The following is a 57,671-nucleotide window of genomic DNA, read 5'->3' on the forward strand; positions in this document are numbered from 1 at the left end:
TAGACGAATCTGTTTACAAGCTCAATCGTCGTTACTTTGCAGAGCATTTATTTGACAGATTGGTTTTAGCCAATATTACAGCTTATGAGTGATTACGGATATACAATAAATTTATTTATTTTTTTAAAAAAATTCCTCATTTTTGCACTCTAAAAAATATATAATCATTTTAAATCAAATTTCAATGAAAAAATTAGTAGAATTTTTGGCAGGAAGCCAATCATGTTTTGTGAATTATATTCGTATTGCTATTTTTATAGTAATGGCTTGGATTGGAGGTCTTAAAGTTTTTCAATACGAAGCCGACGGAATAGTTCCTTTTGTAACAAACAGTCCTTTTATGAGCTTTTTCTATAACAATAGAGAAATGGTTGATAACGGAAAAGGGAAAGTAGTAGCCCAATACACACTTCACAAAAATCCAGAAGGCTTGGTAGTTCCTAAAAACATTGAGTGGCACAAATCGAATGGAACATATCCTTTTTCTTATGGATTAGGTGCGGTTATTTGTTTTATTGGAACTTTGGTGCTACTCGGAATCTGGTTTCCTAAAATAGGTATTATTGGTGGGTTGCTTACTTTCGGAATGTCTATTGTAACGCTTTCGTTCTTAATCACTACTCCTGAAACTTGGGTTCCTAATTTGGGAAATCCAGAAATTCCTGGCTCACAAAGTCCTAATTACGGATTTCCTTATCTGTCAGGGGCAGGTCGCTTGGTTATCAAAGACATTATAATGTCGGCAGGTGGACTTGTAGTGGCTTCTGATGCAGCTCAGCGTATTTTAAAATCATGTAAATCATGTAAAAATTAAACCTAAAAATCCACACACATATAAAAAAGAAGCTAAGAACAATTTCCTAGCTTCTTTTGTTATTATGGAAAAAATTAAAATTATTCCCAAGAAATATTGTCAATTACAACTTGCGCTGCTGTAGAAGCCGCAGTTCCCAATTTTATAGTAATTGTTTTCATTCCTGTAACATTTACCTCTATATTATGTATTATTGCAGGATTTTCAGCATCTCCTCCGTATTCAAATGTTTTTCTGTGCACTTCGGTAGTACTATTTTCATCTCCATTCAACACAACTAAAATACGCTGTTTAGCAGAAAAAGCTCCTCTTGCTTGGAAAGTTATTTTGGTTACATTGGAAGCAAAACTTAATTTAATATATCCATTATCATTGGATCTTCTTAGCATAAGACCTTTACCTTCTATTTCACTTCCTGTTACATCAGTACGAGCTTTATATTCTAATTTTGTTCCATCAGAAGCTGTCAATTCTCCTTGATTTGTATATCCTTGTGAAGAAGATGTTAAATTTTCAAAATCAAACTTATTTCCCGTAGGGGTTGGTGTATTGCCACCACCTGGATTAGGATTATTTGGTGTTGTACCAAATATAAGATCAGATTCTTGAGAATAAACAATTTCTTTTATAACCTCGCCTGATGTTAATTTATAATCAGTAAATTTACCTGTTACTGTAAGCTCTTGTCCTTCTGTTGCCAATTTATTTTTTGCTTCTTGGGATAATGCATCAGTTACAGCCTTTGGTGCATAAATCTGAATAAGAGTATTGTCTTTAAGTTTGAAATAAGAACGATTATTTTGTATGGTAATATTTCCGTGTATTTTTACCATTTTGCCTACTTCATATACACTTACATCACTAGTAGCTGCTTCAATAGTGGTAAGAGTAGGAGGAGTTGGTTTTTCGTTACCTGTTACTGGCGGAATACCTGTTTGATCATCTTTCTCACATGAGGCAAAAATCAGTAGTGCTAAAACACTTGTAATAAATATTTTTTTCATTGTTATTATATTAATTTGTTTTCTGAATATCATCTAAAGTATTGATATAAAACTGATACGTACTATTGTACTTGGTCAAAATTCCTGTGATAATTAGCTTACCTGAAGGAACTAATTCTTGAGCGTATGTAGCATAGCTACTTGTCAAGAAGATTACACTTCCTCCCAAATTGTCTTCCAATTTGTACGAGGTATTGTATTGGTCTGTTATTTTGTAGAAGGTTTGTCCTACAGCATTATTTTCAAATTGAACGTTTTTGAGTGTAATCAATCGATTTGTGTTTTCATTTTTATTCAAATTTTTAATATCATCAAATAAAATAGTTAGCTCTGAAACGGCTTTTTTTTCTCCCATATTTATAACTACTTCATCAATCATAGAAGGAGGTAAATTTGATATTTTGGTATTTCCTCCTGCGGTTACTCCTGAACCATATCCTATTTCAATGAGAGCATATCGGGTATTATACCAAAAAGTCGTTCCTTTGAGTCGTATTTGCACTTTGGTTCCGAGCGGAAAATCACCATATAGTCCCTTTTTTTCAATGGCAACAGCTATTGTTCCTAACTTGTCGGGAGCTTGTACATATATTTTTTTATAAAAATTTCCATCTTCATCACTCGAAATTACATAACCTTCAAAAGCATCATTCTCTGTGTATTCGGTAATAAGCGTTGTGGCTTTGTCTCGAAGTTTCGTATAACTTATACGATTTCCGTCAAATGATTCAGCTTTATTTTTATCAGATTGTTGTAATTCAGCATAATTCGGGTCATCATAATTACTATCTTTTACACACGAACTAATAACAAATAAAGCAATCGTAATAATAGGAATAATATATATCTTCATCTTGTAATTTATTAAATTATTTTTAGAAACTTACAGCCATATTTACATAATAAGTTGTTCCATAACCTACAAAATATTTATTTCCAAAAGTAGGATATCCATTGGCTCTTTCATATACCATTGCTTGATAATTTCCTCTTCGGGCTTGTTCAAATCCACCTGTTTTGAATTGTTTGTTAAGCAAATTATTCACACTTGCAAAAACACTTACATATTTACCTTTTATCCGCCATGACTTGCCTGCGGTCAAATTTACTAAAAATAATGAACCTAAATTCTCTTGCGTCAAAAATTCTTTTACTTTTTCTTGATCAATATTAGAGAATTGGCTTCCAGTAGTTGGGTCAAGGTAAATATTAGTTGTTCGAAGAAAAGGAGCTATATCTATATAATTATCATTGAACCAGTTAGCTGTAGCTCCCACCCACCAATAACGTGGATTTCGGTACTCCAATCCTACAGAATATGCTTGCTGTGGAGTTCCTGCTACTCTATAATTCTTCATATAAGAGATATATGGTTTTCCTATTAGCCTTTCATCAGAAGAATGAATTACAGTAGGATTATTTGTATAATAATATTTATTCCAAGTAGCCACAGCAGTAGCTTTTAGAGTCGGCAATATTTGAAACTCTGTCCCCCATTCAACTCCATAATGCAATTTATCTATATCCGTTACTGTTTCTGAAAGAAATCCACCAGACTCCTCTCCTACTCTCGCTTGTACAAAAAAGAAATTTTTATCAGTAACATCTTGATATTTAGTTACATATCCTGTAATTCTCGACTTAAAATATGGCATTCGGATAATATAACTTGCATCAGCAGTAGTTTGTGTTTCAGCTTTGATATCAAAAGGAATTACAGAGTTAGAGTTACGAATATTCATAAAAATAGCATTCAACGCTTGTGGTACTTCAAAGTATCCTGCATTGAATTGCAATATGTGCCGCCCAGTGATACTATACGTAAGCCCTGCTTTGGTGCTTACCGAATTGAAATATTTCACACCACTTTTTCCTTTAGAATCAGTGTAAGTTTTATTATTTTCAAATTGTCCATCACGTTCATAACCTGTATAATCATATCGACCAGCTATGTAAAAATCGGCACGTCCGTATTTAAAGCGAAGTTGTCCAAAAGCGTTTGCTTTCTGAATCTGAGCTTTATAATGATATTGATATTTATCTCCTTCAACCAATTGTTCATCGGTTGTATTATACCATTGTCCCGTATAATAGCTTTTGTTTAGAAAATATTTACCTCCGAGCAAATCATTGATTTGTTGATAGTTATCTGTTTGTATATTTTGATAGGTAGCTCCTGCATTCAACCAAATATTAGAATTTATCTTGGTAGATGATAATATATTACCTGTCAAGGTTTTAGTATCAATAACATCTTCACCGAGAACATAAATACTTTCTCCATTGATATTATGATTTGCCTTATAAAGTTTATCCCAATTAAGCTGACTATTGTTGCGGAAATATTGTATTTGTTGATATGTTTTGTCTAGCGCATAAGGGTCGTGGCGTGATGGGTCATTCGGATTATTCATATTATAATAATGAGAAGGCATATTGGTATAATAGGTTGGGTCGGGATTTTGAGCCTTAGCATACTGAATACGTGTATCTCCTATTTGACCAAATTGATATCCTATATTTGTATTGATTTTAGTATCATTTTTTTTATAATTATGAGAAAGAATGAATATAGGTTCGGCTATTCGTTTCATTTTTGAATTTCGTACATCACCATGTTGAGTACCCCAATTTGGATTATAATATCTACCTCCCAAAGCGATAACTTCTTGTGTTAACGGTGCTGATTTTCCTCTATTATTATAGGAATAAATTCCTGCGAAATTGAATGCTGAGTGTGAATTCACTCGATATTCTATAGCTGCTGCAAAAGCATAAGCATTGTATAACATTCCGTCAATATAGCCTCCGTTATTAGCCCAACGTCTTGAACCCGAAAGTGAATAAGCCCATTTGTTATTTCTCAACCCCGAGTTATAGGTCGCCATTACACGTCCTGTATAAGTTCGATTAGATGCCGTTGCTGAAAATCGTAATCCTTCTCTATTCTCTGACGGACGTATAGAAATGTAATTACTTCCAAATATACCTCCGAAATCATATTCTGATGCCTGTACACCTATCGTATTGATTTGATTACGTGTCATATCATTCAATCCTCCCCAATTACTCCAATTGGCTCTTCCTGTCTCTATTTTAGCCATCGGAACCCCATTGATAAGTACATTTGCTTCCCGAGAATCATAGCCTCTTGGACGAAAAAATACCTGTCCGAAATCGAACGATGCACGTTGAAAATACACATCGCGAGATGATTGTAATAACCCCGAAACCATATCTGCACTTCCTTCATCATCTTCCAATTCGCTTTCCGAAAGAGATATAACATTGGTGTTTAGTTCCTGAATGGAATCCAATTGTAATACAATAGTAGGTAATGTAAGATTTTCTGTTACTTTCAATATCATTCGTTGCGAAATATATCCACTAAGAGATATATTCAAAATATGAGTCCCCTGAGGAAGCTCCATCGAAAAGTTCCCTGAGGCATCAGTCAATATTTCTTGAAAAGAATTTTCCATTTGCAAAGAAACATTGGGAAGTGGTTTTATACCATCAGTAACGCTACCTTGAACAAAAAATTGTTGAGCAGAACTTATCCATCCTGACAAAACCACAAAAAATGTTAAAAATATTTTTTTCATATCAAAATTAAATTGATTTTATTTTTATATTTTTTTGAAAATTATTTCTCTTTTATAATATAAACATAAACCGGAAAATGGTCAGAATACCCACCTGTATATTGTCCATTACTATAACTTCTGAAAGGATATCCTGCATATTGTCCTGAGGAATTAACAACCATTGGGTCGTTAAAAACACCTGCTTTCCAATACTGATAACCTTGCACGGGTTTTAACAATCCGTAAGTAAAATATATTTGGTCAAACAAATTCCAACTATCACGATATGCCAAAGAACCTATTCCTTTTTTGAGCATATTTTCCATCGGATTGTAAAGCTCTCCTTCTTTTACTTTGGTTTTATCTGCCTTGGTTTTCAACACTTTTTTAAAACTGGAATTGCTTGCATCATCATTGAAATCACCCATACTGACAATTTTTGCTTGTGGATTGATTTTCAGTAATGAATCTATAATTTGCTTGTTTAAAGCAGCAGCAGCTTCTCGAAACGGGCGACTTACAGCCTCTCCGCCAGAACGAGAAGGCCAGTGATTGACAATAAAATGAAATTGTTCACCATCTAACTTGCCCGTAACCAGTAATTGGTCTCGTGTATAACGTCGCTTTCCGTCAGAATCAAATATTTTCAAAGGATGTTTAGAAGTACTTGTAGGGGCAAAAACATCTTTTTTATAAAGAAGCCCAACATCAATACCACGAGCATCGGGTGAATCGAAATGCACAATTCCATAATTATAACTTCGTAAATGTGAAGTTTTGACCAAATCAAGCATCACATCTTGATTTTCTACTTCACAAACTCCCACTATATCAGGAGCTTGTCTTGTTACGTCTTTTCCTATTTTGGCGATAACACTACTTATTTTATCTATATGGTCATAATAAATTTCAGATGTCCATCTATCTTTGCCTGTTGGAGTGCGGTCATCGTCAAATTTTTTAGGATCATTGATAGTATCAAACAAATTTTCTACATTATAAAAAGCAATAGTACGAACATGATACGATTTTTTCTGCGAAAAAACAGAAATACTTAATAATAAAATCCCACCTATCAAAATGTTATGCAAAATTTTCATAAGATTTAAAATTTTCTACAAATGTACAAACAAATTATTGAAAAAACAAGATTCAATATTTTATTTTTTTAATTTCAAAGATAAAAAAAGTCGCCTATAATGACAGACGACTTTTTGTTTTTCATACAAAAATTAAATTGCACTAATAACTGCTACAAAATCATCAGCTTTTAGTGAAGCTCCACCAATAAGTCCGCCATCAACATCTTTTTGTGCAAAAATATCTTTGGCATTCTTAGGATTGGCACTTCCTCCGTAAAGAATTGATACATTTTGTGCAACTTCATTTCCGTATTTGTCAGCAATAATTTTACGAATAAAAGCATGCATTTCTTGTGCTTGCTCGGGTGTAGCCGTTTCTCCTGTCCCGATAGCCCATACAGGTTCGTATGCCAAAATCACACTTTGCCACGCCTGAGCCGAAAGGTGAAACAATGCTTTTTCAATCTGTTCTTTTACCACATCAAAATGCTTGTTAGCTTTGCGTTCTGCAAGTTTTTCGCCTATACAAAAAACTACTCGCATCTTGTGTTTAAGAGCTGTATCAACTTTTTTGGTTAAGGCTTCATCAGTTTCGTTAAAATATTCTCTACGTTCCGAATGCCCTAGAATCGTAGTTTTTACACCGATTGAGGCAAGCATTTGCGCCGAAATTTCGCCTGTATAAGCTCCATTTTCCGCAAAATGCATATTCTGAGCAATAACCTCTACTTTACTTGCTTTTGTCTTTTGAACAGCAGTCGCCAAATTAACAAAAGTTGGAGCAATCATTACCTCGGCAGTTGTTTGAGGCAATTTTGTAAGTAATTCGGCAATAAGTGCTTCACTTTGTACCAAATCATTGTTCATTTTCCAGTTTCCTGCTACAATTTTTTTTCTCATAAAACGTAAATATCTGTTATTTAATCAATTAAAATATTTTTATTATATTCAAAAATCGGATATAAAAGTACAACTTATTTTTATATTAAGTTACTTTTTTTTGAAAAATTTAGTTTTGAAGTTCGTAATTGATAATCATTCCTGTTACATAATTATAACTTTGTATACCTTTTTTTTGATTGTTTGCTTTAAGAAAAACATCATAACTCGCTTTAAAATAGGGTTCTAACGGATTTTGATATTGCTTCCAGAAATCAGAACTTTCTTTATAATTTTTCAAAATTCCTTTTCTGATTTTTGATAAAAATTCATCATATTTTTCCTGATTTACTTTCTGAACTTCGCCAAGACAATATCGCAAAGCAAAAAGTGCCGCACTATATTTAAAATATTTGTTCTGATGATGAGTTGATACCAAATACGCTATAAAATTCGCTTCATTTTCAGCAGAATACCCCAACTGATGTGCTACTTCATGAGTTGCTGTAATAGGCACATGATACCCAACAGGAAGTCTATTGACTTGTGCCTCTCCCGTAAAAGGATTCAAATAGCCACTATATCCCATATAAGTTAATACTCGGCTATAAAGAGATGATTTTAAACTATTTACACAAAGTTTAAACTGAGGAAATTTATATGATATATTTTCATAACCTTGTGAGGTAAGTTTATATATTTCTTGATTTGTCAAAGGAATATCAACTGAAAGGGTATCGATGGACATAAGTTGGGTATGAAGTTCGTTTGCTCGTTGAACAAAAATCTCGGTTGCATTATAGAGTTCTGATTCTGTATAAATTGTATTCAATTTGAGTGTTTTTTCTAATGGTTTTCGATAATAATTAAATCCCCAAAACAAATGAAATATAAAAAATATTCCCCCTACAAATAGTACTATTTTACCAAAAAAATAAACCGGATTTTGCCAAATACTTTTAAATTTTTTAATAAAAAAAAGAAATATAATCCCTCCTATTATCGTATAAAAAATATCGCCAATCGAAAAAGGAATCCAACCGAAAATGAATCGCAAAACCATACTAATATAAGGATAAATTCCTGTACTATATAATTTTTCAGTAAGGTCAGGACTTTGTCTAAAAATAAGTACAAACAAATATGTTAGTAAAAAAAGTCCTATACCGATATAATACTTTGTAAAACGATTCTTTTTTGTGTTGGATAAATTCATTTTTTATTATACTTTTGTAATATCTTTTCTTCCTCCAAAGGAAAGTATTTTTTGTCTAATATACAATAAAAAAAGTATTTTTATTTCTTTTGAAATCAAATTCTTTAAAAATCAATGAATTATCAAAAAATTATTTCGCAAATTTATAACAAAATTTTGCTTGAAGAGAATAAAGGTACTATACCGACTTACATACCTGAATTGGCGCGTATCAGTCCTGAAAAGTTTGGTGTTTATTTCTTAAACTTAAATCAAACACAAATTGGAAAAGGTGATTTTCAAGAAAAATTTTCTATCCAAAGTATTACCAAAGTTTTGTCTATGACCATGGCGTACAGAGAATTAGGCAACGACTTGTGGAAGCGTGTAGGGATAGAATCTTCGGGAACATCATTCAATTCATTAGTACAATTGGAAGCCGATAATGGTATTCCTCGCAATCCACTTATCAATGCTGGTGCTATCGTTGTTTGCGATATTCTGCTGTCTGTTTTAAAAAATCCGCAAGAAGATTTTTTAAAATTTGTACAAGATGTAACTAATAATTCATCTATAAATTATTCGTTACGTGTGGCTAATTCTGAAAAATCAGTCGGTTATCGAAATTTTGCACTTTGTTATTACATCAAATCGCTGGGAAATATTAAAAATAACCCTATTGATGTATTAGATTTTTATTTCAAACTCTGTTCTATCGAAATGAATTGTCAAGAATTAGCTCATACTTTTTCTTTTTTGGCTAATGATGGTGTAAAACCTCACGATGGGCAACGTATTTTGACAGAAATACAAACCAAACGTGTTAATGCCATTATGCAAACGTGTGGTTTTTATGACGAATCGGGAGAATTTGCATTCAGAGTTGGACTTCCTGGAAAAAGCGGCGTTGGTGGTGGTATTGTTTCGGTTATGCCCAATCAGTATAGCATTGCGGTATGGAGTCCCCTCCTTAATGAAAAAGGAAATTCGTATCGCGGAATGAAATTTTTAGAAAAATTTACCACACAAACCCGAATTTCAGTTTTTTAATTTAATTTAAAAAATGTAAAGATGTAATGTTTAAAAAAAATGTAGAGACGCAAAGCATTGCGTCTCTATTCAATTAACATATAATAGTTTTTTTTATAGAAAATTACCCACCCAAATGTTTGACGTTCTCCAATCGTTGGAATAGCCCCTGCATCAATGTTTGACATTTTCCAATGATTGGAATAACTCCTGCATCAATGTTTGACATTTTCCAATCCTTTAAAAAATCTCTCAAATATTAAATTAGCTTTGGATATTTTATGGGATTTACTTCATTCATCATCATATATATTTTCTCAAAAACATCTTCTACATTTGGTTTTGAAAAATAATCGCCATCAGAAGAAAATGCAGGTCGATGTGCCTTGGCTGTAAGTGTTTCAGGTTTGCTATCCAGATAACGATATGCGTCTTGTTTTTCCAGTATTTCTTGTAGCAAATACGCTGATGCTCCGCCAGGAACATCTTCATCAATAATTAACAAACGATTTGTTTTTTGAATACTTTTCACTACATCTTTATTTATATCAAAAGGAAGTAATGATTGTACATCAATAATTTCAATACTAATATCAAATTTTTCTAATTCGCTAACTGCTTGTTCTACAATACGTAATGTAGAACCATACGAAACTACGGTAATATCTTTCCCCTGGCGGATTGTCTCAACTACTCCTATGGGAGTTTTAAACTTGCCCAAGTTTGTTGGCAATTTTTCTTTCAAACGATAGCCATTGAGACATTCTACAATCAAAGCAGGTTGGTCTCCTTGCAAAAGAGTATTGTAGAAACCTGCCGCCTTTGTCATATTGCGCGGTACTAATATATAAACCCCTCTAAGCAGATGTAACAACCCGCCCATAGGAGAGCCTGCGTGCCAAATTCCTTCCAAACGATGCCCTCGTGTACGAACAATTAGTGGTGCTTTTTGACGCCCATAAGAGCGATAATGAAGCGTTGCCAAATCATCACTCATGGTTTGCAATCCGTACAAGATATAATCCAAGTACTGAATTTCAGCTATTGGGCGTAATCCTCTCATAGCCAAACCGATTCCTTGCCCAATAATCGTTGCTTCACGAATTCCCGTGTCTGAAATCCGATATTCTCCATATTTTTCTTGCAATCCCTCCAAGCCTTGATTTACATCGCCTATGAAACCTACATCTTCTCCAAAAATAACAACTTCGGGCTTAGTTTCAAATATTTTATCAAAATTATCTCTTATAACAATACGACCATCTACCATAGGGGCATCTTCTTCATATTGAGGAGCTACTTCTTCTACAAAAATAGGATTTAATGGTGTTTCGCTATACAAATAGGAATTATATTTCTCTTCAAAGATTTCGTTGTACCTTTGTACCCAATCTCGAAGTTGTGTTACAGCATCATTTTCTTCATACGTTACATAACGTAATGCTTTGCGAGCTACGCTCATAACATCTTTATAATATGGGTCATCTATTTCAGCCAAAGTATCTTTCAGATGAGAAATTTCCATACTATTCAAAGATATTTTTTCAACTTCATACAACAAGTTGATAAGTTCTCTTTTAGCATTTTTGATTGGTGCTTGATAGGCTTCCCAAGCTTTATTTTTTCCTTGTTTTACTAAGTTTTTAGCTTGTGTATCTATTTGATTTATTTCTTCTTCAGTAGCTATATTAACATTCAAAATCCATTGACGCATTTGTGCGATACAGTCATATTCTTTCTCCCATTTCAATCGTTCGGGCGATTTATAACGTTCGTGCGACCCTGAAGTAGAATGCCCTACAGGTTGTGTAAGTTCTGTAACATGAATAAGTACGGGTACATGTTGTCCACGAGCTATTTGTGATGCTTTCTCAAAAACTTCTAAAAGTGCTGGATAATCCCAACCTTTTACTGAGAAAATTTCAAAACCTTCTCCTTTATCATCTCGTTGTAACCCTTTAAGTATTTCAGAAATATTTTCTTTGGTTGTTTGATACTTAGACGGAACCGAAATACCATAACCATCGTCCCAAATACACATAATTACAGGAACTTGCAATACACCAATAGCATTAAGGGCTTCAAAAAAATGCCCTTCACTAGTACTTGCATTTCCTATGGTTCCCCAAGCTACTTCATTGCCCGAATTAGAAAAATTCTCGCTTCCTTCTATCGGAATATTTCGATAAATTTTAGAGGCTTGTGCAAGCCCCACAAGGCGTGGCATTTGTCCAGCTGTGGGAGAAATATCGCTACTTGTATTCTTTTGATTTACAAGATTTTTCCAATTTCCATTTTCGTCTAAACTATGACTTGTAAAGTGTCCTCCCATTTGGCGTCCTGCACTAGTGGGTTCCGCTTTAATATCGGTATGCGCATAAATTCCTGCAAAGAAATTTTCAATAGAAAACTCACCAATTGCCATCATCAAAGTTTGGTCTCGATAATATCCACTTCTGAAATCCCCATCTTTAAAAGCTCTTGCCATTGCCAATTGTGGCACTTCTTTACCATCACCAAAAATACCAAATTTGCCTTTACCAGTAAGTACTTCTCTTCTGCCAAGCAAGCTACATTCTCTACTAATTACAGCTATTTTATAATCTTCAAGAACTTGATTTTTAAAATCTTCAAATGATAAGTTTTCTAAACTTGAAATATTTATATCCATAACAAACTAAGGTATTAAATAAATTATCAAAGGTGCATTTTTTCCTTTGAAAAACAATTTATATTTTATTTTAACAAATAATTATTTTTGATTCAATTATACTTCTTTTATATCTTTAAAAAAAATCCATTTCATTAGTACGACCTCTCTTCCTTGCTTTTCAAAAGCCCCAAAACGAGGCGCTAAAAAAATAGTAGTAAATCCTGATATGGTTACTGCTATCCAATAATTAAGTTCTGGAAGTAAAAAATTTACAATAAAACGTAATGTAATGAAAATCAATCCAAAAGATAAAAAATTATATAAAAAAGCTCGTGATTTTGCTGACATTTTCTGCAAATTTATTTTTTCGGTTCAAAGATACAACTTTATTTGTAAAAAACATTATAATAGACTAATAAAAAATCCGTAAAAGATAAATATCTTAAACGGATTTTTTCGATTTATACAAATTAGTTCTTTTATTGAATTTTGCTTTTTTCGTCTGCTTCTATAAGCGAAAGGTCATATCCTTGAAAACTCTTCATATAGTTACAAATAGTTGTTCCATTGGCGTCTGCAAAAGAATTTCCTCCGTTTGTAGCAAAATATTTTTTAACATTTTTGGCTCCTGCCAAATGTGCTGCTGCCAAAATTCCCGATTCGGTAATAAGCACTCCTCCGATACGTTTTCCTACATATTTTTCTATTTCATCACGAAGTTGCCATTTGTTGTACGAAATACTAATTTTGAACAATTTTTCTTGCAATTCGGGCGTAGTTAAAAACTCTTGACTATCTTCTACTCCGTAAAAATCCAACGCTGTTTTACCAAACTGATACTTGCCCATATAGCCATAATTATTGACTATAAAATAATTTCCACGAGATTCTCTATACCCCATTTTTTCTTTAAATCCTATATATGATTTTTCATTTTTTCCCAAAAAAGAAAACGAATGAATCATACCATCTTCAGGAAGAATAAATGCTGGTTGAGGAAATTCCACTCGCAAGTCTTTGTGAAGTTCATCACGAGTTAGTTTATCTGCATTAAGCACCATAAAACTTGACAAGGCCAACGATATTACGCCACCTCCCATAAAAGCATACCTTTTTTTAAATTTAACCATTCATCTTAATTTCTTTGAGACTTATATAATTGATTATCAAATAAATACACATTATAGCTCAAAATTTCAAGGGGCAAAGGTACGTCTTTTTTTTAAATAAAAAATTTATATGTTAAAAATATGTTATACTATATTTTAACTTAAATAATTATACTATCAGTTTAAAAATCATTTATGAAAAGATTTTTTTCACTAAAAAAAATTATCATTTAAGTTATATATTTAACACTTTGCGAATAGTTTTTAACACTCCAGAATGAACGTTATCTTCTTCAGTAACAAAATTGGCTACTTGTTTGACTTCTGGTTGTGCATTCTTCATAGCGTAACTAAAATAAGCTGTTTGCATCAGTTCCAAATCATTCAAATAATCGCCAAAAACCATTGTTTCTTGGGGAGAAATTCCTAATTTCTGTTGTATTTGCTTCAATGCAACCCCCTTATTAACTGATAGATTTGTAATATCAAGCCATTTGTCTCCCGAAACAACGATTTTGAACTGATTTTCATACAATTTCAAACGTTGATATGAGTTATTGCGAGGATTATTTTTGTCAAAAATTGCAATCTTGAAAATAGCATCATCAACTTGATACAAATCTGTAACTTGGTGTAATACAGGATAATACTTTCCAATATTATAATACGTTTCTGAATCAGAAGCATTTAAATAAGCACCTTTTTTCCCACAAAGAGCCACACCTATATTGGGGATTGTTTGACAGATATCTAACAACAGTGTAACATTTTGATTATCAATTGTATCCTCATATATTTCTTGTTCTTTGAGTAATACATATCCTCCATTTTCGGCAATAAATCCCATCTGATGATGTACAGATTTGAAAAATTGTAACAAACTCGGATACTGGCGCCCACTTGCTACACAAAATAATATTTCCCGTTTATAAAGTTCTTGAAAAACCTCTTGAAAATCAGATGGAAAATGATGATTTTCTCCCAAAAGAGTTCCGTCCATATCGGTTACAATAAGTTTTATCATTGCTTTTGATTTTAATTGTTTAACAAAACTAAACTCCATACAAAATCCTCAATTTCTCCACAAAAAACCTTGTATTTTTCTTGGCATTGGGGGTGTGTTATTCGGGCTGAAAATTCATTGGCTTGTATCGAATTTTTATCTAAAATAAGATGCTCTTTGAAATCAACTGATGGTACGTCGGCAGCTTTGTAAAGCGCTTCTTTGGCAGCCCAAATTTTGGTCAAAATAGAAATTTTTTCGGATTGTAGGTTATTTTTTCCAGATTTCCATTGGGTAAAACGATATGCCAAACGCTCTATGCGTGTTTGTTTTTTTTCAATATCAATTCCTATTTTCTGATAACTCAACCCAATTATTGCAAACTGATGGGAATGACTAATTGAAATATATTGCCCATTTGATAAAAAAGGTTTTCCATTTTCATTATAATAAAGTGCTTTCTGAGGAATTTCAGCAAGTTGTATCAAATGGCGAACTGCAAGCAAACTCTTGCGATGTCTTTCAGATTTCATCTTAGTAAGTCGCTCATTATCAATATTTGACAAGCTAATTCCTGAAAATAATTCAGTTTCAGTTTCTGTTATTTTCCAAATAAAAATAGAAGCATCTGTAAGATTTATTTTTTCAAAAAAAGGCATTTTACTAATGTTGATTTATCAATGACAAAATATAGTAATAATCTTCTTTATTTTCTACAAAATCTAAATTAGAAATGTCAATAAATAAAATATTCATCGTCAGATTATTTCTTAAAAAAGTGAGATAACTATGTTGAATATCATCTAAATATGTTTTCGGAATTCGTTTTTCGTATCCACGCCCACGTTTTTCTATATTTTGTAAAAGTCGATCAGAGTTTTGTAACAAATAAACATATAAATCAGGACGTTTTATCTCTTTGTACAAAATATAAAATATTTTTCGATATAGAGCAAATTCATCTTCGGTTAACGTAACCCCAGCAAAAATCAATGATTTGAAAATATCATAATCTGAAATTACAAAGTTTTTAAACAAATCTAATTGTGATAATTGTTCCGAAACTTGAGTATATCTATCTGTTAAAAATGACATTTCGAGAGCAAAACCATATCGTTGATTATCTGCATAAAATTTTGCCAAAAAAGGATTATCTTCATAACGCTCCAAAAGTAATTTTCCCAAAAAATCTTCTGAAATTTTTGTTGCCAATGAAGTTTTTCCTGCACCTATATTTCCTTCAATTGCTATGTAACTATATCGATTGGCAAAATTTATTTCAGTAGGAAGAAATAATTCTTCTTGTATAATTTTTGCTTCTACAACCTCCTGATTATCAATATATAATTGTTGTATTGTTTTTCCTAAAACAGGATGTACATAATCTGATGCTATATCTAACAAAGGTTGCAAGACAAACTTGCGAAAAGGTATCTGCGGGTGTGGAATGGTTAGTGTTTGAGTTTTTAAAATAAGATTATCATAAAAAAGAATATCCAAATCAATAGTTCGTGGCTGATATTCTTGGGTTTTCAGATTTCTTTCTCGACCTAAAAAAGTTTCTATGTTTAACAATTCTTGCAAACATTGCTCAGCCGAAAAAAAAGTTTCCACCTCAATACAAGCATTGTAAAACAGTTCTGATTCAAACCCCCAAGCTGGAGTTTCATAAATATGGGAAACTGACTTAATTTTACCCAAATGTCTTGAAATAGCTACAACGGCACGTTGCAAATATTCCTTACGATTTCCAATATTACTTCCCAATGCTATGTATACCTGATGTGTCGATTTCATAATGGCAAAGATACTATTTATTTGGGTAAAAATCTCTTATATTTTCCTCTTCTTTTTATTATTTTTTACAAAAAACTAATTTTTATAAAAAAAGGAATTTTGAGTCAAAATATATTTTTGTCAAAATTCCTCAATATAAATATTTTCTATCAAAAATCAACATTGTTTTTTTAGAAAATGATATAGCAAACGGATACCTACGCCTGTTCCTCCTACTTTGAAATACTTATAAGGTTTATTCAAAAAAGCTGTTCCTGCAATATCTAGGTGTAACCACGGATAATTTGTAAATCGTTGTAAAAATTTACCTGCAGTAGAAGCACCTCCTTCTGCACCTCCTAAGTTTTTAATATCAGCAATCGGCGATTTTATATCTTCATCGAATTCGTCCCAGAATGGAAATTCTATCAAACGTTCATAAGTTGCTTCTCCCGATTTTTTTAATTCATTTTTTACGCCTTCTGTAGCTGTTCCCATTACAGCACTTCCGTAGTGAGATGTTACGCGTGCAGCTGCTCCTGTAAGGGTCGCCAAATCAATTACCAACTCTGGATTATAGCGTTCTGCATATACCAAAGCATCTGCAAGGATAAGACGCCCTTCAGCGTCAGTATTTTTAATTTCAACCGTAAGTCCATTCATCATCGTAAGAATATCGTCTGAAACAAGCGCATTGCTACTTATTCGATTATCAGTAGAAGGAATAAGTCCCACAACATACAACGGCAGTTTATTCTGTGCTATCGCACATAGAGTACCTACAACTGCTGCACCTCCCGCCATATCCGATTTCATTTCATCCATATAAGCCCCTGTTTTGATATTATATCCGCCCGTATCATACACAACTCCCTTACCTACAAACACATAGGGTTTTTCATTAACAGCATTGTCAGGCTTCCAAGTAAGAATATTAAACGTAGGAGGTTGCTCACTCCCTTGATTTACACCTAATAAACCACCCATTTTCAAATCTTCTATTTGTTTTTTATTAAAAACTTGAACTGAAAAACCAAATTTTTCGCTCAAATTTATTATTTCTTGTGAAAATTTAACAGAATTCAAATAAGAAACAGGCTCATTAACAAGCGTTCGAGCAATACTTACTGAAGAAATTACATTTTGCAATTCTGTAATATTCTCTTCCGAAATGGCATTTATTGAAATTGTAAGTTCCTTATTTTCAGAATTTTGTTTTGTTTTATATTTATCAAAAGTGTATTCACTCAAAAGCATTCCTTCTAAAAATACAAGAATATCATCTTCGGGAAAAGTCGTTTGTAAAATAGCTTCCGTAATATCTTCTTTTTGTAATAACTGTAAAACCTCATGCCCTAATACCCGTAATTTTTCAGCTATTTTTGCTTGATTATCAGCTATTTCCAAAGCTAAAACAACAATAGAAATTGATTTTTCTGTCGGAAGATAGACTACCTTGTTTTCTTTTGTAGTAAAATATTTTTGACACAAAGGTCGTATTTCCTCGGGTAATTCAGTTATTTGTGAAGTTAAAAAAAGTGTTGTATTAAAATTATTTTTATTTGTTAATATTTTCATTGATACAAGAAGTTTAAACTATCATAAAATAAGTTTCTAAGTAGAGGCAATATTGTTTAGAACTATTATTTCTCTTGTTGTTTATTATTTTCTTCACTTGAAGATTCTTCTTCCAATAATCCTTTGTCAATCAATATATTATACCATTGAATTATTTTGCGAATATCATTGGCAAAAACTCTATCTTCGTCATAATTAGGTAATACAGAAAAGAAATATTCTTCCAATTCGTGTTTTTCAGCTTTGTGTGAAATAGTTGTTTTGTTTCCGTTTTCCTTCTCTTTGATGGCTTTGAAAATTTCGTGAAGTGGTTTTTCCTCTTCCAAAGTATAAATTGCTATTTCGGAAAGCAAACTCACATTGTTTCTAAGTCCTACATTGATTCGTTTTCCATCCAAAAGCGAAATAGCTAAAAATCCTGTTCGTGTTTGTGATTGCAATTGATATAATCCGGGTTTTCCCGAAATGGCTAAAATTTTGTCCAATTTCATTTGTATTTTAAATTAATTAATTATCTCTTTTTCTGGTCAGGAAAGTGCATACGATAACGCACACTGACTTTCCCTTTACTGATATTTGTCAATTTACCTTTTAATAATTGTTTTTTGAAAGAAGAAAGCTTATCTGTGAATAAAATTCCCTCAATATGGTCATATTCGTGCTGAATAACTCGCGCTGCCAAGCCTGAAAAAGTCTGCTGATGTAGATTGAATTGCTCATCTTGGTATTCAACAACAATAGTTCCTTTGCGTTTTACATCTTCATTTACACCAGGAATACTTAAACAACCTTCGTTAAAAGTCCATTCATCTCCTTTTTCTTCAATAATTCGAGCATTGATGAAGACTTTTTTGAAGTTGCTTAAAAATTCTTTTTCTGTTTCTAACAAATCTTCATCTTGGGAAAAAGGTTCTGTATCTATGACAAACAAACGTATCGGCTTGCCTATTTGAGGTGCGGCAAGACCTACACCACTACTTGAATACATCGTATCAAACATATTAGCAATTAACTCTTTAAGTTTCGGATAGTCTTTTTGTATAGGCTCACATACTTTTCGCAAGACAGGGTCTCCATACGCAACAATTGGTAATACCATAACTTTTCTTTTTAGGTCTGCAAAGATAGATAAATTTTGGAAAGTAAAAAGACTATAGTTAATTTTTTTAAAGATATATTTGAAAAAAATCTGTCAAAACCCCTATCTTTGCAAAAAAATATAATGAAAGATTTATTTGGAAAAGCAATATATGACTATTTTTCAGGAAATTATACTGAAAATTTAAAGACTGAAACCGATATTTCTGAACAAGACGAGTTACCTCTCTCTTATCTTTTCAGAACTTACCAGCAGATGCCTTTTTTAGAAAAAAAAGCACTTGATATGGCTTCTGGCAAAATACTTGATGTAGGTTGTGGAGCAGGTTCGCATTCGGTATATTTGCAAGAAAAAAACATGGATGTTATAGCCATTGATATTTCACCCAAAGCTATTGAAGTATGCAAATTACGAGGTATAAAAAATGCTATAAATCAAGATATTATGCAAGTAAAAGGTAAATTTGACACCATTCTTCTGCTAATGAATGGCGCTGGTATCTGTGGAAGACTTCGTTATCTTGATATTTTTTTACAAAAATTAAAATCCCTTTTGAACGAAAATGGACAGATACTTACCGATTCGTCGGATATTATCTATATGTTTGACCAAAATGAAGATGGAAGTTATGATATTCCGTTGCTTCACGATTATCGCGGAGAGGTCAATTATATTATTCGTTACAAAAATCAAGAAGAAGCTGCCTTTCCGTGGATGTATATTGATTTTAATACTTTACAAAATGCCACAATAGCTAATGGTATGACTTGTGAGTTAATTTTCGAAGGCGAACATTTTGATTATTTAGCAAGAATTACAAAATAATTAGATTACGGTATATTCATATATTTGTGCATTTGCAAAGAAACTTTCCACCTCGGATTTTCCATTACATACGCAACAATTTCGGGTATCATTTTGTCTTTTCTACTCCATTCGGGTTGTAAATATAAAATACAATTTTCTCTTACCTTTTGTGCCATTTCTTCTGCAAAAATCAAATCGTGCCGATTGTAAATAATCATCTTAAGTTCATCGGCTTTACTGCAAACTTGTTCTGTGGGAAGTTTCGTTTTTTTGGGAGAAAGACATATCCAATCCCAAACACCTGTAAGAGTGTATGCCCCAGAGGTTTCTATATGCGTTTTCATACCTTTTTGTTTGAGCAAATTAGTCAAAGGAAACATATCCCACATAAGTGGCTCTCCCCCAGTAACTACAATTGTTTTAGAATACTTAATAGATTCATTTACAATATTTTCTATATGAGTAGGCGGATGTAGATTTGCGTTCCAACTCTCTTTAACATCACACCAATGGCATCCTACATCACAACCTCCTAAACGAACAAAATATGCAGCTGTTCCTTTATAGAATCCTTCGCCTTGTATCGTATAAAATGCTTCCATCAACGGAAGCATTTCACCTTTTTCTACTAATAATTGTATCTCTTTATTCAACATACTTTATCAGAAATCAAAAAATTAAAATTTTTCTTTTTATTCTTTAATTTTTTACTTCCATAATCCAAGCTTCTTTCAAGTCCTTGAATAATTGTTCATCTGTAGCTTTGAGCATACGAATATCCGCTCGTTTCCTTTCAGCTTCCTGATAAGTTACACTATATGATTCGTAAATATAATATATTTTTTTTACTTCATTAAAAAAGTATGAGGCTTTTATTCCTCTATCTTGAAGGCTCTGTACAAATCCTTGTGCATTTGATTCGGAAGAATAGGCTCCCAAAATGGTATAATACCCCGCACGGATATTGGTAAGTGCCACTGTATAAACAGGTTGTGAAGATTTTTCTTTTTCAACTTTGCCGTCTGTTACTACTTTTTTTGAAAGATTTTTTGTTGAAATATCGCTTTTTGATAGATTTTCTTCTTGGTTTGTAATTATTTTCACAATATTTTTTGTTTCTTGCAAAATAGAATTTGATGGTTCTGCATTTGTAGTTGAAATCGTTGGAACAGCCAATGTACTCATATACAGATACGAAGGTGTTCCTTGTGAAGAAAATTTCATTGTCAATTCTGAGATTTCATTTGATAGTATTTCATTTTCGTCAGTAATATCAAGTGTAACAATGTCAAAACCTAAGGTATTAAGACTATATGGCTTACGATTATACACATATTCATTATTTTCAGTAATAGAGCTATTGAGAAAATTTCCCACACTTCGCGTACTGGTTCGTAGTAATACTTCTCCTTTTGAAGAAGCCAACGAAAAAATACTTCCTTCTTTTGCTAAATCTGCTCCCAGAGCTCCCATAAGTAACTTCATTGGAGTTTGGTTACTTTCGGGTATTTTAAATCCTTTAAATACAATTGATTTTGATTTTTTCTCTATGGGAATAAATCCATCATACGAAATAAATTTTTGTAAAGGACTACCTTCTTTTTCATAGATAAAAACAATAGACCAACCAGCCGAAACACCACCTTTTACCTCACCTATCGCCGAACGAATATTTGCCACAAAATATTCACCTTGCCAATTGGACAATTTTTCAACATGTGAAGTTATATCTGCATATGCAACATATGGAGCATTTTCTTGGTTTTTCACACCTTTTCCATCATAAATAATTTCTCCTACAATTGTCTGATATTCAGTCATATTAGGAAACTTAACTTTTACTACATCAAAGGGTTTGCGAGCTGAACTAACTGGCGTGTATTTCTTTCCAGATAATTTTCCTTCTTCATAAGGATAAGTAGCCGTCCAATACAACCCTACATAACGTATTGTCATTCTATCAGCAGTATTAAGGGTTAGGTATGCGCTACTTGATGAAAAATTGTGCGTAAAATCATCTATATTCACATAGGCCATTGTGAAATTATCATTTGTTTTAGCATTATCTTCAATCGAATTATAAGCCTTGTCTGTATTGGCAAAAATCGCTTTTCTATTGACAATTGAGTTACCAATTACAGTCATATCTCCTTGTAATTCAGACTGATAACGTATTTTAAAATCTTTACTTTGCCCAAGAATAACTTCTGAAAATAATAAGCAAAATACTATATTGAAATATTTGTAAATCATCTGAAAAAAATTTAATCACAAACAGAGATAAAACAAATTTTTCCTTATTCTATCTCAATTTGTGAGCATAACTATTGGTATTTCATACCAAATTTATAGTTAAATTTTGTGCAAAAATTATTTTGCTTCTTCTATTTTTTGAATTTTTCGTGTGTATTCCAACGAAACAGCTGAGCGGTCAAACATTAACTTCCCCGCCATTGTTTCAATAATAATTGACGTATCAGTAAGTTCTGCTATTCTGCCGTGAAGCCCGCTTTTCATAACTACTCTATCACCTTTTTTGAGTGATTCGGCAAATTTTCGTTCTTGTTTTTGACGACTAATATTTTGCCAAAAAATAAAAGTCATCAATCCTAACATTAGTATAAGGAACATAAAATTAGCTCCTCCTGCTGCTTGTAATATTACCATAATTATATATATTTAGTATTTTTGTTAATTTTTTTAGATTATATATCCTTTTTCGTTCAAGAAATCTGATACATTATTATAAATACGCTCTTGTATATTAGAAATATCAGCTTTTACAAAGGGTTCTCCCAAGATATTTTCGTACAATTCGATGTATCTATCCGAGATAGATTGTATATAGTCATCTGACATTTGAGGAATTTGCTGTCCATCTTTGCCTTGAAATCCTTGAGAAATAAGCCATTGACGTACAAATTCTTTAGATAATTGTCTTTGAGCTTCTCCGCTATCTTGACGTTCTTTATATCCTTCCTTATAGAAATATCGAGACGAATCGGGTGTATGTATCTCATCAATAAGGACAATTTTTCCGTCTTTGGTTTTTCCAAATTCGTACTTGGTATCAACTAATATAAGCCCTTGTTTATCAGCTATTTGCAAACCTCGTTCATACAATGCATAAGTATATTTTTCCAATATTTCATAATCTGCCTCGCTGACAATGCCTTGTTTGAGTATTTCTTCTTTAGAAATATCCATATCGTGCTGTCCGTTATCAGCTTTGGTTGTTGGTGTTATTATTGGATTGAAAAAAATATCATTTTCTTTCATCCCTTCGGGGAGAGGTACTCCACATAATTTTCGTTTTCCTTGCTTGTATTCACGAAAAGCATATCCTGACAAATAGCCTCGAATTACCATTTCTACTTTAAACGGCTCACACCAATGTCCTATCGCTACATTAGGGTCTGGACTTGCCAATAGCCAATTAGGAACAATATCCTTTGTTAGTTCCATAAAACGAGTTGCTATCTGATTAAGTATCTGCCCTTTATAAGGAATTCCCTTAGGTAATACAACATCAAACGCCGAAAGCCTATCTGTGGCAATCATCACAAGCAACTCATTATCAATAAAATATACATCACGTACTTTTCCTTTATAAACTGATTTTTGTTTTGGAAAAGAAAAATTGGTATGTACAATGGTCTGTTTCATAGAATAATTAAAGTTTTATCTGGGTTTGCAAATGTACAAAATTTTATTATTTTAACGATTAAAAATTTCGTTTTCTTTATTATTCTGACATATAATTATTCTTTAATACCTATTTTTCATAAACTTTTATTGTTCAGAAAAGTATTTTTTTCTTAAAAATCTGCTTTTTATTATTGTTATGATTATTTAAATTTCTTGTTCAATATTTTTGTATGCACTGATAATAGCCTTAACTAACGGATGACGGATAACATCTTTGTCACCTAAATGCAACACCCCAATGCCCTTCGTATTTTTCAAAATAAGTAATGCTTCTTTAAGTCCGCTGATTACACGTTTAGGCAAATCAACTTGACCAGGATCCCCAGTTATCATAAACTTAGCATTTTTCCCCATTCGAGTTAAAAACATTTTCATCTGTGCATGTGTAGTATTTTGAGCCTCATCCAAGATGACAAAAGCATTGTCAAGTGTTCTTCCCCTCATAAATGCAAGAGGCGCTATTTGTATAGTACCATTCTCTAAAAAATGGCGCAATTTTTCCCCTGGAATCATATCATACAACGCATCGTAAAGAGGTTGCATGTATGGGTCTAGTTTTTCTTTCAAATCTCCTGGTAAAAAACCTAAATTCTCACCCGCTTCTACGGCAGGTCGTGTCAAAATAATTCGTTTTACTTGTCTCTCTTTCAATGCTTTAACTGCCAAAGCCACTCCAGTATAAGTTTTGCCTGTTCCTGCGGGACCTATGGCAAAAACCATATCATTTTTTTGCATTAACTCTACCAATTTTCGTTGATTGGGTGTTTGCGGACGAATAATTTTCCCTCCCACCCCATGTATTATAATATCACTTATTTTCGATTGACCAGGCTCGTTTATTTCGAAATTATCAGTAGTTAAAATTCGTTCTAAAGAATTGGTATCCAATTGATTATATTTACTAAAATGAACAATAAGCAACTCTATTCGATGTTCAAATTCATCTAGTAATTCTTTATCACCAAAAGCCATTATCTGATTACCTCGTGCTACAATTTTCAATTTTGGAAAATAATTTTTCAATAAATCAATATTATTATTATTTTCTCCAAAAAACACTTGCGGACTGACTTGTGTTAATTCTATAATTCTCTGATTCAATGTTTTTAATTATTTATAAATTATCAAAGCCCAAAGGTAATCATTTTGTTGAAAAAAACTTTCAAAAAAAGATAAAAAATTGCTATGGGTTTTGTAGGTTTGCAAAAAATTTATCAACTATACTTTGTTAATAAATCTGTGAATAACGTTTTCAGGACAATGCATATTATTACTTTGACAACTGATTTTGGTGAGCGAGATTACTCCGTAGGTGCTCTCAAAGGTAAGCTATACAGCCTTATTTCCAATGCTCGAATTGTAGATATTTCACATCAAATAGAACTTTTCAACATAATGCAAGCCGCTTACGTACTGCGCAATGCGTACAAATATTTCCCTACCGAAACAATACATATTATCGGGATTGATGACGAATTGCATTCTGAGAAAAGTCTGCTAATAGCTTATTATCAAAATCAGTATTTTATCTGTGCTGATAACGGATTTTTTTCCCTCCTTTTTGAAGAAAATATCCCTTGCGATGTATATAAAATTCCTTTTTCAGGGCAAAATTCTACCTTTCCTACACTTGATTTCGCAACATATGTGGCTGAAAAAATCACATTGAAAATTCCTCTTGAACAAATAGGAGAACGTACTGAAAATCATATTTTTACTAACGATTATACTCCTTTTGCAAACAAAAAACGTATTGATGGAAAAGTAATTTATATAGATCATTACGGCAATGTGATTTCTAATATTTCGAAAAAACTCATTGAAAAACATGCACAAGGAAGGCGTTTTGATGTATTCTTTAAAGGGGTTGATTTCAAAAATATTTCTATACAAGAAATATATACACAATACAACGATATTGAATTCAAGTCAAATAAAAAAATATTAGCTAATGAAATACTTATTTTCAATCAGTTACAACATTTAGAACTGGCTATCTATCGCGGAAATCCACTAACGATCGGGGCAGCTTCCACTTTATTTGGTATCGAATACCGAAGTCCTGTAAGTATCCAATTTATTGATAATCAATAAAATAAATCATAAATCGACATTATAACTTATCTTAACAGGGCGATATGTCGCAATCGAATAAAAACTCTGTTCTACTCGAAGTATGTATTTTTTTATATTTGAAGGAGAAATACTTTGCGGAAATTTGACCAAAATATGCTTAATATATTCATTTCTAATACGTGAAATAGACGGAAATTCAGGACCTAATAGTTCCACAAGCGAATTATTAAATCCGTTTCGTAACGATTGAGCAAACCACTCCGACGCTTGATTTATACGCAACTCTTCTCTATGTTTGAATGTGATACGAATAAGTCGATACAGCGGAGGATAATGAAAATCTTTTCGTTCGTGAAGTTGTTCTTTTACCATTGTATCATACTGAAAATTAGCCACTTGCTGCAATACTGACTGATACGGATTGTACGTCTGTATCAAGACTTTGCCCTGATGGTGATGTCTTCCTGCACGCCCTGCTATTTGCGTAAGTAGCTGAAAACTACGCTCTACGGCTCTAAAATCAGGTTGATGTATCAGCAAATCAGCATTCAAGATTCCAACTAAGCTAACATTCTCAAAATCAAGACCTTTGCTTACCATTTGCGTACCTACCAAGATATCCGTTTCATAATTTTCAAATTTGGATATTATTTTCTCATATCCATATTTTCCTTTGGTGGTATCTTGATCCATTCTGTCAATACGAGCTTGTGGGAAAATTCGATTTAATTCTTCTTCAATTTGCTCAGTACCAACACCTTTCATACTTATATGGGAACTTCCGCACGCCATGCAAGTTTGAGGTACAGCCTGCGAATATCCGCAATAATGGCAACGAAGATGCTTCTGCAACTGATGATAAGTAAGGCTCACATCGCAATTAGGACACTGAGGAATATACCCACACGTATCACATAACAAAAATGGAGCATAACCTCTTCTGTTTTGAAATAAAATAACTTGTTTTTTAGCTTGTAAAGTTTCAGTAATTGCCTCAACAAGCGTATCTGAAAAATGCCCATTCATTTGTTTTTTTTTGACTTTATCTTTCATGTCAATAAGCTGAATTTCAGGCTGTAATATATTTACATAACGCTCTCGAAGTACTACACATCCATATTTCTCTATTTGTGTATTATAATATGATTCTAACGAAGGAGTTGCCGAACCTAGCAATACTTGAGCTTTGTGTTGCATTGCCAAAACCAATGCAGTATCGCGGGCTTGTAAACGAGGCGGATTTTCCATTTGTTTATAAGAAACATCATGTTCTTCATCAACAATAATTAGTCCTAAATTAGTAAATGGTAGAAAAACAGCCGATTGCACACCTATTATCAGTTGTGTTTTAGGAGAATTGGCAAGTAAATTATTCCAAACCTCTACTCGCTCGTTAATTGTATATTTGGTATGATACACACTCATTTTTTCTCCAAAAAATCGCTCTAATCGATGTATAAGTTGCACCGAAACAGCTATTTCAGGAAGCAAATACAATACTTGTTTGCCTTGTGAGAGTATTTTTTCTATTTGTTTTATATAAATTTCTGTTTTTCCTGATGAGGCTACTCCGTGAAGTAATACAACTGATTTTTCTTGAAAATATCGATTAATTTCATCTAAGACAAAAGACTGATTTTCCGTAAGTTTAAATATTTTTTCTTCACTTTGTTGAAACGATACTCTATCGGTTTGAAGGTAATATTCTTCAAAAATATTTTTTTTCACTAAAGAAGCTAAAACAGACGATGAGGTCTGTGCTTTTTCAAGTAAATCAGAGGCTTTTATTTGAGCTATTTTATGAGATTGCATTGAAAAGAAAGCGAGTATTAATTTTCGTTGTTCTATGGCTCGAACAGAGAGAGATTCTATCATTCTTTTCAATGCATCATCTGACTGATATTCAGCATTTAACCGAATATATTTTACTAATTTAGGTTGATATTTTTCATGTATTTTCTCTGTTAATCGAATAGCCTTTTTTTCAACTAATGATTTTATTACAGAAATCGGATTTTTTTTATGAATAATCTTACCTATTTCTTGTGTTGAAAGCGAACTTGCTCTTCCTAATGCTTCATATACAAGGAATTCATTATCAGTAAGTTGCTTTGTATCTATTTCTTGTGAGGCTCTTTCGACCATCGTTTCACTCTCTAACAGAAAAGCACTTGGCAATGCCATTTTTAACACTTCGCCTTGGCAAGCCATATAATAATTACTAACCCACTGATATAAAGATAATTGAAAAGAAGTTATAATTGGTTTTTCATCTAAAATATATTCAATTTCTTTGGTCTGATAAACAGGTTTTTGATTATGTATTTTTTGTACAACTGCTGTATATATTTTTGATTTACCAAACGACACAGCTACTCGCATACCCTCTTTTAAGAAAAGAGCTTCGTCTTGATTAATTTGGTACGTATATAACTGACGAAGCGGTAAAGGCAATATGACATCAACAAAAAACATCAGTTCGATTTTTTCAGACGCAACAAAGATGCATTGAGTTCAAAACCAAGCAAAACAATCGTAGAATTGAGCCAAATGTAAAGCAAAAAAATAAGCAAAGCCCCTATAGAACCATATAATTGATTATATCGTGCAAAACTTTCTATATAAATACCAAACAAATATGTTGTTAAAATAATCAGAATAGTTGTCAAAAAAGAACCTGCTGAGAAAAATCGAAGTCCTTTCTCGGGAGTTCCAAAAAGAAATAAGACAGAAATTATGAGTAAAACTACGAAAACAAAATACAATTTTTTACCCAAAGCAATAATTTTTGCATTTTCGTACAGAACACCCATATTTTCAAGATTTTCAACAATATATACTTCAAACCATAATAATAAAATAACTGATAGAAGTAATAAAAATATCAAAATAAGAGCCACTAAAACAGAGATAAAATACTGACGAATCGCATTGCGAGTTGTTTGAATATGATACGAATATTCAAATCCTCCAAAAATAGCATTTATTCCATTAGCCGTCAGAAAAAGCGAAAGGACAAAAACTCCTGATAGTAAGCCTGCCCGTTTTTTACCTGCAATATCGAAAAAAATTTCTTTGAAAAAATCGTGTGTTCCCGCAGGAAGAAGATTGTCTATAAAAAACCAAAAATCTTGCTGGAAATCCTGAATTGGGACATACGGAATTAAGTTCAAAACAACTAATAAAAATGGAAAAATAGCTACAAAAAAGCTATATGCAATAGCACTTGCTCGATAAGTTAAAGCTCCTTTAACTATTCCTACAATATATAATTCAAGTAAATCGTACAACGAAAAAGCCTTTTTGTTAAGAGGAATACTTTTGAGTAATTGTACTCCTTGTCTCAAAATAGGTATTTTGGCTAATTGTTGTTCAATTTCTACTGACATAACATATTGATTTACAAATAAAAAGCTCTAATAAAAACAACATATTTGCTCCTATCACCTCTTTTAGCTATCGAAATTATGCTTGATTTTGAACTCTTTTTGCCTGACGTTTCTCTCTGATTCGTTCGAAAAACGCTCCTGTCAACCAATAAGGAATAACATACGTAAGCAAAAAAATCATCAGCCAAAAACCAATACCTGCAATGGCTAAAAAGGCTAAGAAGCCTAAATACTCTTGAAAAGAAAAATCTACTTGCATAAAAATCCTATTTTAAAAGGCAAAGATACTAATTTTTTTAAAAAAAATAAAATTTTAACATTTTTATTTTTATCCTTACTAATTTAGAATCATTATAAATTTTTACAAGTGCTTTTTACACAAAATATATCTAAAATGATTATCAATAATAAAATTTACATTTTCAAATGTTAATACAAAAGAAAACTTCATTATATCAATTGGAAACACAAATATTGGTAAAATTTTAATCTTTTTTTTTTTAAAATTACCCATAGCGTAATTCTTTACATAATAAATATTTTTCATTGTTTTTGAATACTCTTCTGATGAAAATTTAAATAACTTTAATGATGGTGTATTACATCTTTTTGCTTACTTTTGCATTTTAAATAGAAACTTGTGAAACCTATTCCTATTGAAATACAAATACAAACACTACCTGATACACCTGGAATTTATCAATTTTTTGATGAAAATGATAAAATATTATACGTAGGAAAGGCCAAAAATTTGAAAAAAAGAGTTTCTTCATATTTCAGCAAATTACACGAATCAAGCAAAACACGTGTACTTGTCAAAAAAATAGTAACCATTCGGCATATTATCGTTGAGACCGAAAACGACGCTCTTTTGTTAGAAAATAATCTAATCAAAAAACTCCAACCACGTTATAATATCCTACTCAAAGATGATAAAAGTTATCCGTGGATTTGTATAAAAAATGAACGTTTCCCACGTGTTTTCTTTACAAGACGTATTATAAAAGATGGTTCACTATATTTTGGCCCTTATACTAACTTGAAAGTAGTTCGTACATTGCTTGATTTGATTAAAGAACTTTATCCACTTCGTACATGTTCTCACGAACTTTCTGTTCAAAATATTAAAAATAAAAAATTCAAAGTTTGTTTAGAATATCATATCAAAAATTGCAAAGGTCCTTGTGAGGACTTACAATCCGAAGAAGAGTATAACGAATATATTCGACAAATCAAAGAAATTTTAAAAGGTAACTTACGCGATGTTATTTCTCACTTCAAAGAAGAAATGAACGCACACGCACAGACTTTTCGCTTTGAAGAAGCTCAGGATATTAAAGAAAAAATGCAAAGTTTGGAAAATTATCAAGCTAAATCAACTATTGTTAGCTCCAAAATTCACAATATTGATGTCTTTTCTATTGTTTCTGATGAAGAATACGGATATGTTAATTTTCTGCAAGTAGCATATGGGGCTATTATTCGCGCTCATACCATCGAAATGAAGAAAAAATTAGATGAAACCGACCGCGAAATGCTCGAATGGGCAATTATGGATATTAGAGAACGCTTTTCTTCAACTTCCAAAGAAATTATTGTACCTTTTCCACTGACAATTGCTGAAAATTTGCAATTGACTATCCCGAAACAAGGTGAAAAATTTCAACTCTTACAACTCTCACAGCGCAATGCTCAAATGTATCGACAAGAGCGCTTCAAACAGGTAAAAATCATTGACCCTGAGCGACATACCAATCGAATTCTAACACGTATGCAAGCAGATTTGCATCTATCAGTCCCTCCACGACATATTGAATGTTTTGACAACTCTAATATTCAGGGAACAAACCCTGTGGCAGCCTGCGTTGTTTTCAAAGACACCAAACCAAGTAAAAAAGATTATCGCCATTTCAATATAAAATCTGTAGAAGGTCCTAATGATTTTGCTTCAATGGAAGAAGTCGTTTATCGGCGTTACAAACGACTTTTAGAAGAAAATGCCCCCCTACCCCAACTCATTGTTATTGACGGAGGCAAAGGACAGCTTTCCTCGGCAGTTAAGTCGTTAGAAACTTTAGGATTACGTGGTAAAATAGCTATTATCGGAATTGCAAAACGATTAGAAGAAATCTTTTATCCCGAAGATAGTATTCCGTTGTATTTGGACAAAAAATCAGAAACGCTAAAAATTATTCAACAGCTACGCAATGAAGCCCATCGGTTTGGAATTACTTTTCACAGACAAAAACGAAGTAATACTGCAATTATATCCGAACTCGACCAAATAAAAGGTATTGGCGAACAAACTAAAACTGCTTTACTTTCTCATTTCAAATCGGTCAAACGAATAAAAGAAGCCTCGCTTGAAGATATTATCCAAATTGTAGGGAGGTCTCGAGCACAAAAAGTATTTGATGGATTGGCTAAACTATAAATATATTTATAAAAAAATCCTCAACTAAGTTGAGGATTTTTTGTGGGCCCTACTGGATTCGAACCAGTGACCCCCTGCTTGTAAGGCAGGTGCTCTGAACCAGCTGAGCTAAGAGCCCTAATAACATTTTTTCAACACTTGTTTAACCAAAGTGGGTCCTACTGGATTCGAACCAGTGACCCCCTGCTTGTAAGGCAGGTGCTCTGAACCAGCTGAGCTAAGAACCCTTTGTGCTTATTTGCGAGTGCAAAGATAATATATTTTTTTTATCTGACAATATTTTTTTGTGTTTTTTATTATTTTTTTTTAAAATACTTAATAATGAAGTATTTACGATTTAATTTTCAAACAATTTCAGCTACAACAAAAGTGCTTCCTCCTACAAAAATCACATCTTCACTACTAGATTGCCGTTTAGCCGCTTCCAAAGCATTATGTACTGATGAATAAAAATTTCCTTCTAAACCTATTTGGTTTGCTTTTTGAGCCAAAACAAATTCATCTAATCCACGAGGAATATTAGGACGACAAAAATAATACGTTGCATGTAGCGGAAACATAGGCAATATTTCATCTATATTTTTTTCCTTAACAAAACCTAAAACAATATGTAAATGCTGGTATTTTTCTTGTAAAAGTTGTTCCAAAACAAGTGTCAAGCCATGTTTATTATGCCCTGTATCACAAATAATTTTAGGATTTTGAGAAAGCACTTGCCAACGACCTTTTAAACCTGTATTTTTAACAATATTTGCAAGTCCTTTCTCTATAGTTTCTTCGGTAATTTTCCAGCCTTTTTGTTGCAAAACATTTATTACTCCTACAATTCCTTTTATATTTTTTTGCTGATATTTACCTTTCAAATCCATAGAATAAGAAACAGATAAATCATTAACAAATTGAATATTAGCTTGTTTTAACATTGCTTCTTTCTGAAAAACAGCAGCTGTAATCGGGTTATACTCACTAATAATTATAGGTGTATTTTCCTTAATAATACCTGCTTTTTCGTAAGCTATTTTTTCAAGAGTTTCACCCAATATATCTGTATGGTCTTTATCTATATTAGTAATGAGCGAAACTTCAGGTTTTATAATATTAGTTGAATCGAAACGACCTCCAAGTCCAACTTCAATTACGGCAATATCTACTCTTTGCTCAGAAAAATATGAAAAAGCCATAGCAACAGTCATTTCAAAAAAAGATAATTGATTATCTTCCAAAAAAGAACGATTTTGTTCAATAAATTGTACGACAAATTCTTGCGAAACTTCTTTCCCATTTATTTTAATTCGTTCTCTGAAATCTTTCAAATGCGGTGAAGTATAAAGTCCGACATTATATCCTGCCTCTTGCAAAATAGAAGCAATTGCATGGCTCGATGAGCCTTTTCCATTTGTCCCTCCAATATGAATCGAAGGAAAATTCTGCTGAGGATTTTTCAAAACTTGACAAAATAATTGAATATTATCTAATTTATGTTTCAATGCCGAAATTCCTTTGGATTGAAACATCGGAAGTTGATTAAACATCCAAGTTATGGTTTGCTGATATGTTGTCATCTTATGAAAAAAAATATTTTTTATAAACTAAAAATACCTCCTAAACATAATAGTTTAGGAGGTTTTAATTCTTAAATTTTGCATTCTATGATTTGTTTGTTAATTTATTGGTTATTTTATTACATGCATTATCAATTGCGCTAAACACGATCCGAAATTGGGTTTTATCTCCATAATAAGGGTCTGGAAGTTCTTCTTGATTAGTTGATTCAAGGGCATCTAAAAGCAATGATACTTTGTTTTTTTGTTCTTGTGTTTTAGCCAATCGAATAACGTTTTGATAATTACTTTTGTCCATTACAAAAATGTAATCAAAATAATCAAAATCTGCTGATGTAAATTGTCTTCCTTTTAGTGAAGAAATATCTATTCCATTTTTTCTAGCTACTTCTATCGAACGAGGATCTGGAGTTAATCCCACATGATAATCAGAAGTCCCCGCCGAATCAACTTCAAATTTTTCCGGGTCAAGTTTAGAACGCATCACACCTTCTGCCAAAGGCGAGCGACAAATATTTCCTAAACAAACCATTAGTATTTTTGTCTTGTGTTTCATTTATTGTCTTATTCGCTTGGTTAAATCGGCAAAATATTTTTTGAATTGTTTATCAGTTTCATTTAAGTTATCAACCGTTTTACAGGCATGAAGTACTGTTGCATGGTCACGCTTACCTATTTGATCTCCGATATTTGCCAATGAAGATTTGGTATATTTTTTAGCAAAAAACATAGCTAATTGACGCGCTTGCACTACGTGGCGTTTACGTGTTTTTGATTGTAATTCTTCCAACGAAATCTGAAAATATTCTGAAACCATCTCTTGTATATAATCAATGGTTATTTCTTTTTTGATATTTTTTACTATTTTATCTACTGATTTTTTAGCTAATTCTAATGTAATTTCTTTTTTGTTGAAAAGAGCCTCTGCCATAAGTGAAGTATTAACTCCTTCAAGTTCTCGTACATTGGTTTTCACATTCTGCGCAATATATTCAATGATTTCATCTTTCATTTGAATACCATCACGATATAGAATATTAGTCAAAATCTGCTTACGCATTTCAAAATCAGGTGATTGCAATTCAGCTGAAAGTCCCCATTTGAATCGTGAAAGTAATCGATTTTCAATCTCTTGCATATCCACAGGAGCTTTGTCCGAAGTCAAAATAACTTGTTTTCCATTTTGATGTAAATGATTAAAAATATGGAAGAAAACATCTTGTGTTCCTTGTTTTGATGCAAAAAATTGTACGTTATCAATAATAAGTACGTCTATTTGTTGATAAAAATGAATAAAATCAGGGCGATTATTTCGTTTTGCCGCATCAGCATATTGCTTGGTAAAATCCTCTGCCTCAACATAAAGTACTTTTTTCTTTGGAAATTTTTCTTGTATCTCATTTCCAATAGCATGAACCAAATGCGTTTTGCCTAATCCTACTCCACCAAAAATAAATAGTGGATTGAATGAAGTTCCTCCTGGTTTTTGTGCAATAGCCATACCCGCCGAGCGTGCTAACCGATTTGACTCACCTTCTACAAAAGAATCGAAATTTTTGTTAGGATTCAATTGTGAATCAACTTGTACTTCTATCAGTCCAGGTACTACATATGGATTGAAAATTTCAACAGAAGATTGAGGTACTGCAATTTTATCTTTGTTATTTTTCTTATTTGAACTTGGAAGTTGCTCAGTAGCCTGCTCATCTTTACTAGGATTGTTTTCCATTTTAACACTATACACGAGTTTAGGCTTAGGATTTGTTCCAAGTTCTTTAGTAAGCGCACTCCACATAAGTCCTAAATAATGCTCATCAAGCCATTCTGCAAAAAACATACTTGGCACCATAATTACCAAGGTGTTATCATCGGTAAGTTTGACAGGTTCAATAGGTCTAAACCACACCTCAAAGGCATCATCCGATATGTTATCCTTGATAAAAGATAAACAATTTGTCCATACATTTTGCACACTATTATTCATAAATTTACAATTTTTTTATTATCTTTGAACGCTCAAAAACAATCAACAAAAAAACATCTTTTTTTCAAAAAGCAAAGTTGCATATTATTTTTTAAATAAAAAAATTTTATTGAAAAAAAATTTGATTTATTTTAATTTCAATTAGTTAATTTATTCTTAACAAAAAGAAATATAATTTATAAAAGCATTTTTATATGGAAAAACATTTTACTCACCTAATCAGAACACGCTATGCAGAAACCGATCAAATGGGGGTTATTTATTACGGAAACTACCCTCAATATTTAGAAATTGCTCGTGTAGAATGGCTTCGTCATATCGGTATTTCGTACAAACAAATGGAAGAAAACGGAATTATGCTTCCTGTGGTTTCTCTTCAAATAAATTATAAAAAACCAGCTCTATATGACGAGTTACTTTCGGTTAAAATTACTTTAAAAAGTACGCCTACAAGCAAAATAGAATTTGATTACGAAATTTATAACGAGCAAAAACAACTTCTTGCTATAGCCAATACAATATTAGTTTTTGTTGATAAAAAAACGTTTCGACCTATAAAATGCCCTAATTTTATTCTTGAAAAACTCTCATAAAACACCATTTTAAAGGGTTAAATATTAAATTTTTGCTGATTATTTATATTTTTATCTATATGAAAAGATTTTTACTGGTCAAAATTCATTTCTTATAAATCAAAATCTATTTCTTATCAGTAATAATTCATTTCCTATCGGTAAATACTGATTTCTTATGGGGCAGAACTTATATAATACAGGTCAAACCTTGCTTCCTTACCTTTAAAATGCTTTTCTGTATGGGAATTATCAAAATCTTATGGGTAAATACTCATCACTTACAGGGAATTCTTATGATATACGCAGCAATATCCGTGCCGTAAGTGGTAAAATTTCAGTAGATTAGTATTAAAATGCTGTTAAAAGAAAAGACGCCTTGAGGGCGTCTGTGGGGGTGGAGTTGTATTGGGTATTCTTTAAGAAAATAAAATTTTATAATTAATTCATCTGTAATAGCTTAGAAACATCTTCGGCGTGGATTCGACAATAGTACATCACATAAGCGATATAAGGAACAAAAAGCAAAATACTCCATAGCAATCCTTTGGCAAACGCCTGATAATTTGCGTTTTTCACAAAAAGATAAATCACCCATACAATATTCAAAGTCATCACGATATGCGACATTTGAGCAAAAATATTGGCTCCGCTCCAACCAAAAGTAAACATTCCCATCGTTCCGAAATAATACATCGGCAAGAGGACAAGAGGCAACAAAACTGCTTTTTTCTTCCATATAAACAGCAGAAAACAAAGCAAATAGACCAAACTTGAAGGCGAACAAGCGTTGAACATTACCCATTGTAACAGACTTACTTTCAGTTCCGTAAAGAAATACCACGAGCCACTGAGTGTCAGCAATAACAGCAAAAAAGCCAACACCATTCCGATTGTTTTTTCTTTTTTTGTAAGTGTCATAGCTAATTATTTTATAGGTAAATAAATTTCTGTTTTAAGTTTTTCAGGCGGTGTTTTTCGGGCATCATTCAAATATTTTTCAAAAGGAACAATACTGCGAAGTTCGTAACCGCTTTCGGGCAACCATTTTCCGAAAATTGTGTCGTACACTTTCCCTAAATTGTCGTATGCACCCTGATAGTGAAAAACGGCGTATTTGCCTCCCTCAATTTCTTTCACCCCAACCTCGCCCTGAGGCTTGGCAGGTTTGTGAATCGCCAAACAGATGTCTGACCGCTGTTTGTCTCCCTCCGTAATTTTAGGGTCATCGTGCGAGATGCAAATATGTTCAATACCTGCCGTAAAGAGCTTATTTTCCTTAACGAAAGCCCAAAGTTTGGCGTAAGTATCGCCGTAATTGAGTGTTCCATAAGTTCCTGTAAGGGCAATATAAACAACTTTTTTCGGCTCTAAATCAATGATTTTTGGAGCTTTTAGTTTGATTTCAGTGATAAATTCTTCTTTTCTCATAATATATAATGTTTTATTATTTCTGTATTCGGTAGGACTTACATCATAAAACTTTTTAAAGGATTTGGACAAGGACGAAACCATCTCATAACCAACTCTTTCCGAAATCTGCTCAACCGACAGATTAGAATATCGGAGCAAAATCGCCGAAGCCTCTACCCGCAGACGCGTAATGTAAGCACCAACAGATTCATTTACAAAGGCTTTGAAAATGCGATGGAAATGAAACTCCGAAAAATTGGCAATTTCGGCAAGGGTTTTCAGTTCTATTTTTTCATCTAAATGATTGCCGATATATTCGAGTACTTTGTTTATGCGTTCGCGGTAGTCTGCTTGTGTGGATTTTGTATTCATCAGTATTGTATCTTTTAAATTTCTGAAACAAAGGTAATAAGGTTTAAAAGAATTTTGTTTTTCCTATCTTGCTAAATTGTTTTTTGAAAAGATTTTTTTATCTCTGTTACAAAAGAAATTTTGCAAAGTTTATAAATGTATCAGGAAATTATAAAAAAATAAGGACGAAAATACTTCGCCCTTACTATTTTCTATTTGCTAATATGTATTTTATCTTTTTTAAGTGCTATTTCTATTTTAATTCCAAAAATCTAATAAATTTTTAATCGCTTCTTGAAAAAGTCTAGGAGCCTTTATTCCCAAAATAAGTTGTCCCTTCTCATTAAGTAAAAATCCAATCTCAATCTCTATAATTCGGGTTTCTTTGCTTCCGTACAAAACTACGGTTCTAATAATTTTACTTTTAGGGTAATATTTTTTAATATAATGTTTCTCAATATAATCATAATTAGCCAATTCGGAAATTCCATTATGTCTAAACTGATATTTTTTTCCTTCAATATTAATTACCTCATTGCGATCAAAATCAAAAAGAATAAGGTCAGGAATGTGTATTATTTCATCTTTATTTCCTGCCTTGTATTTTTCCCGATCTTTATATTTTGCCAATGGAATAGGATCTCCTTGTTTTGGTATGAAGTAACCTTTTTCACTACCTGCGTGATTTTCAAAAATAGAATATCCTTGCGTAAAATTTTCAACCACCAAATGTATAAATATTGTTCCTAATTTTTCGCCATCTTTATCATATTTCCAATAACTTTTATTCATTTCTACTTTTGGAATAGTTAATTTATCTAATTCTATTCCTATTTTATTAGCAATTTGAATAAATTTATTGGTTTTTCCAATATGATTTTGCTCTAATCCGTGTTGGGTGATTACAATTCTCTTTTCCCAACCTAATTTTCTCAAAACAGCAGAAATAATACTCAAAGCCCCAATATTAGGGTCGTGAGAAAGTCCATTACTTTTAAAAAGCCGTCCCGATATTTCTATTTTATCTTTTTCTCTGTTTAACAAAATAGGTACATTTCCTTTGGGAGGATGTCTCATATTATTTTTAAAATCAATAACTTCGTCTATTTTTTCAAAAGGAATAAATATATCTTTATCAAGTTTTTTACCTAAAATTTCAACACCCAATGTTAAAAGTAGTCTTGTTCCAAAAATATAAGTTTCCGTTGGCTTTTCCTTTTGTTCTATCTGCAAATTATAAAGCATTATCTTTTTAGCGTTCGGATAATAACTATCAATAAAAACAAACTTTGAACAACGCTGATAAACACCTGTATTCCGACTTTCTTTATCATCCGTTTTTGTTTCTTCTATAGCATAAATAGGAATGTCTTTTTGTTTAGGTTCTTCTTTTTGATTAAAAATTAAAAAATCTGTAAAACTCGAATTACCAGAAACAGTTTTTATATAAACTTTATTAACCTTATTACAGCGAAATCCTGTTACTTCATAAGTAAAAGCAAACTTTCCACCTTGTAAAATAGGTAAAATTCTAATAGAATCAATAAACCCCGATAATTTATAATCCTGAGTGAATTTTTGTAAAATTACAGCAAGTACTTGTTTCTTAGGTCGTTCTTCTGTTAATATCCAAAGATTGTTCATTTTTCCAAAATATAAAGCTGTTCTCTAATATATTTTTTATGTTTACTTTCACCGTTATTATTGCTTTTAAAACGTAGATAATCAAATTCTACTAATTCTACTTTTCCACATTTTTGTAGCACTGAGAAAATATCTTTTTCTTTCATAATTCCCTCTGAGTTGTAACTAAGAACTAAATATTTAAACTTTCCTTTCAGAGCAATCTTATTTAATTCTTCTAATGCCGTTTTAGAATTACAAAATTTAGACTTTTGTTGTTGATAATCTCGCATACCTGATACTCCCTTTATTTGTGGGTTATCATACTTTGCAATAGTTTCTAAAAGATGATAATTTGGAGCGTATTGCCGTTGGTTATAGGGCGGATCTAGATAAAAAATATCTGCTTGTATTTCTTCTAATAACTCAACAGAGTCTTGATTAAAAGATCTATTTTCTTCCTTATTAGTAATTAATTTTATAGGTCTTAAAACCATTTTCTTAACCGCTCTTGGATCCCATTTTTTATGAAAAGCCGCATAAACTCCTGCCACATTTGCATAGAAAGAAACCGATTCAAGCAAACAAGCAAGTAAGATAAAATATTCATTTATAGAGATTAAATTTTCTTCTTTCCATTGCTCTATTTGTAAACGAATGGCATCTATAATTTTTCCATTTTGATCCGAAAAAAACATTCTTGGTTGTTCCAATTTTTGTGTTCCAGTTGGCGTATAATTTTCATAAATAAACCCTTCTTTCCCTGAAATTTTATTAAGAAACGAAACAACTTTTTCTAAATTCGTTTCAAATAAATTTGTGCTGTCAATCAAAATATTTTGCAATAATTTCTCAAACAAATCGAAACTATTATTAGTAATATAAGCTCTTTGTAAGACATAGGAAAAATACATTAAATCAGAAGAAAAAACTTTATATCCTTTTGACTTAAAATATTGACCTACACTCGTGGTTCCCGCAAAAAAATCAAAAAAAGACTTTCCTTCTATATTTTTTATCTGCAGTGTATGATAAATTTTATCACACAAATTTTCTTTATTGCCTATATATCTCATTATAATTCAATATTGTTAATTGAAAATAAGTCTTGCTTTTTAGGTGGTTCATAGTTAGTTATTAGCACTTCAACACTTGCTTTTTTATCCCTGACAAGAGTTTGGTAATTAGAATTTGCATAATGAAAATCAATATAATTAACCCTATAATTAGGATTATACCTCAACCAATTTTTCAATATTTCATTTGACTTCCCTTTGTGTTCTAAAACATTTGATAATGCAAATTTTATATTTCTTCCATTTAGGTTATCTAATAAATCAAGTAATTGATATTCTTCTTTTTGTGTCCAACCTTTAAATCCTCTTTTACCATCATTATAAGTTCCTGTGGTTATTAAATAAGGAGGATCACAATACACAAAATCATTACTTTGTAGTTCTGAAAAATCAAATTCTGAAAAACATTTATCAGAAAAAACAGGTTGAATTTCTTTTATCCTATTGATAAAGGCAACTAACTTCTGTTTCATTTTAGGATTAAAACTACTTCGTTCTCTTCCAAAAGGATTATTAAACTCGTGATTATTATTAAAGCGAATTTGATGATTAAATGAAAAGGCAATCAAAACGAACAAATCCAAAGGATTTTTATTTTGATTATACTGATTTCTTAATGTTTTATACCCTGCTTCGTTGGTTTGTGAAAGATTTAATTCTTTAATTTTATTTTCTATATAGTTTGTTATTTTTTCTAATTCATTTTTTTGAAATATTCTATACATATCCACCAAAAAGGAAAGATTGTCGTTAAAAAACACCTTATTAGCAGAGACATTTATCCCTACATTACATCCTCCCGAAAATAAATCCACAAAATAGTTAATGTTTGTTGAAAAAAGAGGTAAAATTTGATCTAAAATTTTACTTTTCCCCCCTATGTAATTTAATGGTGATTTTATTATGTTTTTCAATGTCAACTCTTTTGTTTGCAAAGTTACAAAAATATTAAAATAAGGACGAAAAATACTTCGCCCTTACTATTTTCTATTTGTTGATTTCTATTGCCTATTTGGAAAGATACATTTTCCTTCTTGCATAGAGTTCATAGAATTAGTCATCTTTTGAGGTCGTCTATGAAAAAAGATTTATATTTTGGTAAAAGTTTTACCCCTCAAAAATAATCATCCAAGAGATACCGAATTTACCTTTAAAATCTCCAAAATAGCCAAAAAATTGCTCTTCCATAGGCATTTCTATTTCGCCCCCTTCGGAAAGTGCGTGGAAAAGGCGGTCAGCTTCGGCTTTGCTATCTACGGCAATACTCACATAGTTGTGATTGCCCGTAACAAGTTTTTGCCCAAGCGATTCGAAAATGTCCGACCCCATTAGTTTGTCATTTTCGCCTATCGGAAGTTCGATATACATAATGTGGTTTTTCTCGTTTTCAGGGACTTGCATTGGAGTTTCATCAGAACGAACCACCATTGTAAAATCGCCCCCAAAAGCCTTTTTGTAGAAATTAAACGCTTCTTCGCAATTCCCATTAAAATTCAAATACGGATTGATTCTTGTTGCCATTTTTTTATCGTTTTAATTATTAAGGGCAAAAATAAGCAGTCGGAACGAAAAAAATCTTGCCATAGGACAAGAAATAAATTCATTTACATTATTCTGTAGATAATCTTTCTATTTTTGCAAAAATAAATTCAATAATATCAGAAATTTACCCAATATGCTACAATCGTCTAAACGAATGGACTTACAGCCTATCGGTTGGCTGATGAAGCTCAGTCGTGCGTTTATTATTTTTACGGGGTTTCTATTATTAGTAGCATATTCCGTAATATTCTATGTCCTCTGCTTAAGTTATCAATCAGACTCAGAAGACTTGTTCATAGTTTTGTTTTTATTCGGGGCTACTACCTTATTTTTTTATATTTGGAATACGCAAGATAGTACGATTAAAAACGCAAGCCATTATGCAAATTTATGTAGATGAAATTGGGCTACATTATGTGCATCGGGATAGCAAGAAGACTTCTTTTTTGTACGATAAATTTCAGAAATCCGACAACCGAATGATTTCCGATGTGTTTCACAAAACCATTCGCAGAGGAAAATATATCGTATTTAAAATTGTTTTTTTCTATCCCAATGAAAAGGGTAATGTACGGCAACAATTTTTTCAAACAAAAGCAGATGCACTTTTCGCGTATATTTTTGCACGAAACGAGGCGGAACTTGAAGCCTTTTTCATTAAAAACATTGTACAACATCGTCCCGATTTACAGATTGATAAAGATATTTTCAAATATCATTATATCGATGAAAAAACATTGGTCTTTGACAGAGCAAAAAGAAAGAAAACTACTATATCCACTTTGTACATAATACTGATTGTAACAATAGTATTTGTATTTTTAATGATAATATTTTTGAATAATAACTAGTTACAAAATCTGGTTCAGGTAGAGCCAATAAGGCAAGAATTTAACTTATAATGCAATCTCCTTCCGAATCCTACTCAGGGATGTATCGGTAATTCCCAAATAGGTGGCAATGTATTTTAAAGGTACGCTTTGAATTACTTGTGGCTTGTCTTTGAGGAATTGCAAATAGCGGTCTTTGGCGGGAAGCGTAATCATCTCGAGCGAACGCTGTTGGGTTTGGAAGAGTTTTTCGGTCATAAAAAGTCGTCCCCATTCCGAAACTCCTGCAATGGAATGATACAACTGCTGAAAATCATCGAATTTCACTTCCCACGCTATGCAATCGGTCAGGGCAACGATGTTTTCAAGGCTTGACTGTTGCTTGAAGAGTGACAATTCATTGATAACGAACTCCTGCTCACAGAAAAAACCTGTAGTAATGTCGTTTCCTTCGTAATCGTGGACAAAACTCCGAGCAATACCACTTTCCAAAGTGAAATAGCTTCTAGAAACTTCGCCTTTTTGTAAAATAAAATCTCCTTTCTTGAAACTCACTTGCTGATGTGCCGCCTTGATTCGTTCAAGTTGTTCAACCGAAATCAGCGGATGAGTATAAAGTGTGGAAAAATTGAGTGTGGTTTGCATTTTGTATATAGTCTTTTAAGTTTTATGTTAAAAAAGGGCGAAAAATTTTTCGCCCTTACTATTACCTAACCCCTATTGCCTATTTGGACAAATACATTTTCCTTCTTGCGTAAAGCAGGTTGAAATTCATTCCTTCATAGTCAGAATGCTTTTCTGTATGGAAATTATCAAAATCCTATGGGTAAACATTCATCACTTGCAGGGATTTCTTATGATATACGCAGCAATATCCGTGCCGTAAGTGGTAAAAATTCAGCAGATTAGTATTAAAATGCTGTTAAAAACAAAAGACGCCGTGAGGGTGTCTGTGGGGTAGGGGTTGTATTGGTATTTTTTGAATATATTTTGAAAAAAATTGAGAACTCAAGATATAATAAAATTTGTCAATGAACAACTATTCTGTTATTATCGATAGTCATTACTCTTATCAGAAATGTCAAAACTAATTTCTAATCCTTCATTTATAGATTCTATTTCAAAATTTCCTTGATAATCTTCTTCTGAAATAATTTCGGCTGTTACAATCATTTTTGATCTAAATTTCTTTTCAAAACATTCAAAATTCTGTTCTAAATAATGATAACTCTTATCATCACTATCGTAGTACATAGTATCTTCATCATCCGTTAAAACACTGACTTCTATATCAACATCTCCTGTAACTTCAACTATAACATAGTCTTCTTTAATATCCACAATTTTATATTCTAAGTCTCCGACATTAACTTCACTAATGTGCAAATCATAGATTTCCTTCCAATTTACAGCGTCAAAATATAATGAAATATCATCTATGTTTGATTTGAACCAATCAATAAGTTCTTGTTTAAGAAAATTATAGTTCTGTGAAAACAGCAGTTTAGTAATATCAGATTTAGCCTTATCTAAATCTTTATATTTATCATCTAAATATTGGTCATAGTCACTTCTAATTGTCAAATTAGATAACGGACATTTAATAAAATCATTATCTATCGAAAACATAAAAGCACTCGAATTATTTTGAGATAAAAAATCTTTTATCAATTCCAAACTAAATGCATCGGGAAATTCTGATTTTTTCTTTCCTTCTCCAAAAGGAGGTAAAGAATTAAAATAGCAATCAAAAACTGGTTCTATGTCGATAACCTTGTATGGTATAAGTTTTATAATGTCTTTATTAATTAATTCTTTAAAATTATTAGTAAATTCGTCTTTAATTGAGGTTTCATTAATTTCTTTAAAGAAAACATCAAAAGCTTTACTATTCTTTAGGATACAGTTTTCCCAAGCTTTAATGAATTTTTGATGGTTTGAAGCAGCTTTATCAAGATGTTCAACAAATTTACTTTCCAATTCATTATAAGTGATTGCAGTAATATAAATTTCGATTATTCCTTTACTACTTAAACTCAATAAAGATTTTATTTTAGTTCCGTGTAAAAAGTTTTCTTTAATAAAAATACTTGTATCTAAAACTATTATATCCTTCATCATTACAATTTTTAAAATATATGACTTTATTTGGCATAAATTAAAAGGGTATGCTTTTTTCTAAATACAAAAATAATCTATATCTGTGAGTAAAAACATCCATTATATCAAAAAAAGCGCGAAAAAATTTTCGCCCCTACTATTGCCTAATCCCTATTTTCTATTCCCTACTTACTCAAATACATTTTCCTTCTTGCATAGAGCTCATAGAATTGGTCGTCTTTGAGGTCGTCTATGAAAAGAATACTCTCGCCGGTAGATTTCATTTCGGGTCCTAAACGCTTATCCACGTTCGGGAACTTATTAAACGAAAACACGGGCTGTTTGATAGCAAATCCGTCCAATTTCGGTTGGAAATCGAAATCGGTTACTTTCTTCTCGCCAAGCATCACTTTGGTAGCGTAGTTCACGTACGGCTCCCCGTAGGCTTTGGCGATAAACGGAACGGTACGCGACGCCCTCGGGTTGGCTTCGATGATGTACACCGTGTCGTCCTTAATGGCAAACTGAATGTTTATCAGTCCCACCGTGTTTAAGGCTTTGGCGATTTTGTGCGTATGGTCTTTGATTTGTTGCATCACAAACTCACCGATGTTAAACGGTGGCAGCGTGGCATTACTATCCCCCGAATGCACCCCACACGGCTCGATGTGTTCCATAATCCCAATGATATACACGTTTTCGCCGTCGCAAATGGCGTCGGCTTCGGCTTCGATAGCTCCATCTAAATAATGGTCGAGCAAGAGTTTGTTATTCGGAATTTTACGAAGCAAATCCACCACGTGTTCTTCCAATTCGTGCTTATTGATAACGATTTTCATTCCTTGTCCACCCAACACATACGACGGACGCACCAAAAGCGGGAAGTCCAACTCATCGGCTAACTTTAAGGCTTCGTCGGCAGTTTCGGCAACACCAAATTTCGGATACGGAATGCCCAATTCTTTCAATAAAGTAGAAAAACGCCCTCGGTCTTCTGCCAAATCCAACGCGTCAAAACTCGTTCCGATGATTTTAATGCCATATTTATGGAGTTTTTCAGCCAATTTCAAAGCGGTTTGTCCACCCAACTGAACGATAACACCTTCGGGTTTTTCGTGACGAATGATGTCGTAAATATGTTCCCAAAAAACAGGCTCGAAGTAGAGCTTGTCTGCCGTGTCAAAATCCGTAGAAACTGTTTCAGGGTTGCAGTTAATCATAATAGTTTCGTAACCGCACTCGGCAGCCGAAAGCACTCCGTGAACACAACAGTAATCGAACTCAATTCCCTGCCCAATGCGGTTAGGTCCTGAGCCTAACACAACTACTTTTTTGCGGTCGGAAACGATACTATCATTCGCTGTGAAAAGATTGCCGTTCGCATCACGAATTGGAGCTTCAAACGTAGAGTAATAATACGGTGTTTGTGCTTTAAACTCGGCAGCACACGTATCTACCAACTTATATACGCGGTTGATACCCAATTCTTCACGTTTTTTATAGACTTCACTTTCCCAACACCCCAACATATGAGCGATTTGGCGGTCGGCAAAGCCTTTTTGTTTGGCTTCCAATAGTAAATCTTTCGGAAGCGTTTCTATTTTATAGGTTGAAATTTCTTTCTCAATGCTGTATAGTTCTTCGTATTGCTTCAAGAACCACATATCTATCTTAGTGATTTCGTGAATTCTCGAAAGTGGAATGCCCATCGCGATGGCGTCGTAAATCACAAAGACTCTATCCCAACTCGGATTGGTAAGTTTGTCGATGATTTGCTCATAATTTTTGTATCCTTTGCCATCTGCTCCCAATCCATTGCGTTTAATTTCAAGTGATTGCGTAGCTTTATGAAGCGCCTCTTGGAACGAGCGACCGATACCCATTACTTCTCCTACCGATTTCATTTGCAGACCGATAGTGCGATCAGAACCTTCGAATTTGTCAAAGTTCCAACGCGGAATTTTTACGATAACATAATCCAACGTAGGCTCGAAAAGTGCTGAAGTGGACTTAGTGATTTGGTTAGAAAGTTCGTCCAAGTTATAACCGATAGCCAATTTTGTTGCAATTTTGGCAATCGGATAGCCTGTTGCTTTGGAAGCCAATGCCGAAGAACGTGATACACGCGGATTGATTTCTATGGCGATAATATCCTCATTTTCATCAGGAGACACGGCAAACTGAACGTTACATCCTCCTGCAAAGTCGCCAATGCTTCGCATCATTTTGATAGCCATATCCCGCATACGTTGAAATGTTCTATCGGAAAGCGTCATCGCAGGAGCAACGGTAATGGAGTCGCCCGTGTGGATACCCATTGGGTCCATATTTTCAATGGTACAGATAATTACCACATTGTCATTTTTATCGCGAAGAAGTTCCAATTCGTATTCCTTCCAACCCATTAATGCCTTGTCAATCAACACTTCGTGAATAGGAGAAGCCTCCAAACCACGTGTGAGAAGCGTATCGAAATCCTCCTTTTTGTACACCACAGAAGCTCCCGTTCCGCCCAACGTAAAAGAAGGACGAATTACCAAAGGAAAACCGAACTTTTGGGCAATTTCTTTTCCTCGAAGGAAGGAATTTGCCGTTTCGGACGGAGCCATCGGAATGCCAATTTTGTCCAAAAGCACACGGAATTTCTCGCGGTCCTCAGTAATTTGGATTGCATCAATATCCACCCCAATGATTTCCACACCAAAGTCTTTCCAAATCCCTTTTTCAGCGGCTTCAATGCAAAGATTTAAGGCTGTTTGCCCTCCCATTGTGGGCAAAACGGCATCAATATTGGGATGTTTTTTCAGAATTTCAACTATGGATTTGGTAGTCAAAGGCTTCAAATAGACGTGGTCAGCCATTGAAGGGTCAGTCATAATGGTGGCAGGATTGCTGTTGATAAGCACCGTTTCGATGCCGTCCTCACGTAGCGAACGCAACGACTGCGAACCTGAATAGTCAAACTCACAAGCTTGTCCGATAATAATTGGTCCTGAACCAATTAACAATACACAATTTAAATCTTTACGCTTTGGCATTTTTTCCTATGTTTTTAGTTTTTTTTCCAAATTTTAACGGCCTCATTATAGAGAAAATCAGCTCTTTTTTGTATTTCTTCCTCATTCCAATTTTCTAACGAAAGAAAAGGAACCAAAGTTTTTATTCCCGATGAATAAAGTGCCAAACCTCCTCTTTTATCTTTTCCTTTTTTCTTAGTTTTCCAATTCGCATCTCGGATTGATGAATTTAAAGACTGCGTAATAATAGCGAGGTTACCAAGAGTGAGTAATTTCCGATTTCTAAAATCTCGTTTCTCTTTATCATTTATTTTCCCCCAATTATTTTCCCATTTTTTAGGCATTAAGTGTTCCAGAGTATATTTTGAAATTCCTAAAAGGCGAGTACTATCCATTCCATTTCGCAATTTAGATTCTATAAAATATACAATCCCTGCTGCTTGTTTATTTACAAGTATAGCATTGTCAAATCCTTTTTTTAACTCTTCATCATTAGGAAAGAAGTTGATTTGGTCTTCTTGCCTCTCAAAAAAGTTTATGAACTCTTGCTTTGATAAAATTTCATTCTGAATGAGTCTATCGGTAAAAAGTTGATTATAATTTTTTGTATTAGCGTGAATTACCATTCTACGCATCACATAACTTTCTAATATTTCAAAAAGTTCATTTTGAGTATTTTTATCATTTTGAGTATTTTTCAGAACATATAAAATATACGGAATTAAAGTGGAAGTATCTAATCCAAAAATAATTGTCGTTATTCTTTCTATGCCATTATTTGGAGTAAGTTCAGTATTGACAACTTCATAATCAAAATTACCACTAAATATTTTTGCATAATCTTTTATCTCTAAAAGAATATCATTTTTGTTTAGATTGTAATTTTTTATAAGATTTTTGTAAGATTCAAAAAGCGTTTCTACTTTTGAAAATTCTATCTTATCTTCTGTTTTAATTTTTAAAGTTGGTTCTTGAATTTTTATTTGTAAATATGCCCAAAAAAATAAATCAATAAATGTTCTACGAATTCTACCAGTGGTTATTTCTCTATCCCAATAATTTTTGGTTTCATCATCGGCTTCAAATATATTTTTCCAATATTTTTCGTATAAATCTTTTTCCTCCCTACCAAAAAAATAATTTTTAAGTAATTCAGCAGTAGTTAACTTAACACCAAGAGAGTTAATAGTATCAAAAATTTGTTGCTCATCTTCTCGTTCATCAAGGTCAATTCCTACAAAAAGAATATTCGTTAAAATTTTACCAAAATCTAATTTCTCGGGATTTAAATTCTTTTTAAAATAGGTATAAGCCAAAGTGATATTATCCGTTTCTGATAAATCTTCTAATGTAGATAAATTTAAAATTATATTAAAATTTTCAACATCATTATGATTATGTAATAAGGAGATACTTTCATCAATTAGTTTAAAAATTCGTTCAAATCTCCCATCTTGATTGGTTTTCAAACACAAAACTTTAAAAAAGATGTTCAAAGTGGTTAATCTTTGTTGTCCATCAATCACAGTTCTTCGGTCTCCTGCCCTACTTACTGTTTGGGTTGGTTGTTGCTTTAGAATTACCGAACCTAAAAAATATGGTTTATCGGTCTCACTTACATTTTCCATATCTTCCAGTAGCCTTTCCCATTGGTCTTCCCCCCAAACATAAGCTCTTTGAAAAAAAGGAATTTCTAAAACCCTATTTCCATTAAAAATATCATTGATTGTTTTTTTTCCCGCTTCCATAACATTCTATCTTTTCTTAATTCTGTATCAAATCATAAATTGGTTTTTACATATCTCCGTTATCACTAATAAGAGTATAACTACTAATTTTTACAGGCAAAACATGAAAATATACAATTAAAAATCAAAGAGTTATATTTTTATTTTTGATAAATTATCACAAAAAAATCATTTATCACACCAATAACGGATATACAAATTAGTTTTCATCTTGATCTATTGCAAAAAATACAACAACTGAATTTTCATCTAGATTTCTCTCCTTTGAAGATATTTTCCAAGTAACGATAAGTCAAGTATCTGTCTCTTTCAAAGAACAACTCCGTTTCGTTTGATTAAAATTTCCCGTCAACTATCAAAGGGTACCTTCAAAAAACAGAAATTTTTAAAAAAAGGTGTTACCTAAAAAAGATAACACCTTTATATATTATAAAAATCAACCATCGACTTATTTTTTATGTCTTGGTTCTGAAGAAACTGTTAATTTTTTTCTTCCTTTAGCTCTTCTTCTTGCCAATACTTTTCTTCCGTTGGCAGTTGCCATACGCTCTCTGAAACCGTGCTTATTTCTTCTCTTTCTTTTTGAAGGCTGAAATGTTCTTTTCATAACGCTTTATACTTTATCTCTTTAAAAATTAACTTATATATTCTTTTACAATAGAAAATTTCTTAATTGAGGGCAAAAGTAATACTATTTTTTTTATTTACCAAATTTATCTGCAATAAAATAATTATTTTGTTGATATTTTATTCAAAATATAAAATCTTATCGAATTTTATCAAACCCATTACCATATACTCCCATAACATTTGTTTTGGTAACAAACGCTTGTGGATCTATTCTATCTACTAAGCGAAAAATAGATGTAGCTTCGGTTCTTCGAGCAATAACAATTACGACTTTTTGTGGTGTTTGCGAATACCACCCCGTACCATCAACTACTGTACATCCACGCTTTATCTCCGTATTGATATGAGTTGCTATTTCGTCATATTGTTTTGAAAATATAAATATCTGTACCGATTGCCTTGCTCCATTAAGCACCATATCAACCATATGCCACATTAGCGGTAACAAAATAAGTCCTAAAACAGTCTTTTCTAACGTTTCTGCCGTACTATCCAGAATAAAATAAGATGATACTACAATCAAAACATCAAGAATAAGCATAATACGAGCTAAACTTATCCGAAAATATTTTGTAACCAAAAAACCAAGAATATCTGTTCCGCCTGCGCTTCCATTGACCGAATACACTAAACCTAAACCAACTCCTGCCAAAAGTCCTCCCATTATTACAGATAATAAAGCATCACTCAACGGAGGATTTTCAGTAAAATAGGGCTGTAAATACACTTCACCATATCGAAATAGAATAGTTAAAATTCCTACTCCTATTATTGTTCGAAATGTAAGTTGCTTACTTATCATTCGAAAAGCAAGTAATAATAAAACTGCATTTACTATCAAATTAGTTTTCCAAACCTCAAAACCTGTTGCATATTTAATAATTGTAGCTATACCTGAGAGCCCTCCTGTTACTATTTTATTGGGTAATATAAATCCTGTATACCCTACTGTAAATAATATTAAACCAAACAGAATAACAAAATAATCTTTTATATAAAAAGATTTCAAATATTTCATTGGATAAATTCGCTTCTTTATCATCTTTTACTATTACTTAATTCGTTGGCAAATTTATTTATATTTCTACAAATGAAAAAACCTTTTCTGAAATATTTTAATCATATTACAAAAATTGTATATTTTTGAGGATTAAAAAAACTGAACACTTTGATGTTCAGTTTTTTTGTACATTTTAATATATTATTCAAGACCTCCTTTAAGGGTATCTTGCCAATTTCTAAGTTCTTCCCATTTGCCTTGATATGCTAATAATGCTTGTCTAGGCCAAGTAGTTGGTTTATGCATTTGAAAACGAGATCCTCCCTCGCTAAGAATTTCTGATAAAGTTTCTACAGATGTTTCTGAAAGAATTTTCCAAGTTTTTATACCTTTTTCTTTGAAAAGTTCTTCTATTTTAGGACCAATACCTTCAATTATTGTAAGGTCATTTTCTTTTATTTTCTTGCCTAAAAATTGACTTGCCAATGTTGCATCAAATAAACTCTGTATTTGTGATGGAACTGTATAAGACTCTATCGAAATATCATTTTTTGCCTCTTGACATTTTTTTAATCTTACTTCTAAATCCAAATTCTTTTTACGCAACACCTCTAACTCTTCTTCTAACTCTTTGGTTTCTAACTTAGAGAGTTTAATATTCTCTTCTTGACAACTATTAAGTTGTAATTTCAAGTCTTCATTCTCTTTGGAGAGTGTATTGAGACTTACTTCAAGTGGAGTCATTTTTGCTTTAAAAGAACTTTCAGCTTTCGATTTGCCGAACAAATAGCCCAGCAAAAAGCAAAATACTCCAACAATGATAGGAATTAACCAACACATATATTTATTTTATTTAATTATACTCTATTTTTCAATTCGTACGCTAATTTCTGCACGTCGATTTTTAGCTCGTCCTTCTTCTTTTTTATTTGAAGCAATGGGCTTGGTTTGTCCCTTTGATATTGTATTAACCGATTTTTCAGCAAATCCGTGAGCTACTAAGTATTTTTTTAGAGCGTCTGCTCGAAATTGTCCTAATTGTAAATTTTTCTTCGCATCACCTACATTATCTGTATGCCCTACAATTAGTACTTTAGCATTATCAATATGGTCTACATATTGAGCTATTTTAGCCAATTTTTCTCGTTCTTCAACTGTCAAATCAATTTTTGATTTTCCTGTATCAAAATAGATAATAAGTGGATTTCTATTCAAATTTCGACCAAAAGCTAATAATTCTTTACGAAATTTTTCTTTTTCTTCTTGACTTTTGGTCAAAATACTAAATGAAACTGCACCTTTCAAAAGCGGAGCATGCAAATTGTATGCATCACGTACTTCGCCCTTAGTCAAAAATTGGTTTGATGCTCCACCTTGTGCTACAAAGAAATCTTTAATAGTATTAGCTCGTGCAATACCTAAATTATCAAAAACTGATACATTTCGTTCTTCGGAGTGATAATATCCTTTTATTTCTAACATCTTATCTGGGTTAGAAACCAAATATTGATTTATTGCCAGTACACCATCTCTAATTCCCTGACTAAGAGGCTCTTCAAAATACAAAAGGGATGGTCGAAAGTTAAAATTATCATTACTTTCATAAGAGAAATTACCTTGTTTATCCTCCACTTTAAATTTTCCAAAAAAATCAGAAAGTTGTTCTACAGTAAAAAGAGTAGCTCCTCTTAATTGATTATTTTCATCGGTTATTAAACCACTTTCATGCTGTGTTTCGGTGGCAAGTTGATAACTTTCGATACCTTTTTCAATAAACCAATTTTTTACATTTTCTGCACGAGAAAGTCCTATTTGTTCAGTTTCTTTATCATTATACAAACCCTTTATTTTCAATAATTTATCAGGATTTATATTCAAAAAATCTGTTACGCTATCTAAGCTACTATGTAGTGATTCTGAAATTGATGCGAACCCCGATTCACCCTCCAAAAAGTGAAAATTTTTAGGATTAAAAACTACCTGTTTTTGCCCGTCTTTTATATCTAATGGAAATTTTTTTTCAATTATCCCATGACAACAAAAAAACCATTGCAAATAAGCACCTACAAATATTATAATTAGTGCTAAAATTACATAAATATTTTTCATTTGAATTCATTGAATTTTATGTTCCAAAAGTACTCTTTTTTCTTAATAATAAAATTAAATTTTTGTTAAATAATCTATTTTTGTTGAAAAATTAGTATTTTCGTTAAAAACATTTGTCTCTTAGCGTATTATTCAACAACATCTAACTCTACTTTCAAGTTATTTATGATAAATTCTTGACGTTCAGGCGTGTTGTTTCCCATATAAAATTCCAATAATTTTTCTATACTAAGTGCTTTATCAAGCATTACAGGGTCTAAGCGCATATCTGAACCGATAAAATTTTTGAATTCGTCTGGTGAAATCTCTCCCAAACCTTTAAATCGAGTAATTTCTGGATTTCGCAATTTCATAATGGCATCTATACGTTCCTCATCACTATAACAATAAATTGTTTCTTTTTTATTTCGCACACGGAAAAGAGGCGTTTGCAATATATAAACATGTCCTTCTTTAATCAATTCGGGGAAAAATTGTAAGAAAAACGTAATCAAAAGTAAGCGAATATGCATACCATCTACATCGGCATCTGTAGCAATAACAATATTATTATATCGAAGATCTTCCATTGAATCTTCTATATTTAAAGCCGCTTGAAGCAGATTAAATTCTTCGTTTTCATACACTATTTTTTTCGTTTTCCCATATGTATTGAGTGGTTTTCCTCGAAGACTAAAAACTGCCTGTGTATTAACATCGCGTGACTTGGTAATAGAACCTGAAGCCGAATCTCCCTCAGTAATAAAAAGTGTGCTTTCTAAACTTCTTTCTTCTTTACTATCATTCAAATGAATTCGGCAATCACGCAGTTTTCGATTATGTAGGCTAGCTTTTTTGGCACGTTCGCGAGCTAATTTACGTATTCCTGAAAGTTCTTTACGCTCCCTCTCGGCTTGGATAATTTTACGTTGAATTTCATCGGCAATAGCTTCATTTTTATGTAAAAAATTATCTAATTGTGTTTGAATAAAATTCAAAATATAGGTACGTACCGAAGGTTTTCCATCTCCCATTTCGGTAGAACCCAATTTGGTCTTGGTTTGACTTTCAAAAACAGGTTCCATCACTTTGACCGAGATAGCTGCAATGATAGATTTTCGAATATCGGAAGCATCATAATCTTTTTTGAAAAATTGACGTAATGTCAGTACAATTGCCTCACGAAAAGCCGTTAAATGCGTTCCTCCTTGTGTTGTATTTTGTCCATTGACAAACGAATAATATTGTTCGTTGTACTGTGATTTGCTATGAGTTAGCGCTATTTCAATATCATTGCCTGTCAAATGAACAATCGGATAGCGAAAATCTTCTTGATTATTATCATCTATGAGCAAATCTTTCAATCCGTTTTCAGAAAAATATTTCTCTCCGTTATAAACAATGGTAAGCCCCGGATTCAGATATACGTAATTGCGAAGCATCTTTACTACGTATTCGTTTCTGAACTTATAATTTTTAAATATTTGTACATCGGGAGTGAAAACAACTTTTGTCCCGCGTCTGCTTTTAGATTCTTCTACATTGCCTTCGTGGAGTAATTCTCCTTGTTGGAATTCGGCTGATTTTTGCTGATTATCTCGAATCGATTCTACTTTAAAATATGACGAAAGTGCATTAACAGCCTTTGTACCAACGCCATTAAGTCCTACTGATTTCTTAAAGGCTCGTGAGTCATATTTTCCTCCGGTATTCATTTTGGAAACAACATCAACGAGTTTGCCCAGAGGAATTCCACGTCCGTAATCACGTACAGAAACCGTGCCTTCTTCTATTTTGACTTCAATGGTTTTTCCTGCACCCATTACAAACTCATCAATGCAGTTGTCAATAACCTCTTTGAGTAAGATATAAATTCCGTCATCGACAGAAGAGCCATCTCCAAGCTTACCGATATACATTCCGGGACGCATACGAATATGTTCCTTCCAGTCTAATGATTTAATATTATCTTCGTTATATTGTATGGCTTCCAATGACATAATTTTATTGTTGAAGTTGGGCAAAGATACGAAAAAACACGAATTATAAAACTGATTTTTTATCTTTTTTTATAAAAAAGTTGCTCGTATCATTCGGTGATTTGTGTTCAGGTCTTTTTTTAATTCTATATTCTTATAATTTTTGTATGAAAGTAGCTCAGACATTTCATTTGCGAGATATTGATTGATTTCAAAGAAAAGGAATCCGTTTTCTGATAGATTATTTTTTGCAAAATCGGCTATTTTATTATAAAAAATAAGTGGATTTTCATCAGGTACAAATAAAGCTAAGTGTGGTTCATATTCAAGAACATTCTTTGCAATTTGTTTTTTTTCTGATTCACGCACGTAAGGAGGATTTGATACAATAATATCGAATATATAAGGTAGTTTTTCTATTTTCATAATATCTTCATTTATAAAAGTAACTGAAATAGAATTTTTTTCAGCATTCTTTTTAGCTATTTGAAGTGCTTTATTTGAAATATCTAATGCAAAAACTTGTGCATTGGGTAAGTTTTTAGCTAAAGAAACTGAAATACAACCACTTCCTGTTCCGATATCTAATATTTTGGTACATTTTTCTTTATTTGTAGAACGAATAATCCAATCTACTAATTCTTCTGTTTCTTGTCGAGGTATCAATACATTTTCATCAACATAGAAAGAAAGTCCATAGAAGTGAGCTTCACTTAGTATATATTGTATGGGTTTATTTTGTTGTAATTCTTTTATTGTATTAGTAAAAATATTATATTGCAAAGTAGAAATTTCTTTTTCTGTATCTAAAAAATACTTTATTTTAGATAGATTTAAATATTTTTCAAGTAATTTAAAAAAAATAATATCTATTTCTTGTTTTGAATAAACTGATTTTAATTCATTTTGAAATAGAATTTTTAATTTTGAAAGTTTCATTTTTATATTTTTATATCATTTTAAAAAAATTCATTAAAAAAATAAAAAAATCTATCTGAAAAAACAAAAAGTAAAGATAGATTATCAAAAAAATCATCTCATTTTCTTTTATTTCTATATAGAAAAAATAAAAATCCATATAGTTTTCATAAAAAACATTATGGATTTTTATTATTTTTATCTTGATTTCTTTTAAAAATACCTCGAATAAGTTGTTTGAAAGTATTAAAATCAACTCTGTAAGTAAGACCAACTCCTTGTGTATATCCAATTTTATCTAAGAAATATTGTTGAACATCATTCTCACGATTGAATATCTTTGCACTAAGTGTTCCATCTTTATTTAATAGAAATTGTATTTCAAAATCACCTGCAATCGCTGTTTGTGTAACTCCTCCAACGGGTATTCCTACTTTACCATTGAGTAATACACGTTCGTTAATTTGTGTTGAAAGTGTAATACCCAATCTATCACCTGTATTATAAGCTTGTTCAGCATTAACAGTTCCTGTTTCATAACTAAGACCTAAGTTTAGTTTATCATCATCTCCTGAAAGAAGTTGATTGAATATTCCCGCAGCTGTTTCTAACATATTATAAGAAACAATTTTGTCTCCGGCAGATGTATCACTTAAAAAATTACCTTGTAATAAAAGTGCAAAAGCTTGTAATTGTTTTTTATCAGTATCTTTTAATCGATAATTAAGTTCAGAAACAAGACTTGAATTACTATCAGGGAAATTTATATCAAAAATAGTTTGTGGTTGAGCTAAACTACCTTCTAAACTAACTTCAACTTGAGTTTGTATTTTACGATTATATTGATTTGATTCTAATAAAGTAGATGGATTAGCATACAAAGAATATACTGCTTTCAGGTTAGAAAGTTCTGCATTAAGCGGGTCGCCATTCCACGTAATTGAACCTCCGGGCAATACACGAAACTTCTTGTCGATAATGCCTTCATATTTAAAATTGTATTCTCCTGAAATAGTCAGAAAGTCTCCCCACATATTGAACTTGCCATCGGTATTTATCTCAAAGAGTAACGTTCCTGCGCCCTTGCCAATTAAATTACTACCTGTCTTAGGGTCAATAATGATTTCAACTTCGGTATTTGGAAGAATATCCAAATCAAAATCCATCTCAAAACCTTGAAAAGTCTTCATCTGCGAAGTTTGTTCAATGTCATTTTTCTTCTTTTCAACAAAGTCAATAAAAGAATCATCACCAACTGTGTGTGTATTGCTTAGGGGAATTTTAAATTTTGTCCCATCTGCGGTTGATGCTTGCACCTTTAAACGAATATCCTTCACATTTCCTGTCAAATCAACCTTGCCTTTTATGAATCCCGTCCCGTAAAACAATTCGTTATGCTCAGCTTGTGTGTTTAGCACCAAGAAACGATTGTTTTTCGTGTTCAAATGCAAGTCCAGAAACCAATCTACAAATTTTTTATGATAGATTTTTCCGCTAAGCACCGCCTGAGTTTTATAAACCACATCAATTACTTTTATTTCATTGAAGATAAAATCATTTCCTTTTAGCGAAATAGATGCATCGGGGTCAAAATCCATATCAATATTCAGATACGGCACGCCCATTCCAGCTTTTTCTAATGAGAATTCTCCTTCTATCTTCGGATTAGTTACCATACCCGAAATATGAGCTGAACCCGTCATATATCCACGTACATTATTGAGTATTCCATCTGCCAAAGCTCCAAAAGGAGCTAAATTGAGCCGTTTCAGACTTGTATCAAGACTTAAATAAGTTCCATTATCTCGTATTTGAATATCACCAATAGTTCTGAAACCTTCTCCTTGTCCATTTATAAATTGCGTATTTACTTTGAAAGCTGATAAATCTTCATTTCCATCAATACCCATTTCTAAATCTCCCATCAAATAATCATTGATAGTAAAATTACTAATTACCAAATCTGAAGAAGGAAAATACTTATTTCGTTGTTGAATTAAAGATAAATGACCATTG

The 57,671-nt window shown here is 32.3% G+C and carries 51 protein-coding genes and 2 tRNA genes (1 of these 53 running past the window's edge); 8 read left to right on the forward strand and 45 right to left on the reverse strand.

Annotation, left to right across the window (positions count from 1 at the left end):
* The first annotated feature begins 184 nt into the window (after positions 1–184).
* Complete coding sequence (locus OO775_RS05765) at positions 185–814, forward strand: DUF417 family protein (RefSeq protein ID WP_264846094.1); 630 nt, start codon at positions 185–187, stop codon at positions 812–814.
* An 80-nt stretch (positions 815–894) separates the two neighbouring features.
* Here OO775_RS05765 and OO775_RS05770 read toward each other — a convergent pair whose 3' ends face one another.
* From OO775_RS05770 to OO775_RS05795, 6 genes are all read right to left on the reverse strand, one after another.
* Positions 895–1,818: a hypothetical protein gene (locus OO775_RS05770; RefSeq protein WP_264846095.1), complete on the reverse strand. Its 924-nt coding sequence runs from the start codon at positions 1,816–1,818 to the stop codon at positions 895–897.
* Positions 1,819–1,828: 10 nt separating this feature from the next.
* On the reverse strand, positions 1,829–2,671 hold the full coding sequence (locus OO775_RS05775) for a DUF5689 domain-containing protein (protein ID WP_264846096.1): 843 nt from the start codon (positions 2,669–2,671) through the stop codon (positions 1,829–1,831).
* A gap of 22 nt (positions 2,672–2,693) precedes the next feature.
* Complete coding sequence (locus OO775_RS05780) at positions 2,694–5,423, reverse strand: TonB-dependent receptor domain-containing protein (protein ID WP_264846098.1); 2,730 nt, start codon at positions 5,421–5,423, stop codon at positions 2,694–2,696.
* 41 nt (positions 5,424–5,464) lie between these two features.
* On the reverse strand, positions 5,465–6,505 hold the full coding sequence (locus OO775_RS05785; RefSeq protein WP_264846099.1) for an endonuclease/exonuclease/phosphatase family protein: 1,041 nt from the start codon (positions 6,503–6,505) through the stop codon (positions 5,465–5,467).
* 132 nt (positions 6,506–6,637) lie between these two features.
* Positions 6,638–7,387: a triose-phosphate isomerase gene (gene tpiA / locus OO775_RS05790; RefSeq protein ID WP_264846100.1), complete on the reverse strand. Its 750-nt coding sequence runs from the start codon at positions 7,385–7,387 to the stop codon at positions 6,638–6,640.
* A gap of 109 nt (positions 7,388–7,496) precedes the next feature.
* Positions 7,497–8,582 carry a DUF3810 domain-containing protein gene (locus tag OO775_RS05795; RefSeq protein ID WP_264846101.1) on the reverse strand — a complete coding sequence of 362 codons (1,086 nt, stop codon included), beginning with the start codon at positions 8,580–8,582 and terminating at the stop codon, positions 7,497–7,499.
* 114 nt (positions 8,583–8,696) lie between these two features.
* Between OO775_RS05795 and OO775_RS05800 the strand changes: the two genes are divergently transcribed.
* Positions 8,697–9,611 (forward strand): glutaminase, encoded by a 915-nt coding sequence (locus OO775_RS05800; protein ID WP_264846102.1) that lies wholly within the window; start codon positions 8,697–8,699, stop codon positions 9,609–9,611.
* Between the two features lie 238 nt (positions 9,612–9,849).
* Here OO775_RS05800 and OO775_RS05805 read toward each other — a convergent pair whose 3' ends face one another.
* The 9 genes from OO775_RS05805 to def form a co-directional block, all read right to left on the reverse strand.
* Entirely contained in the window at positions 9,850–12,261 is a 2,412-nt protein-coding gene (locus tag OO775_RS05805) for an alpha-ketoacid dehydrogenase subunit alpha/beta (RefSeq protein WP_264846103.1), read from the reverse strand.
* 96 nt (positions 12,262–12,357) lie between these two features.
* Positions 12,358–12,591: a hypothetical protein gene (locus OO775_RS05810; protein WP_264846104.1), complete on the reverse strand. Its 234-nt coding sequence runs from the start codon at positions 12,589–12,591 to the stop codon at positions 12,358–12,360.
* 131 nt (positions 12,592–12,722) lie between these two features.
* Positions 12,723–13,373, reverse strand: a complete 651-nt coding sequence (locus OO775_RS05815) for a peptidoglycan-binding protein LysM (RefSeq protein ID WP_264846105.1) — start codon at positions 13,371–13,373, stop codon at positions 12,723–12,725.
* 214 nt (positions 13,374–13,587) lie between these two features.
* On the reverse strand, positions 13,588–14,376 hold the full coding sequence (locus OO775_RS05820) for an HAD family hydrolase (protein WP_264846106.1): 789 nt from the start codon (positions 14,374–14,376) through the stop codon (positions 13,588–13,590).
* Between the two features lie 11 nt (positions 14,377–14,387).
* A complete protein-coding gene (locus tag OO775_RS05825) occupies positions 14,388–15,014 on the reverse strand; it encodes a 4'-phosphopantetheinyl transferase family protein (RefSeq protein WP_264846107.1) in 627 nt (208 codons plus the stop codon).
* A 4-nt stretch (positions 15,015–15,018) separates the two neighbouring features.
* Positions 15,019–16,152 carry a 2-amino-4-hydroxy-6-hydroxymethyldihydropteridine diphosphokinase gene (gene folK, locus OO775_RS05830; RefSeq protein ID WP_264846108.1) on the reverse strand — a complete coding sequence of 378 codons (1,134 nt, stop codon included), beginning with the start codon at positions 16,150–16,152 and terminating at the stop codon, positions 15,019–15,021.
* Positions 16,153–16,308: 156 nt separating this feature from the next.
* Positions 16,309–17,709, reverse strand: a complete 1,401-nt coding sequence (locus OO775_RS05835) for a leucyl aminopeptidase family protein (RefSeq protein WP_264846109.1) — start codon at positions 17,707–17,709, stop codon at positions 16,309–16,311.
* Between the two features lie 65 nt (positions 17,710–17,774).
* On the reverse strand, positions 17,775–18,200 hold the full coding sequence (locus tag OO775_RS05840; protein ID WP_264846110.1) for a DUF5606 family protein: 426 nt from the start codon (positions 18,198–18,200) through the stop codon (positions 17,775–17,777).
* Between the two features lie 20 nt (positions 18,201–18,220).
* Entirely contained in the window at positions 18,221–18,808 is a 588-nt protein-coding gene (gene def, locus OO775_RS05845; protein ID WP_264846111.1) for a peptide deformylase, read from the reverse strand.
* Positions 18,809–18,931: 123 nt separating this feature from the next.
* Between def and OO775_RS05850 the strand changes: the two genes are divergently transcribed.
* Positions 18,932–19,633 carry a class I SAM-dependent methyltransferase gene (locus OO775_RS05850; protein WP_264846112.1) on the forward strand — a complete coding sequence of 234 codons (702 nt, stop codon included), beginning with the start codon at positions 18,932–18,934 and terminating at the stop codon, positions 19,631–19,633.
* Positions 19,634–19,638: 5 nt separating this feature from the next.
* Here the strand turns inward: OO775_RS05850 and OO775_RS05855 are convergent, their stop codons facing one another.
* The 5 genes from OO775_RS05855 to OO775_RS05875 all read right to left on the reverse strand — a co-directional run bounded on the left by OO775_RS05855 (position 19,639) and on the right by OO775_RS05875 (position 24,424).
* Positions 19,639–20,271: a 7-carboxy-7-deazaguanine synthase QueE gene (locus tag OO775_RS05855; RefSeq protein WP_264846113.1), complete on the reverse strand. Its 633-nt coding sequence runs from the start codon at positions 20,269–20,271 to the stop codon at positions 19,639–19,641.
* Between the two features lie 43 nt (positions 20,272–20,314).
* The gene (locus OO775_RS05860; RefSeq protein ID WP_264846115.1) at positions 20,315–21,868 is read right to left on the reverse strand and encodes an SPOR domain-containing protein; all 1,554 of its coding nucleotides are present in this window, start codon (positions 21,866–21,868) and stop codon (positions 20,315–20,317) included.
* 117 nt (positions 21,869–21,985) lie between these two features.
* On the reverse strand, positions 21,986–22,282 hold the full coding sequence (gene yajC, locus OO775_RS05865) for a preprotein translocase subunit YajC (RefSeq protein ID WP_309297243.1): 297 nt from the start codon (positions 22,280–22,282) through the stop codon (positions 21,986–21,988).
* 33 nt (positions 22,283–22,315) lie between these two features.
* Positions 22,316–23,281: a phosphoribosylaminoimidazolesuccinocarboxamide synthase gene (locus OO775_RS05870; protein WP_264846116.1), complete on the reverse strand. Its 966-nt coding sequence runs from the start codon at positions 23,279–23,281 to the stop codon at positions 22,316–22,318.
* Between the two features lie 186 nt (positions 23,282–23,467).
* Positions 23,468–24,424 (reverse strand): PhoH family protein, encoded by a 957-nt coding sequence (locus OO775_RS05875; RefSeq protein WP_264846117.1) that lies wholly within the window; start codon positions 24,422–24,424, stop codon positions 23,468–23,470.
* 84 nt (positions 24,425–24,508) lie between these two features.
* On the opposite strand from OO775_RS05875, the gene OO775_RS05880 reads away from it, so the two are divergent.
* The gene (locus tag OO775_RS05880) at positions 24,509–25,417 is read left to right on the forward strand and encodes an SAM hydrolase/SAM-dependent halogenase family protein (RefSeq protein ID WP_264846118.1); all 909 of its coding nucleotides are present in this window, start codon (positions 24,509–24,511) and stop codon (positions 25,415–25,417) included.
* A gap of 6 nt (positions 25,418–25,423) precedes the next feature.
* On the opposite strand, the gene priA is transcribed toward OO775_RS05880, so the two are convergent.
* The 3 genes from priA to OO775_RS05895 all read right to left on the reverse strand — a co-directional run bounded on the left by priA (position 25,424) and on the right by OO775_RS05895 (position 29,047).
* A complete protein-coding gene (gene priA, locus OO775_RS05885; protein ID WP_264846119.1) occupies positions 25,424–27,874 on the reverse strand; it encodes a replication restart helicase PriA in 2,451 nt (816 codons plus the stop codon).
* Entirely contained in the window at positions 27,874–28,788 is a 915-nt protein-coding gene (locus OO775_RS05890) for a YihY/virulence factor BrkB family protein (protein WP_264846120.1), read from the reverse strand. The genes priA and OO775_RS05890 overlap by 1 nt, the downstream gene beginning before the upstream one ends.
* Positions 28,789–28,864: 76 nt before the next feature.
* Complete coding sequence (locus OO775_RS05895) at positions 28,865–29,047, reverse strand: hypothetical protein (protein WP_264846121.1); 183 nt, start codon at positions 29,045–29,047, stop codon at positions 28,865–28,867.
* A 390-nt stretch (positions 29,048–29,437) separates the two neighbouring features.
* Here OO775_RS05895 and uvrC point away from each other — a divergent pair, with 390 nt between their 5' ends.
* Positions 29,438–31,222 carry an excinuclease ABC subunit UvrC gene (gene uvrC / locus OO775_RS05900; protein ID WP_264846274.1) on the forward strand — a complete coding sequence of 595 codons (1,785 nt, stop codon included), beginning with the start codon at positions 29,438–29,440 and terminating at the stop codon, positions 31,220–31,222.
* Positions 31,223–31,265: 43 nt separating this feature from the next.
* On the opposite strand, the gene OO775_RS05905 is transcribed toward uvrC, so the two are convergent.
* From OO775_RS05905 to dnaA, 5 genes are all read right to left on the reverse strand, one after another.
* A tRNA-Val gene (locus tag OO775_RS05905) sits at positions 31,266–31,340 on the reverse strand.
* A gap of 34 nt (positions 31,341–31,374) precedes the next feature.
* Positions 31,375–31,449, reverse strand: a tRNA-Val gene (locus OO775_RS05910).
* A 117-nt stretch (positions 31,450–31,566) separates the two neighbouring features.
* Positions 31,567–32,784, reverse strand: coding sequence for a bifunctional folylpolyglutamate synthase/dihydrofolate synthase (locus tag OO775_RS05915; RefSeq protein ID WP_264846122.1), 1,218 nt, complete (start codon positions 32,782–32,784; stop codon positions 31,567–31,569).
* An 85-nt stretch (positions 32,785–32,869) separates the two neighbouring features.
* A complete protein-coding gene (locus OO775_RS05920; protein WP_264846123.1) occupies positions 32,870–33,340 on the reverse strand; it encodes a low molecular weight protein-tyrosine-phosphatase in 471 nt (156 codons plus the stop codon).
* Positions 33,341–34,768 carry a chromosomal replication initiator protein DnaA gene (gene dnaA / locus OO775_RS05925; RefSeq protein ID WP_264846124.1) on the reverse strand — a complete coding sequence of 476 codons (1,428 nt, stop codon included), beginning with the start codon at positions 34,766–34,768 and terminating at the stop codon, positions 33,341–33,343.
* Positions 34,769–34,962: 194 nt separating this feature from the next.
* Between dnaA and OO775_RS05930 the strand changes: the two genes are divergently transcribed.
* Positions 34,963–35,361, forward strand: coding sequence for an acyl-CoA thioesterase (locus OO775_RS05930; protein ID WP_264846125.1), 399 nt, complete (start codon positions 34,963–34,965; stop codon positions 35,359–35,361).
* 420 nt (positions 35,362–35,781) lie between these two features.
* Here the strand turns inward: OO775_RS05930 and OO775_RS05935 are convergent, their stop codons facing one another.
* The 6 genes from OO775_RS05935 to OO775_RS05960 all read right to left on the reverse strand — a co-directional run bounded on the left by OO775_RS05935 (position 35,782) and on the right by OO775_RS05960 (position 41,324).
* Complete coding sequence (locus OO775_RS05935) at positions 35,782–36,261, reverse strand: hypothetical protein (protein WP_264846127.1); 480 nt, start codon at positions 36,259–36,261, stop codon at positions 35,782–35,784.
* 6 nt (positions 36,262–36,267) lie between these two features.
* Positions 36,268–37,125, reverse strand: coding sequence for an AraC family transcriptional regulator (locus OO775_RS05940; protein WP_264846128.1), 858 nt, complete (start codon positions 37,123–37,125; stop codon positions 36,268–36,270).
* Positions 37,126–37,362: 237 nt separating this feature from the next.
* Positions 37,363–38,748: a hypothetical protein gene (locus OO775_RS05945; RefSeq protein ID WP_264846129.1), complete on the reverse strand. Its 1,386-nt coding sequence runs from the start codon at positions 38,746–38,748 to the stop codon at positions 37,363–37,365.
* Entirely contained in the window at positions 38,745–39,803 is a 1,059-nt protein-coding gene (locus tag OO775_RS05950) for a DNA adenine methylase (RefSeq protein ID WP_264846130.1), read from the reverse strand. The genes OO775_RS05945 and OO775_RS05950 overlap by 4 nt, the downstream gene beginning before the upstream one ends.
* Positions 39,803–40,717, reverse strand: coding sequence for a Dam family site-specific DNA-(adenine-N6)-methyltransferase (locus tag OO775_RS05955; RefSeq protein WP_264846131.1), 915 nt, complete (start codon positions 40,715–40,717; stop codon positions 39,803–39,805). Before OO775_RS05955 ends, OO775_RS05950 begins: the two co-directional genes overlap by 1 nt.
* A gap of 193 nt (positions 40,718–40,910) precedes the next feature.
* Entirely contained in the window at positions 40,911–41,324 is a 414-nt protein-coding gene (locus OO775_RS05960) for a VOC family protein (RefSeq protein WP_264846132.1), read from the reverse strand.
* Between the two features lie 154 nt (positions 41,325–41,478).
* On the opposite strand from OO775_RS05960, the gene OO775_RS05965 reads away from it, so the two are divergent.
* Both OO775_RS05965 and OO775_RS05970 read left to right on the forward strand, forming a co-directional pair.
* Complete coding sequence (locus OO775_RS05965) at positions 41,479–41,745, forward strand: hypothetical protein (protein WP_264846133.1); 267 nt, start codon at positions 41,479–41,481, stop codon at positions 41,743–41,745.
* A complete protein-coding gene (locus OO775_RS05970) occupies positions 41,726–42,196 on the forward strand; it encodes a hypothetical protein (RefSeq protein ID WP_264846134.1) in 471 nt (156 codons plus the stop codon). Before OO775_RS05965 ends, OO775_RS05970 begins: the two co-directional genes overlap by 20 nt.
* Before the next feature lie 45 nt (positions 42,197–42,241).
* Here OO775_RS05970 and OO775_RS05975 read toward each other — a convergent pair whose 3' ends face one another.
* From OO775_RS05975 to OO775_RS06025, 11 genes are all read right to left on the reverse strand, one after another.
* Positions 42,242–42,820 (reverse strand): Crp/Fnr family transcriptional regulator, encoded by a 579-nt coding sequence (locus OO775_RS05975; protein ID WP_264846135.1) that lies wholly within the window; start codon positions 42,818–42,820, stop codon positions 42,242–42,244.
* 405 nt (positions 42,821–43,225) lie between these two features.
* Complete coding sequence (locus tag OO775_RS05980; protein ID WP_264846136.1) at positions 43,226–44,293, reverse strand: PIN domain-containing protein; 1,068 nt, start codon at positions 44,291–44,293, stop codon at positions 43,226–43,228.
* Between the two features lie 167 nt (positions 44,294–44,460).
* Complete coding sequence (gene carB / locus OO775_RS05985) at positions 44,461–47,313, reverse strand: carbamoyl-phosphate synthase large subunit (RefSeq protein ID WP_264846137.1); 2,853 nt, start codon at positions 47,311–47,313, stop codon at positions 44,461–44,463.
* Between the two features lie 14 nt (positions 47,314–47,327).
* On the reverse strand, positions 47,328–49,040 hold the full coding sequence (locus tag OO775_RS05990; RefSeq protein WP_264846138.1) for a DUF262 domain-containing protein: 1,713 nt from the start codon (positions 49,038–49,040) through the stop codon (positions 47,328–47,330).
* A gap of 448 nt (positions 49,041–49,488) precedes the next feature.
* On the reverse strand, positions 49,489–49,647 hold the full coding sequence (rpmH, locus tag OO775_RS05995) for a 50S ribosomal protein L34 (protein ID WP_002669412.1): 159 nt from the start codon (positions 49,645–49,647) through the stop codon (positions 49,489–49,491).
* Positions 49,648–49,806: 159 nt separating this feature from the next.
* Positions 49,807–50,712, reverse strand: coding sequence for a YitT family protein (locus OO775_RS06000; protein ID WP_264846139.1), 906 nt, complete (start codon positions 50,710–50,712; stop codon positions 49,807–49,809).
* Positions 50,713–50,871: 159 nt separating this feature from the next.
* A complete protein-coding gene (locus tag OO775_RS06005; RefSeq protein ID WP_264846140.1) occupies positions 50,872–51,510 on the reverse strand; it encodes a hypothetical protein in 639 nt (212 codons plus the stop codon).
* 24 nt (positions 51,511–51,534) lie between these two features.
* A complete protein-coding gene (locus OO775_RS06010) occupies positions 51,535–52,779 on the reverse strand; it encodes an OmpA family protein (protein ID WP_264846141.1) in 1,245 nt (414 codons plus the stop codon).
* A gap of 128 nt (positions 52,780–52,907) precedes the next feature.
* The gene (locus tag OO775_RS06015; protein ID WP_373874552.1) at positions 52,908–54,758 is read right to left on the reverse strand and encodes a DNA topoisomerase IV subunit B; all 1,851 of its coding nucleotides are present in this window, start codon (positions 54,756–54,758) and stop codon (positions 52,908–52,910) included.
* A gap of 69 nt (positions 54,759–54,827) precedes the next feature.
* Complete coding sequence (gene prmC, locus OO775_RS06020; RefSeq protein WP_264846142.1) at positions 54,828–55,676, reverse strand: peptide chain release factor N(5)-glutamine methyltransferase; 849 nt, start codon at positions 55,674–55,676, stop codon at positions 54,828–54,830.
* 158 nt (positions 55,677–55,834) lie between these two features.
* A protein-coding gene (locus tag OO775_RS06025; protein WP_264846143.1) for a translocation/assembly module TamB domain-containing protein crosses the window boundary here: on the reverse strand, positions 55,835–57,671 show its 3' portion. Its footprint extends 2,471 nt past the window's final position; only the last 1,837 of its 4,308 coding nucleotides appear in the window; the start codon falls outside the window, past its right edge; it ends in the stop codon at positions 55,835–55,837.

It is taken from the genome of Capnocytophaga catalasegens, assembly GCF_026005215.1.
Lineage (GTDB): Bacteria > Bacteroidota > Bacteroidia > Flavobacteriales > Flavobacteriaceae > Capnocytophaga > Capnocytophaga catalasegens.

What these genes read in the sequence shown, in the direction of transcription:
- yajC (WP_309297243.1), bottom strand. Translation starts at nt 22,282, where the DNA reads ATGGTAATATTACAAGCAGCAGGAGGAGCTAATTTTATGTTCCTTATA.
- OO775_RS05765 (WP_264846094.1), top strand. Translation starts at nt 185, where the DNA reads ATGAAAAAATTAGTAGAATTTTTGGCAGGAAGCCAATCATGTTTTGTG.
- OO775_RS05825 (WP_264846107.1), bottom strand. Translation starts at nt 15,014, where the DNA reads ATGCCTTTTTTTGAAAAAATAAATCTTACAGATGCTTCTATTTTTATT.
- OO775_RS05820 (WP_264846106.1), bottom strand. Translation starts at nt 14,376, where the DNA reads ATGATAAAACTTATTGTAACCGATATGGACGGAACTCTTTTGGGAGAA.
- OO775_RS05965 (WP_264846133.1), top strand. Translation starts at nt 41,479, where the DNA reads ATGCTACAATCGTCTAAACGAATGGACTTACAGCCTATCGGTTGGCTG.
- OO775_RS05835 (WP_264846109.1), bottom strand. Translation starts at nt 17,709, where the DNA reads ATGAAAATATTAACAAATAAAAATAATTTTAATACAACACTTTTTTTA.
- prmC (WP_264846142.1), bottom strand. Translation starts at nt 55,676, where the DNA reads ATGAAACTTTCAAAATTAAAAATTCTATTTCAAAATGAATTAAAATCA.
- OO775_RS05950 (WP_264846130.1), bottom strand. Translation starts at nt 39,803, where the DNA reads ATGAGATATATAGGCAATAAAGAAAATTTGTGTGATAAAATTTATCAT.
- OO775_RS05860 (WP_264846115.1), bottom strand. Translation starts at nt 21,868, where the DNA reads ATGATTTACAAATATTTCAATATAGTATTTTGCTTATTATTTTCAGAA.
- OO775_RS05945 (WP_264846129.1), bottom strand. Translation starts at nt 38,748, where the DNA reads ATGAACAATCTTTGGATATTAACAGAAGAACGACCTAAGAAACAAGTA.
- priA (WP_264846119.1), bottom strand. Translation starts at nt 27,874, where the DNA reads ATGTTTTTTGTTGATGTCATATTGCCTTTACCGCTTCGTCAGTTATAT.
- OO775_RS06000 (WP_264846139.1), bottom strand. Translation starts at nt 50,712, where the DNA reads ATGATAAAGAAGCGAATTTATCCAATGAAATATTTGAAATCTTTTTAT.
- OO775_RS06005 (WP_264846140.1), bottom strand. Translation starts at nt 51,510, where the DNA reads ATGTGTTGGTTAATTCCTATCATTGTTGGAGTATTTTGCTTTTTGCTG.
- OO775_RS05940 (WP_264846128.1), bottom strand. Translation starts at nt 37,125, where the DNA reads ATGAATACAAAATCCACACAAGCAGACTACCGCGAACGCATAAACAAA.
- OO775_RS05780 (WP_264846098.1), bottom strand. Translation starts at nt 5,423, where the DNA reads ATGAAAAAAATATTTTTAACATTTTTTGTGGTTTTGTCAGGATGGATA.
- OO775_RS05960 (WP_264846132.1), bottom strand. Translation starts at nt 41,324, where the DNA reads ATGGCAACAAGAATCAATCCGTATTTGAATTTTAATGGGAATTGCGAA.
- OO775_RS05880 (WP_264846118.1), top strand. Translation starts at nt 24,509, where the DNA reads ATGGGTTTTGTAGGTTTGCAAAAAATTTATCAACTATACTTTGTTAAT.
- OO775_RS05920 (WP_264846123.1), bottom strand. Translation starts at nt 33,340, where the DNA reads ATGAAACACAAGACAAAAATACTAATGGTTTGTTTAGGAAATATTTGT.
- OO775_RS05815 (WP_264846105.1), bottom strand. Translation starts at nt 13,373, where the DNA reads ATGGTTAAATTTAAAAAAAGGTATGCTTTTATGGGAGGTGGCGTAATA.
- OO775_RS05970 (WP_264846134.1), top strand. Translation starts at nt 41,726, where the DNA reads ATGCAAATTTATGTAGATGAAATTGGGCTACATTATGTGCATCGGGAT.
- OO775_RS05975 (WP_264846135.1), bottom strand. Translation starts at nt 42,820, where the DNA reads ATGCAAACCACACTCAATTTTTCCACACTTTATACTCATCCGCTGATT.
- def (WP_264846111.1), bottom strand. Translation starts at nt 18,808, where the DNA reads ATGGTATTACCAATTGTTGCGTATGGAGACCCTGTCTTGCGAAAAGTA.
- OO775_RS06010 (WP_264846141.1), bottom strand. Translation starts at nt 52,779, where the DNA reads ATGAAAAATATTTATGTAATTTTAGCACTAATTATAATATTTGTAGGT.
- OO775_RS05855 (WP_264846113.1), bottom strand. Translation starts at nt 20,271, where the DNA reads ATGTTGAATAAAGAGATACAATTATTAGTAGAAAAAGGTGAAATGCTT.
- OO775_RS05770 (WP_264846095.1), bottom strand. Translation starts at nt 1,818, where the DNA reads ATGAAAAAAATATTTATTACAAGTGTTTTAGCACTACTGATTTTTGCC.
- OO775_RS05810 (WP_264846104.1), bottom strand. Translation starts at nt 12,591, where the DNA reads ATGTCAGCAAAATCACGAGCTTTTTTATATAATTTTTTATCTTTTGGA.
- dnaA (WP_264846124.1), bottom strand. Translation starts at nt 34,768, where the DNA reads ATGAATAATAGTGTGCAAAATGTATGGACAAATTGTTTATCTTTTATC.
- OO775_RS05805 (WP_264846103.1), bottom strand. Translation starts at nt 12,261, where the DNA reads ATGGATATAAATATTTCAAGTTTAGAAAACTTATCATTTGAAGATTTT.
- OO775_RS05895 (WP_264846121.1), bottom strand. Translation starts at nt 29,047, where the DNA reads ATGCAAGTAGATTTTTCTTTTCAAGAGTATTTAGGCTTCTTAGCCTTT.
- folK (WP_264846108.1), bottom strand. Translation starts at nt 16,152, where the DNA reads ATGAAATCGACACATCAGGTATACATAGCATTGGGAAGTAATATTGGA.
- tpiA (WP_264846100.1), bottom strand. Translation starts at nt 7,387, where the DNA reads ATGAGAAAAAAAATTGTAGCAGGAAACTGGAAAATGAACAATGATTTG.
- rpmH (WP_002669412.1), bottom strand. Translation starts at nt 49,647, where the DNA reads ATGAAAAGAACATTTCAGCCTTCAAAAAGAAAGAGAAGAAATAAGCAC.
- OO775_RS05840 (WP_264846110.1), bottom strand. Translation starts at nt 18,200, where the DNA reads ATGAAATTGGACAAAATTTTAGCCATTTCGGGAAAACCCGGATTATAT.
- OO775_RS05870 (WP_264846116.1), bottom strand. Translation starts at nt 23,281, where the DNA reads ATGAAACAGACCATTGTACATACCAATTTTTCTTTTCCAAAACAAAAA.
- OO775_RS05930 (WP_264846125.1), top strand. Translation starts at nt 34,963, where the DNA reads ATGGAAAAACATTTTACTCACCTAATCAGAACACGCTATGCAGAAACC.
- OO775_RS05785 (WP_264846099.1), bottom strand. Translation starts at nt 6,505, where the DNA reads ATGAAAATTTTGCATAACATTTTGATAGGTGGGATTTTATTATTAAGT.
- OO775_RS06015 (WP_373874552.1), bottom strand. Translation starts at nt 54,758, where the DNA reads ATGTCATTGGAAGCCATACAATATAACGAAGATAATATTAAATCATTA.
- OO775_RS05915 (WP_264846122.1), bottom strand. Translation starts at nt 32,784, where the DNA reads ATGACAACATATCAGCAAACCATAACTTGGATGTTTAATCAACTTCCG.
- carB (WP_264846137.1), bottom strand. Translation starts at nt 47,313, where the DNA reads ATGCCAAAGCGTAAAGATTTAAATTGTGTATTGTTAATTGGTTCAGGA.
- OO775_RS05980 (WP_264846136.1), bottom strand. Translation starts at nt 44,293, where the DNA reads ATGAAGGATATAATAGTTTTAGATACAAGTATTTTTATTAAAGAAAAC.
- OO775_RS05935 (WP_264846127.1), bottom strand. Translation starts at nt 36,261, where the DNA reads ATGACACTTACAAAAAAAGAAAAAACAATCGGAATGGTGTTGGCTTTT.
- OO775_RS05795 (WP_264846101.1), bottom strand. Translation starts at nt 8,582, where the DNA reads ATGAATTTATCCAACACAAAAAAGAATCGTTTTACAAAGTATTATATC.
- OO775_RS05775 (WP_264846096.1), bottom strand. Translation starts at nt 2,671, where the DNA reads ATGAAGATATATATTATTCCTATTATTACGATTGCTTTATTTGTTATT.
- OO775_RS05850 (WP_264846112.1), top strand. Translation starts at nt 18,932, where the DNA reads ATGAAAGATTTATTTGGAAAAGCAATATATGACTATTTTTCAGGAAAT.
- OO775_RS05990 (WP_264846138.1), bottom strand. Translation starts at nt 49,040, where the DNA reads ATGGAAGCGGGAAAAAAAACAATCAATGATATTTTTAATGGAAATAGG.
- OO775_RS05800 (WP_264846102.1), top strand. Translation starts at nt 8,697, where the DNA reads ATGAATTATCAAAAAATTATTTCGCAAATTTATAACAAAATTTTGCTT.
- OO775_RS05890 (WP_264846120.1), bottom strand. Translation starts at nt 28,788, where the DNA reads ATGTCAGTAGAAATTGAACAACAATTAGCCAAAATACCTATTTTGAGA.